This is a genomic window from Microcoleus sp. BR0-C5 (assembly GCF_036705045.1).
GTDB lineage: Bacteria > Cyanobacteriota > Cyanobacteriia > Cyanobacteriales > Microcoleaceae > Microcoleus.
On the sequence record NZ_JAUBTR010000006.1, the window covers coordinates 110,907 to 158,806 of the forward strand.

The following is a 47,900-nucleotide window of genomic DNA, read 5'->3' on the forward strand; positions in this document are numbered from 1 at the left end:
CCCGTCAAAATCTACAGTCGGCTTTAACCGACAGTCCGACAGGGAATGAATTCCCTGTCTCATAGCTAAAGTCCTCTGAAAGAGGACTAAAATCCCTCGCACTTCCCGTCAAACTCTACAGTCGGTTTTAACCGACTTTCGCTATGAGGCAGGGGTTTCAACCCCTGTCGGACTGCGGGAAAGCGAGTCAAAAGCTAACACGGCACAAGAAGCGTTTTGTATTGAAAATCATTAAGAAATGCCTAAAGATTGAATGAATAGTTTACTGTAAGGTGCGGATGGTTGTACCTTCGCCAGCGAACCAAACAGCTCTTTTCCCCCGAAGATAACTAATGTCTTCTGTTTAGAGTCAGGTTTTTGACTCGGCAGTTGTGAGTGAACGGAAAGAATCCTATCTGAATCAAATCGATAAAAACAGTCCAAGTCGCTGCAAAGCCCTTCTTCAACATCCTTGAGATTAGGGTAAAGTTCTTCAGAAGGACGGGGTTCATGACCGCTTAAAATCAGTTCATCTGATATCTCCATTTTTTCAATATCGATTAAATACATTCTCCCTTGAACGGTGTCAATTAGAAGGCGATCGTCTGATAGGTAGCACATATAGTACCTAAAACAGTCATCAGAATCAGGCCAAGGCCATTCGCATATTCCAAGTAAATTGCAATCAGGAAAACTGAATCGGCTGAGTTGTTGCCCGCAACTATGTATAACCACAAATTCGCCACCGGCAGGATGAAATTCTGGAGGCCCTGTTTCATTGGGACAGGGAACCTCCACGGCGTGAATTCTCGTACCATCATCATAAAGCCAGTAGATTTGCTGTCCGTACAGATCCGCAGCATCCCAAACAGCTAAAATTTGATTTTCTGGGTGTGGGTGAAACGAGAAGCAACGGCTGTCGATATGGTCTTTGAGCCGAAGTTTTCGCTGAATTTGCCACGAACTGGTATCGCGAATTTGAATCTCGACTTCCTTGCGTTCAATTAATTTCATGCACCAAAAATGCAAGCCGTCTGCATCAAACCAGCAGTCCAGAAATCCATTATCGTTATACAAAGATGAAACCTCAACAGGAGGGTTAGGTAGCTGTTCTTCAAAAACTAGCTGGTTTTCTGCTGTCACAATTGCTAAGTGATTGCCATTTGCCATAATTGCTGCCAGCAAATCGCCTTTGGGACTAATGGCTAAACAGCTAATTGCGTCGGGAAGCTGGTATTCGTATTTTGGCGACAAGTTGCGATCGACTAAAGTGACTTTTTTGCGATCGCCACTGACAATCGTAGCCCACTCGGAATTAATGGGTTGATTTATATACGAGAACGACCAGTCAATTTGTCTTTCATATTTTGGTAAAATTAGCATAAAGATATTTCAGCGTAAATAAGCTCTATTTTAACTGAAATCTTGCAGCATTTATCGTAGGGTGCGTCAGTCGGGAATTGCTTTGGGGAGTCAGAGACTGTTTACTGACGCACCTTACCGACTAATTATCGGCGCGTCAACTTAACATCAAATGCCGTACCAGTATTGTTGGTAAATCCGACATTCCGACAGGGAATGAATTCCCTGTCTAATAGCGAAAGTCCTCTAAAAGAGGACTGAAATAGATCGTATTTTCCCTCAAAATCTACAGTCGGTTTTAACCGACTTTCGCTTTGAGGCAGGGGTTTAAACCCCTGCCGGGTTGCGGGAAAGTGCGTATTTGCTGACGCTACATTTTACAAATTCGCATTTTTTCTCCCCGTCTTCTGCACGGGAATAGCAACCGCCTGCGGTTTCTTATTCCCTGCAAACATCCCGAAGAAGTCGTGCAGCAAAATGTAAAAACACGGAATAATAAACAGCGTCAGCAGCGTTGCCAGCGACAAACCGGAAAACACCACCACACCCAGCGGTTGCAAGAATTCCGAACCGTCTCCAATGCCCAAAGCTAGGGGAAATAAACCCAAAACTGTGGTAATAGTTGTCATCAAAATCGGACGCAAGCGCTGAGGTGCCGCCCTGAGAATTGCTGTTGTGCGATCGACCTTTTCATCTTCCAGAATTTGGTTCGCTAACTCCACCATAATAATCGCATTATTTACCACAATTCCCACCAGCAAAATCGCCCCCACAATCACCGTTGCGCCGATCGCAGTTTTAGTAGCATACAGCCCGAAAATCCCCCCAGCCAAAGCCAGCGGCACCGTTAACATAATCACCAGCGGATCGACAAGCGAATTGTACTGCACCGCCATCACCACAAATACTAAAAACGCCGCCAAAGATCCCAAAACAATCAGCGAACTTTGCAATTCCCGGTTAGTTTCCGCCGCCGAACTAGGTATCACTCGCACTCCCGGCGGCAATTTGATTTCCGACAAAACTGCATCCACTTGTTTCAAAGCATCGCCCAAACTCGCGCCCTTATTAATATTCCCAGCAATCATGAAAACTTGGCGCTGGTTAAGCCTTTGAATTTCCCCCGGCGCTTTTCCAAGTTCAATATTCGCCACATCGCTCAAGCGGATAATGCTGTTATCCCTAGCAGTTAAAGGGATAAATTTTAGTGCGGAAATCGATTGAACAGCAGCGCGATCGAATTGTACCCGCACATCAACCAAACGGTTTCCCCGCTGCAATTGCGTAGGAACAGAACCTTGAATTGCTGTCTGAATCGCCTCTCCAATTTGCCTCGCATTCAACCCGTAGATTTCCGCTTGTTCCCAGTTGGGGCGAATCTGCACTTCCGTTTGCTGCGGGTCTCCATCCGGGCGAAAACGAGCTAATTTTACCTTCTTATCCAAAGTTCCCAATATCTCGCGGCCGGCTTGCTGCAATATTTGTTCGTTTTCGCCCTGAAGCAGGATATCAATTTCAGCGCCGCGCACTGGCGAATTAGTTAAAACTAAACCCCGCACATTTTCTGGATTCAGCCGCAAACGAGTATTTTTGGGCAAATCAATTTTATTCAATTCTTGCGTAACTCGCTCCACAAAAGCCAATGTATTGGTGCCAGGTTTCAGCGTAATGTTGCAGCCGCCGCGCAGCACATTCTCAACCGTATTGTTGCCGAACAACAGCCCGCCCACCGTCGTTAAAGTGTATTGAGTTTCTGGTTGGCTGAGGATAATTTTATCAGCTTCGGCCATGATTATTTGGTTGGTTGCCAAATTTGTGCCTGCAGGAAACAAAGCAAACAATCTCGCTTGACCGGTATTAATTCTCGGTAATATTTCCTGGGGGATTTGACCAGCCATCAGCCAACTGCCGCCGCCCAATCCAATAATCGCTACTGCAATGATAATCAACCGCCACCGCACTATGCCCGATAAAAATTTACCGTAACCGGCGGTAGCATTGGTAAAAGCTCGATCGAATGCGCGCAGCGGCCAAAAGTTGCTCAAACCGCTGGATACCCGCAGCGCTAGCAGTCGAGAAGCCATCATCGGTACAACTGTCAATCCGACAATCAGAGAGGCGGCGACGGAAAAGGTGATGGTGAGAATTAATTCGTTGAAAAGTAAGGAAACTAAGCCGCCTATTAGCAAAAATGGCAGTACGGCAACTAAGTTAGTGATGGTGGAAGCAAATAAAGCTGATTCTAATTCTTGGCTACTTTTTACTGCTTGCTGCATCAACTGCTTGTTACTTAAGCGCTGACCGTTTGCACTGTTTTTATTGCTGGTTCCTTCGACAATATTCTCCAGCATGACGATCGAGTTATCGACCACAATTCCCACACCCAGCGCCAAACCCCCCAAACTGAAAACGTTCAGAGATAGGCCAAAAACTCCCATCAGAATAATCGCCATTAAAGTTGCGAGGGGAATTGCCAGGACAATAATCAAAGTTTGGCGCAGGGAAGCCAGGAACAGCAATACAGATGCCCCGGCTAAAACAGCCCCGGTTAAACCAGAAAATAGGACGTTGCTAATAGAATCGCGGATGAACTTAGACTCGTCGAAGGTATTGACGATAGTCGTGCCTTCGGGAATGACCCCGGATTCTTTTAATTCTTCTAGCCGCTTTTTGATGCCGTCTACAACTGAGATTGTATTCGCGTCCGGCTGCTTTTGAATGCTAATTTTTACGGCTGATTTCTGATTGAGAAATACTTTAACTCGTTCTTCTTCTGTACCGTCAATTACCTGAGCAAAATCGCGCAAGAACACTCGTTTGGGCGGATTAGAACCGGATGCTTGAAAAGAAATTGCCTGAATTTCTTTGGCGTTCTTAAATCGGCCGACGGTACGGGTTAAAGGTTCCGCTGCTTCTTGCCGCAGTCGCCCCCCGGAAGTGTCGAGGTTGCGGGATTCGAGGGCTGATAAAACGTCGGAAATACTGACGCCTAAAGATTGCAAGCGATTTAAGTCAATATTTACTTGAATTTCTTCTTGCACGCCGCCGGCAACGTCAACTGCTGCTATTCCAGGAATTACGTTTAGTTCTCTGGATAATTCTTCGTCGGCAAATACGCGCAAATCAACTCCTTGCAAGGAGTTGGAAGTGAGGGCAAATTCGTAAATCGGCTGCTGGGAAGGGTCAACTTTGAAGAGAGTGGGCGATTCAACTGTATCGGGAAGTCGGTTGCGGATGCGGTTGACAGCGGCGGTGGCGTCGTTGAGGGCCTGGTCTATGTTGCCTCCGGGTTTGAAGAATAAATCGACGCTGACTTGTCCTTCGCGAGTGCGGGAGAAAACTTGAATGACGCCTTCAGTTGCGGAAAGTCCTTGTTCGAGGGGGCGGGTAACTTCGTCTATTGCTACTTCTGGGGAGACTCCGGGGGCGTTTAAGCGCACGCCGATGCGGGGATAGGTGATGGAGGGCAGCAAGTCAACAGGCAGTTGGGTGATGTAAAAAAAGCCCACAATTATAATAGCAAGTGTCAGCATGAGGGTGCCGATATGGCGACGAATGGCGGTCGCGCTAATGCTGAATCCGGGTTTGTCGGGGGTCATTCGATTTTAGATTTTAGATTTTAGAATTGAAAAGTTTACCCAGTCAGTCAGATTAATTCTAGTAGGGTGCGTCAGCCTTAAATTTCTCTGGGGCGTGAGAGAATATCTACTGACGCACCTTACGAGGAGTATAATAAATCTTAATAAATTTTCCCAAAATTTTTTGTGAATATTTCTTTAGAGGTAGTATCTCGCCCAAAACGCAGATTGGCAGAAATTCCTAGGGGCTTTTGAATCTCTGTAAGTTATCGCAATCAGGAACAGGCAAGATGCCTGTTCCACAAGAAAGTTTATTTGTTGTGGAACAGGCATCTTGCCTGTTCCTAAAGTCTTGTTCTCTTGTCTCTCTTGCTTTTTCCTTCTTCTCTCTTCCTTCTTTTACTGTACTTGAGAGCCGTGGGCGCGGGGGTCGGAGCTACTTGTTTTCACAGGCCCTGTGGGAGGAGTAAAATTAGAAACTTGACCGGCAGCTTGGACATGGGGCAGAGGTTTTCCTGCAATTAAGGCTTCTAAGTTAGCTTCCATAATACTGCGCGGCATTTCGCCCATAGTTTCCGCAACGGGGCTGCCTTTATCGTTCAAATAGACAAAGTGCGGGATGCCGTCTACTCGATATTTGGTGATTTCTGGCAGCCATTTGTCATTGTCTACATTCAGCATCACAAAATTCATCGGTTCGGCGTATTTCTGTTTGATTTCGCTCAGATCTTTAGCCATTGCCTGACAGCTACCGCACCAATTAGCATAAAATTCCATGAGTGTCGGTTTGCCATTTACTAAAGCTGTTTCTAATGGCGTTGAAGCTTTTGCCATGTCGGTGAGACTGCTTGACGGCGTTTGGGTTTGCAGCCCAAAGAAGATGGATATTGAAAGGACGATCGCTGCTAACACGATCAATAAGTTTCTGAGGCGGGTGGCGACTTTTGTTTCGGGATTTTTGGCTACGGGGGCGACAGTTGACTTGGGGGAATTCTGGGTCATAAAATAAATTGCGCTTTGATTTCTATGTTTTTATTTTAAATAATAGATTCAGATTATAGCACATTTTGAGATAATCAGACCCATCTCATACAAAATTGTGCTAAAGGCAGTAATTAGACCAAGTGCGCTAAAACATAAGATAACAAAGATTGTTTGTAAATTACCGAGGACTTGCAGGGTGAAAAAACGGGTAACACTGACGTTTCCCCAACGATCGATCCAAATGCCTGTCACCTATCGACTGGCAAAGGATTTTAATGTTGCAGCCAACATTATCCGTGCTCAGGTGGCTCCCAATCAAGTGGGCAAACTGGTGCTAGAGTTATCAGGGGACATCGACCAATTAGAAGCGGCGATCGACTGGATGCGATCGCAAAATATCGGCGTTTCCCTAGCCAGTCGGGAAATACTCATAGACGAAGATATCTGCGTTGACTGCGGTTTGTGTACGGGGGTTTGCCCGACAGAAGCCTTGACCCTTGACCCAGAAAGCTTTAAACTAAGTTTTGCTCGATCGCGATGTATCGTTTGCGAGCAGTGCATCCCTACCTGTCCGGTGCAAGCTATTTCTACTAACCTCTAGCCCCTGTACAAACTCATCGGGTTCATCATCTTTTTTTTGCCTGGTTCTCCTAATTGTGCCATTGGATGAAAAAAAACTCTTGGGTTTCCCTAACTCTACTTTTTGTTACTTATTTCACTTTTGGCTGGAAATTATCTGAGTTTGATGTTCCCCCGCACCTGACTTGGTTTCTAGCCATAGCTTCAATTTTAGTGTTTGCTGTCGCCTTGTCGTTCCCTCTGAGAGACATAAAAGCCTTAATTTTGCGGTGGTTTTCGAGTGATATCGGTGCTTTTCTTTCTATTATTGTAGGAGCTTTTGTGGCAGTGGTAGTTTTTGCTTGGCTGCACCTTTTTGCTACTTGTTTACTCTTGATTTCAGCCGGAGCTTTGGCAAGACTCGATATTCAAATGTCTGGTTGGAAAAATTGGCGGGCTTTTGCGGTATTAGCTACCATTTCTTTAACAGGTGTGGGGCTGGGTGGAGCGATCGAGTTTTGGTCAAGGACAGGCAGGCTCGTATTCTCTTAATGAGGAACGGGAAATTCATCCAACCAAATTCTATAACTCGCAACGGATATTTAGCCGAAAACTATCAGATCGCCCATCAATAAATACAGCTTATTTTTTTTCAATCCCCCACCCGGATTAATTCCCCGTTCCGCGATGTAATCATAGCAGTTTTCCAGCTTGGTGAGGTACAGCATCTCAATTGCCGATTCCCCGTTGCGCGTTACTAATTCCCCATTACTAATTACCAATTACCAATTACCGGGGAACCTGGAGTAGAACTGAAAACCCCTAGGGCAGTATTTAACTGTAGCGACTTTTGCTCAAAATGTTATTGCCAAGATCCCGGAAGTCCCGCAGCCAAAAACTTATCCCAATAAAAAAGCAGCTTTTGGGAGCTGCTAGTCAGAATGCATGAGGTATTGTTTTCAGAATAGGACCGGTTGAATTCGATCGGTGCTGGGTTACATTTTTTGATACGGGAGAGTTGATTAGGGAATGGACGATCGTAAAATCGTCACATAGCAGGGTAGCATTGATGCTAAATTTCCCGACAATCAAGTTAGCGTTTAACTGTCCTTGCGCCCTACAGCCCTTCAGCGGTGGGGCCCTTTTATTTTTAGGGAGAACTCAATAGCAGACTTTAACGAATCAGATGAGTCTGGCATTAGTTCTTGTATAAAATCTCCGCATCACCACATCCTCATACTGATAAAAGTTACGCATCATATCAAGTCAAACCCGGTGGATTGCAAAATATGGGGTGGTTAAACGGACACACTCAGACAAATATCAGTATTTTCACCCAAGTCATACCATTTTAGATTTTAGATTTTAGATTTTAGATTTTGGGAATGAGTGATGAAGCTTGTGGTTTGGAGCTTGCGTATAGTTGCATTATTTTTTTGAACTGGTATCAAAAGTCCTCAGAAACCTGTTATTTTCTTAGAAACTCGGTTTCGGAATGTATCAATTGAGATCTGGCCCGGTTTCTGGTTTGATAACTTTTTGGATTTCCTCGATCGCCCTAGTCGCCACTGCTTCAGGCCTTTCGCCCACACCAGCATAGACTCGGACATCTGCTTGAGTGTAGAAACGCTCTCGCTCTTTCAAAAGGCTTTGCAGCTTAGATTTGATCTCCCCCTCCTGCAGTAGGGGTCGAGCGGTGTCCGAACGCAGTCGATCGTACAATTGATCTACAGGCACATCCAGCCAAACTACTACACCGTAGTGCAAGTAACCCCAATTCATCGATCGCGTCACAATGCCGCCGCCCGTAGCCACGACCGAATTTTGATACGCAGACAACTCCCCAAGCACTTTACTTTCTAGTTCCCTAAAAGCCTCTTCCCCTTCTCGATCGAAAATCTCAGCAATTGACTGATTAGCAACTCGAACAATTAGTTCATCAGTATCAAAAAAACGGTATTTTAATTTTTTTGCCAAAATCCGCCCCACCGTTGTTTTTCCTGCACCCATCATCCCGACAAGATAAATATTTACTCCCCTCAACCCATCCACTGCCAAATCCTCCGATATTTTTCTATTTTTTCAGGTTAATCGATCCGCCACTGGGGCCATCATCGTCATCAAACTCATCACCCTCATCCAATCCCCAATCATCCTCTGCTTCTGCCATAGGATTTATTGGTGCTTCATCAGCCGGTTTAGGAATATCCCCTCCCGGAGGAACCAGCACTCGATACTCCGCATCGTATACAGCCTCAGTTTGCCCCACCCCAGACTGGCTCGGATCTCGATAGCCGTAGGAATATACGGAGCCAGCCCAAGACTTGCTTTTCGGTTCCTGCTTAGCTTCGTAAGCCCTCGGATTTGCCGCGGGAACGTCATTTACCTGCGGCCCGTCGGGAAAATCGCGATCGTCCCCCCAATCGTCATCACCCCCTTGAGAGCCTGATTTTGAGGCATCTGAGACCCAATCATCCTCATCGTCTGCCGCTGCATAAGTCCCCGGTTGAGCGTAATTCTTCGCCCCATCCGGGTTCGGAGTTTCTTGCAGGAAAGTCCCGGCACTGTAACCAGCCGGGGTGCCGTACTCAGTTCGGTAGGAACCAGGAGCTTGAGTTTGGCTATTATCCCTATTCAGATCCGGGTCAATTCCCTGTTTTCTAGGAGGGGGAGGCGGCGTGTAAGGTGTTCTCCTGTCCTCTGGGAAAGTATCGGGACCGCTGCGACTGTCGCCGCCGGCGCGGTCTCGCCTTGGAGATAGATAATTTGAAAAAGCGAGCAAACCAGAAATCAATAAAGACGTGATAGCTCCCACCGCCATACTCAGCAAAATCCAGATAGATAAGGGCACAGCAGGCGATCGAACTCCCAAAAACACCAGCGATAAGGCCGGCTCCACATTTTGCAGGGCAAAAATAGTTAGCCCTACCACAATCACTAGCAAAAATACAGGACGCATATTAAAAATATTGGTAATTGGGAATTGGTAATTGGGAATTGCTAATTAAAACTAACAAATCATCAATAACAAATAACAAACTGTCAACTGTCAACTGTCAACTGTCAACTGTCAACTGTCAACTAACTCCCTTCCTCTTCCTTCCAGCGTTTGAGAGGAACGCAATCAATCCCCAACTGGTCTAAAGCGCGAGCCACCACAAAGTCTACCAAATCTTCAATAGTTTGCGGATTGTGATACCAAGCAGGAATCGCTGGTACAATTCTAGCTCCAGCTTCTGCCAAGGTAGTCAAATTCCGCAGGTGAATCAAGCTAAAAGGCGTTTCGCGAGGCACAAGTACCAATTTTCGCCCTTCCTTGAGCTGAACGTCGGCCGCTCTTTCGAGCAAATCCGAACTCAAGCCAGCCGCCAATTTCCCCAGCGTACTCATGCTACAGGGAATAATCATCATCCCTTGGGTACGAAACGAGCCACTAGCAATATTAGCACCGACATCTTGCCAGGGATGGCATCGGAGTTTACCCATTGTGGCTACTCCTGCTTGTTCCCGCCAGAATTCCTCTTGAAGCGTCGGTTCTGCCGGCATTCGCGTGTTCTGTTCGCTTTGCCAAACCATGTAAGTAGACTTGGAAGCTACCAGTTCGATCGCGCGATCGGCTTCCAACAGATATTTTAAAGTTCGCACAGCGTAAATCAGTCCCGATGCACCGGTAACTCCTAGGATTAGCGGGTAATTATTCGTCATTAGTTATTTATTAGTTGACGGTTGACTGTTGTTAGTAATTAGTTGTTATATCAAATCTGTTAGCATCGGAATTATTCAGATATATTTGAGCTTCATCAGCGTTAATCTGCGTCCATCCCTTGTCATCTGCGGTTAATAAATTAACTTTTTTTTACCGCATATATAGGCACATTAACACAGATTAACGCAGATAAATTATATAAATTCCGGTTACACCGTTCGTGATTGTTGAGTTTTGACGGGATTTGACGCCCAACGATGCTACGGGATTGGATATTAGTCATTAATTATTTTTTGATAATGGCTGAGTATAGTTGGCAGCCAACTTATTAATACTTAGTTGCTAGACAATGACAACTAAGTATTGATAAAAGTTAACTGTCAACAGCCAACTGATTATTCATCATCATCAAAAGCTTGACTGCCGCCACCAACTGCAACTAAATCAATTTGCTGGCGGTAGTAGTCAACACTCTTGACTTGAACTTCTACCCGATCGCCCAAACGGTACTGATTGCGGTTTTTGCGGCCCACCAAAGTTTGCTGGCGCGATCGATATTCGTACCAGTCATCCTTTAGCGAAGAAACGTGTACCAGTCCCTCAACACGCAAGATGTCGCTCTCCGGTGGCCGCACCTCTATTTCCACAAAGAAACCGTAAGACTGCACGCCTGTAATCAAACCCTGGAAAGTTTGGCCGGTGCGTTCTTTCATCAATCCCGTTTTCTTCAATCCCTGCAAATCGCTTTCGGCATCCTCAGCAACTCTTTCGCGTTCGGTTAGGTGTACTACTACCGATGCAAACTCGGTCTCAAATTCGTGGTGCAAATCTGGCGGGAGAACATTCCAAGTAATTTGACCGTGACAGGAGGAATGGTGCAAGTCAACTTTTTCCTTAGCCCGTGTTGTGCGGCTGCTGCGGCCTTGCTCGAACACCGCTTGCAACACCCGCAGTACCAGCAAATCGGCATAGCGGGAAAGCGGCGAAGTGCAGCGGGTGTAACCCTCTGACAGCCCTAAACCGAAGTGCGGCTTGGGAGTGGTGCTGTAAACAGCGGGCTTCATGGTGTCTTCTAGCAGGTAGGTGAGAACTCTTTCGGACTTCAGGCCGGCAAACTGCTGGGTAAAGCGCTGAAAGTCCAAGGGCAAAACTTCTTCTTCGGTTTCGAGATACAGTTCGCCTCCGAGGTTGTTGGAGAGTTTGATGAACTCTTGAATGTCTGCCGGGTCTGGCATCGGCTGGACGCGGTAAATGGCTGGGACTCCCAAGGCTTGCAGGTGAGTGGCGACAGCTTGGTTGGCAAGTACCACCAACTCGGAGACAGCAGACTGGGCGGGGGGAGCCGTTGCAAAAGCTCCTAATTCGCCTTCGTCATCGAAGTGAGAGTTAGCATCGGGCAAATTTAGTTCAAAAGCTCCCCGCTTGAGCCTTGTCTGTCTGGCTGCTTGTGAGGCGGCTCCGATTTGATCTAGGAAAGGACGGAGGGCGGAGGATAAAGGGTGCTCTTCGGCATCGCCTGGTTCGAGAATTGCTTGAGCTTGCTCGTAGGTGAGGTGGTAGTCAATTTGAATGACGCTGGTTTGAATTTCGTATTCTAGGAGTTCTCCTGATTGGTCGAGGGTGAGCAGTATGCTGAAGGCCAGCCGTTCGCTGTCTGGCAGCAGGGAGCAGCGCTCGTTGAGGGTTTCTGGCAGTACGGCGATGATTTTTTCTCCCAGATGAGCGGCGGTGCCTCGCTTGCGGGCTTCGCGGTCGATCGGGGTTTCTGGCTGCACGTACTCAGCGGCGTCGCTGATGTGGATTCCTATTTGCCAGCGGCCGGGCTTCAGGGTTTCGATCGACAAAGCGCGTTCCACTGGCGGATCGGAGAGGAAGGATGTCGGATCAAACTCGTTTTCGGCTCCTCCTTCGGAGAGATTTTCCTCCTGGGCTTGGGGGGCATTGTTTTCGCTGTTGGTTGTTCCCGGTTCGTTTTTGCTGAAGCTAACAGTCAGAATGTTACGCAAGTCTAGGCGTTTTTTGATGTCGGTTTTTTTGACTTTGCTGGGCAAGTTTTCGGCTGCTTTGATGACGGCGGCGGGGAACGATCGCGGCAAGTCGTGTTTGCAGCATACAATGTCGAGGTCGTCGGCCGCTTCGGCGTCGGAACCGAGTACCTGTACTACTTTGCCGACTGGCCGATGGGTGCCGAGGGGGTAGCGTTTGACTTCGACGTGTACTAGATGGTCGATCGCCTCTTGGAGATTTGTGCCGTTGGCGAGCAAGTCTAGTTCAAACAACAGGCGATCGTCCAGGGGGATTGCTCTATAGCTGACGCGGCCAGTGGGGGTGGCGGTTTGCTTGACTCGCGCGAGTACCGAGGGGTTGGCGCGTTCGAGGATGAGCATGACTTCGCCTTCGGGCGATCGGCGGCGGCTACCTTCTTTGATAATTTTGACTAATACTCGATCGCCATTCCAAGCTGTCGAGAGGTGACTTTCCCGCACGTAAACGTCTTCTGAGCCTTCGGCGTCTTGAATTGCAAAGCAAAATCCTTTGCTCGAACAGCGCAGTTTTGCTTCTACTACGTCGTCTTCAGCTACTCGGCGATAGCGGCCTTTGTCTTTGACTAATATGCCAATTTTCTCTAGAGCTTCTAATGCGATTTGAAGTTTGAGTTGACTGGTGGCGTCGTTGCAGTCGAGTTTTTTCTCCAATGCTTTAGGAGCCACTAATTTGTCTTCTGTAAAATTTGCCAGCAGTGCAGCGATAGAAAATTCCATGTAGCGATCGATCCTCTTGTTTCCAGCAATTAGTCTAATTTTGGCGAAATCAGCCGCACCCCCTCGGGCCCTCGTAGTGCCTGCTTCCCAACAAATACGCGGGTTGATAGGTGGAGACGCGAGCACAGCCACCTTGTTTCATCGCGAGGTTTTTTTGAGATTCTCTCCCGACACCTGCTTCGTGCTAATTGTCTGCTGTCTGTCTTGAACTGACTGCTGACGGTGCAGACAACTGTCCCGCACGCTATTCCCCAATACAATTTTTTAGCGTTGGTTTGTTTGCTTTTAGGTCAGCAGCGCCGAGCACTTCGCAAATTAGAAAGCCCCTGTCGGTTCTTAAAAGATGGCTCGATACTGAAAGCAACGGCTTGAGTCGAGGATGAGCCGATGGAGGGATGGAGAGGGAGAAAATGTGCATTTCTGCCTTCTGCCTTGTTTCCTTCTGCGTTGTTCCTTCTTCCTTTTGAAGTGCCTCTTGCCTCTTGCTTTAGCAAAGAACTTACCGGATCAAGGCAAAATTGCTAGTAGCTCGCCGCTGCGATTCCCCTGTTTTTTGCACGCGATCGGCCCTTGCGGACGGAGGTGCAACGAGCGGGTCGGGAGCAATCTGTGCTGTAGAAAGTGCAGGTACGCAAACCGGAGACTTTTACTACTTTTGCTTAGTTGCTGTGTCATCTCCTATAGGTAGAAATGACGCCCGGTGCTTGTTAGCTTAAACTGCCGGATGTGGGATGGGGTTTAGTGGCGTGAAAGGTTGCGCGGATGACTCACCTTTAATTTATTGTATGTTGAATAGGTGCTTTCAGAAAATTGTTTTCTCAGGGCTGTACTACACTTAAGTCATAAGCCCCTTCTGGTTTCGGGGTCAAAAAATTATGTTTGCTGAATTTCGCGCCATTTATCCCGCTGGACAGTTAATTTGTGAGTTGCTGACTGTTCATCACGGTAAGTTTGTTGTTCGCTGTCTGGTTCAGGTTGACGGCAAAACCCTGGCTACGGCTATGTCGGCTGCTGAGTCTGTTGAGGATGCTGAAGACCGCGCCCGGTTGCGAGCGATCGCTGTTCTTGGATCTGCTGCGCCCGATCGTGCGATCGCGAGTGTTGATCCGGCTCCGGTTGCTCCGGTTGCTCCGGTTGCTGCTGTTCCCCCTCCCCATCCTCCTGCTGTTCCCCCGGTTGCTGCTGTTCCCCCTCCCCCTCCTCCTGCTGTTCCAGTTCCGCTTGGGCCTCCTCTTGCTCCTCTTCCAGTTCTAGAAATGCCTGTTGCTGACAAATTGCCTGAAACACATCAAAGCAATTTTGTCAAGAGTGAAGCGAAATTAAATGAAGATCCGATCGCACCTGTACCTGCACCGCTGCCGCCAACGGTCGATCGCGCGGAGGCTACTGGATTTGTACCAAAGCAGTTAGACTCGGACGCTTGGCTTTCTTCTAGCTACGGCGAACCACTTCAGGAACTGGAGGTGCCGACTTCTAGCCAAAGTGAACTGCTACAGGGTGCGGCCGAAGTCAGGGAATTGCAACCGATCGCAGTGGGAATCCCCAGCGATGCGATCGAGGATAATTCTGATACGATCGCCCAAATAGACGCCATCCTCAAACGCCTGCAATGGAAGAAAAAACAGGAAAGCGACTGTCTCGAACACAATTACGGCAAGTCGTCGCAGAGAGAGCTTTCTAGCGAACAGTTGGTAGACTTCCTAGAATATCTGGAAATCTACAGCAGAACTACTGAGGAAATCAAACGGTTGGGCTGGACTCCCAACCAAGGAAAAGATTATCTCAAACAAGGTTATGGCAAAGAAGCGCGCCATTTCTTAAATCAAGTAGAATTGCTCGACTTCCTGCAATATCTCGAATCTTTGCCCTAGGAATTCGGCAACTAAACAAGGCGCTGGAGGCTATTAGATTAAAGAAAACGGGTTTTTTACAGAGATTAAGGTTGAGAACCAAAGATTAGGGTAAAAAACCCGGTTTCTCGCCCCCCGTTGCTCCCGGATTAAAGAAACCGGGTTTTTTACAGAGATTAAGGTTGAGAACCAAAGATTAGGGTAAAAAACCCGGTTTCTCGCCACCCGTTTATCCATTAAAGAGCTACTTTTGAACGTTAAAAATTAAAAATCAAAAATGAAGAATACTTCCTCATTTTTGATTTTTAACTTTTTATTTAGACGACAGCGGCGATCGGGCGGCTGGCGGAAGGACGGCGATCGATCACTTGATCTACTAATCCGTAGTCCTTTGCTTCTTCAGCCGACATGAAGAAATCCCGTTCGGTATCTTCTTCAATGCGGGAAAGCGGCTGACCGGTATGGTTGGCAAGATGTTCGTTCAGGCGGCGTTTGTGGTACAAAATCTCTTTGGCCTGAATTTCAATATCGGTTGCTTGTCCTTGAGCTCCGCCTAGAGGTTGGTGGATCATAATCCGGGAGTGAGGCAAACTCATCCGCTTGCCTTTAGCGCCGGCACTCAATAGAAAAGCGCCCATGCTGGCTGCCAAACCGAGACAAATAGTGCAAATGTCGGGGCGGATGTGGTTCATCGTGTCAAAAATGCCCATACCTGCTGTTACCGAACCCCCTGGGGAGTTGATATAGAGGTAAATATCTTTCTCCGGGTCTTCGGCGTCTAAAAATAGCAATTGGGCAACGATCAGGTTAGCCAAGTCAGAGTCAACCTGTTGGCCCAAGAAGACGATGCGATCGCGCAGGAGTCGCGAGTAAATGTCAAAGGCGCGTTCGCCGCGACCGGATTGTTCTATAACTGTTGGGATCATTGACGCCAGCCTGCCTATTACGTATCTTTTTTTAATTTTAGCGATTTGGGCTCATTTATAGTTAGCGATCGGTGGCGCGCGATCGAGAAATCGGCAAAATCCTTGACCTGGGCGGGGTTGGGGCCGTAATTTGTGGAAGTTGTGGCGGGTGTGCGATCGGATTTCCGATCCTGCAGGCGATCGATGTTGAGGAAGCGGACATCAATAAACGTTAAATGTTGTTATGTGGCGATCGTATCATTGCGAGAACTCAAATCGCTCGATCGCGACTGACACTAGGAAAATGGTCTAGAAACTCATTTAGCCAATCATCGGCTTCGAGACAATCAAGTAGAGTCTCGATCGGGACGCGAGTACCAATAAAGACAGGAGTTCCCCCTAAAATTTCGGGGTCGCTATGAAATATAGTAGCTGCCTATTGCAAAGAAAAGGTTGTGACATCAAGACAATCTTTTTCAATCCAGGTATCACTTTGCTCGAACGATCTGTTAGTTTCCATCGCTAAATCCCCACTGGATTTTTATAGATTATATCTTTGCTAGGATTACTGGTAGCGGGATTTCTTTGATTTAATCACCTCAATTACATTGTCGTGTCTTTGCCCTTCAATAATATCCTTGAGATGAATCTGTCCGTTGACGTACTGAACGTGGATGCGCCAGCCTGAGACTTTATCAATATCAGCACGATAAACTGCCTGCTTCACACCCTTAACTTTATGCAGTCTCGTTTTGGGAAATTGTCTCGTCCTGTGACATTCCTGGTCTTCAAGTTCTGCTAAAGCTTCCAGAAAACTAATCTTTAGCTCGTCATCTGGCAAAATTTTCATAGCTTCGTAAATAATGCCATATTCATCACAGAGAATAAGGTTTTGCGCCATAACTTAAGCTGATTATATCTAGGCAGTTTCTCGATCGCGCTGAAGTAGGTCTTGATACAAAGACTCTGCTACACCCTTATACGCTCGATCGAGTTCGTCGTGTTGAATTGCTCGAAAAAGAGTAAAAATAGCTTGCCCAAAAATTGGGTCTTCGTCAACCGCCAAAACCACTCTTAGTTTTTGAGAAATTCGTAGCGTATAAAGCGAAGACTCGTAACCATTCAGGTCTGACGATAGCGGGAGACGACGCAGCTTGCGATACACATTTGATTTTTGAGTAGGAAAAAGGCTGGCACAATAATTAATTTTTTGAATTACTGCGGCTTTCTCATCTTCATTTAGCAGCGCAATATCTTTCTCAAATTCCCTTGTTGACTCAATTAGAATATCCACGTCAAAAACCGTAAAAAAATATATAAACATTATACTACAGACAGCTTTTAATTGTCAAGCCCCTTGCTCACCACTTACCAGCAAACGCGCTTGTTTAACAACCCACCATTCAAATTTTAATCGCCCAACGACGGCGGTACATTCCATACAAAATTAACCACCAAAATAAGACCGCAGTCACGGCAAACGCTAAGGAACCATTGAGTGGCCCCGCCCAAGGCACAAACCAGTTTTCATAAATCCAACTGTAAGTTGTTGGAGCATTTGCACCAGTACCGATATGAGTTTTCAACAGAATTCTGGCAACTATACCGGAGGCGACAAACAGGAAAATTGCATTCAATCCCATGATTTCAAACGGCCTCCCCCATTTCCAATTTCGCACTTCAATTGTTTCGTAGCAAAATGCTAGCAATAGCAACGCCAAACCAGCAGTAAAAACTACATAAGAACTTGTCCAAAGTTGTTTGTTGATCGGAAATAGAAATCCCCACAAGTGGCCGATTACCACGCAACTGAGACCGCAGATTGCTAAGTTGATACTGGTGCGGGTTTTTATTTGCTGTACTCGCAGCCATTCTCCGGTAAAGTAGCCTGTGAGGACTGTGACAACTGCGGGTAAGGTACTCAACAATCCTTCTGGATCGAAGGGGCCGCCTTTGTACAGGTGTTGGCTACCGAGAATTAGCCGATCGACATATCCCCCTAAATTTCCTTCTGGCGTAAGTTCGCCGGCAGTGTACCCCCCTACAGCAAATACGGTTAGTGCGCCCCAATAGCCCAAAAGTACGGCAACAGCGAGCAGTTTTTGATTGCGGGGGGAAAGGTTGAGAATGGCGATCGCACTGATGAAATAAGCTAAGCCGATGCGTTGCAATACTCCCATGATGCGGATTTTACCGAAGTTTTCCACTGGGGCGCTGTTGAGAAGTACGTCAAGGGTGATCGAAGATGTATTTAGCAGCAATCCTAATAGAAATAGAATCGCGGCGCGGCGCGCAATTCGCCAGTAAATATTTGAAGAAGGGAGAAGGAAGGAGGAAAAAGGAAGAGGGTTTTTGGCGGATTCGGATTTTTCCTGTGTTTGTGTAATTATTGAGGTTTCTATTCCAATTTTTGGATAATTTTGAAGATATTTAGACAGCGAGAAAGACATCGCGCAGCCAACTATGAACAGGAAAAAGGGAAATACTAAGTCTGTCGGCGTACAGCCGTGCCATTCTGCGTGTTCTAGTGGCGGATACACCTGTTCCCAACTGCCGGGGTTGTTGACTAGAATCATCGAGGCGATCGCAATTCCGCGAAAAACATCAAGGGATTTGAAGCGCATAAATTAAGTTATTTGTTCACTGTTCACTGTTCACTGTTCACTGTTCACTGTTCACTGTTCACTGTTCACTGTTCACTATCTTAGGTGATGCCCATTTCCTAATTCTTTTCGGCCCAATTCCCAACTCCCAATGCCCCATGCCCCATGCCCCATGCCCCATGCCCCATGCCCCATTCCCCATTCCCCATTACCTATATCTCTATTCCTTCCAGTGTCATAATGACTGCATTCTTCATCAACATATCGCACCTTTCTGCATAAAAAGCTGCTGCCTTATCATACTTGTTGACTTGCAAAACACGTAGAAACATTTGCCTTGCTTGCGCGAATTGCTGCTGGTAGTGAAAAAAAATTCCCTGTTCAAAATAAGTTTGAGTTTGTGCTTTTAGTTCGATCATTGTCGGCGAGTCGCCATCGTAAATTTCAAATACAGCAACGGGTGTTTGTTTTCCTTTTACTTGAACGCGATCGAGAAACCGGCACTTGTAATGTTGAGGATCGTCTATCCGGCAAAGGGTTTGGACGCTAGCTACAATACTAACTCCATAAAGCTTTGTCAATCCTTCCACGCGGGAAGCTAAATTAACGGCATCAGAAATTACCGTACTTTCCATTCGTTCCGCTTCGCCAATCGTACCTAACATTAAAGTCCCCGTATGCAAACCAATCCCTATCGAAATAGGTTGATAGCCACTGTTTTGCCTGTGTCTGTTATAAATTTTCACTTGCTGCTGCATCTCAATTGCTGCTTGCACAGCATCTTCAGCCCTGTTAGGAAACAAAGCCATAATCCCGTCACCAATGTATTTATCTATAAAACCGTTGTACTGGCGGATAACAGGGCCAACTCGGCTTAAGTAAGAGTTAAGAAATTCAAAGTTTTCTCGGGGAGACATACTTTCTGACAGACTTGTAAATGAGCGAATGTCGGCAAACATAATCGTCATTTCTGCTTGTACAGAGTCTCCTAGTCTGGCATCAACGATGCTTTCTCTTTTGAGAAACTTCAAAAATTCACGGGGTACAAAACGGGCTGATGCGGCGGCTATTTTTTCGAGTTCGCTTTTGCTGGATTCGATTTGATTGAGTGATCTAAATGCTCTCAGTGCGGTGACTACTGTGGTAAATAATTTTTTGTTAGTAAGTTCTGTTTTGGTTTTGTAATCATTGATATCGTAGCTGACAATTACTACATCTTCTGGTACTTGTCCGGGCTGTCCAGTGCGTAAAATAATTCGCACTACTTGATTATTTAAAATATCGCGGATGTATTTAACTACTTCCAAGCCTGCTTCTTCTGTTTCCATAACTACATCGAGTAAAATCAATGCTATGTCGTAGTTATTTTGGATTATTTCTTTAGCTTCTTTTCCTGAGTAAGCGCTAATAAATGTTATAGTTTTACCTTCAAATTTAAAATCGCTTAACGCTAGTTTAGTAATATTATGAATTTCTATTTCATCATCGACAATTAGTATTTTCCAACTTTCTTCTAGCGGTTTTTCTTCCGCCTCGTCTTCCTCGGCAAATATTAATTCATCGTCCCCCACCGCGATTAATTCGTCATCGCCTGCAGCCAACAGGTTTTTACTAGCTTCTGACATATATCGTTCTCCTATATAAAACTTATATCCATGTTGGCGGTCTAATAACTAATTGCTCATTTTAGCGGGAAATTCAATCATAAACCTTGTGCCTTTATTGACTTGACTTGTGCAGCTAATTGTGCCTTTTAGTTTTTGAGTAACAAGGTTATAAATAATGTGCAGTCCCAATCCCGTGCCTCCCTGACCTCTTTTGGTGGTAAAAAATGGTTCAAAAATTTTACTGAGATTTTCTGGGTCAATTCCTTTGCCGTTATCGGCATATTCAAATATTAGCCGATCGCCCTCTAGTTTGAAATCAAAAGCCAGAATTCCTTCATCCTCTCCATCGTAGGCGTGAATTAGGGAATTCAACACCAGATTTGTCACAATTTGACACACTACGCCGGGGTAACTGTCCACTACAATATTTTCATCACACTTAATCTCTATTTTGTGCTTAGTTCTTTTTAGTTTGGCTGTTAAGGATGTCAAAATTTCCTCTAGATAGTTTTTAACATTAAACGTGCGTTTTAACTCGCTCGACTGATCCACAGCTACTTCTTTAAAACTGTGAATCAAGTCGGCTGCCCGCGTGAGGTTAGATAAGATCATATTACTGCTTTGCATGGCGGTATCCAGAAACTTTTCTAACTCGGAACGTTTTATTTGGCCGTTACTGTAAACCTCAAAAAACTTTGTGGCTTTTTCAGCAAGCAGGGAGGCGGCGGTGATGCCGATGCCGATGGGAGTATTGATTTCGTGGGCAACACCTGCAACCAACCCGCCGAGGGCAGCCATTTTTTCCGATTCTACCAGTTTATTTTGAGCCGATTTTAAGTCTTCTAAAGTTTGGGAGAGTTCGGAGGTACGCTGCTGTACTAAATTTTCGAGATTCTGATTAAATTGGTGCAAATTGTCGTAAAGTTGGGCGTTTTCGATGGAGATAGAAATTTGAGAAGACAGCAGTTTTAATATTTCTAACCTGTCTGGTGTAAAAGCGCCTGTAGTCAGGTTGTTTTCTAAATATAGAATGCCAGTGAGTTGGCCTTGATTAATTAACGGAGTGCAAAGAATTGATTTAGGTTGAACGGCCATTATATAGGGTGTGCGAGTAAATTGTCCTTCGCGGGTGGCATCGTTTAAAACTATACTTTCCTGGGTGCGGGCGACGTAATTCACAACTGCAACTGCCAGCCAAGTTACTTCTTGATCGTCGGCTACAATATCTATCGGAATTGATTGCATGACAGCAACGCGATCGACATCTACAGATCCTGATGCTTCAATCACCCATTGACCCTCTTTTTCTAGTATTAAAAACCCTCGTTGGCCCCCGGCATTTTCAATAACAATTTTCATCATTTTTGCCAGCAGTTTGTCTAGAACTATTTCGCCAGCTAAGGTTTGCGATGCTTTCACTGCGGTAGTCAAGTCTAGCACGCCTGCAGCGTCGTTCGTAGTGGAAGCGCTGCTGGTAGATTTGTGAGTTTCAATATTAGTTGAAATCGAGCCTGAAGTTAGCAAGTGCGAGTATTTGGATTCTAAATGCGCTGCTTTGGCTGTTGCTCCCCAGCGCTGATAGCAATAACGCGCTTCTGTCAAGTAAGTTTTAGAATTTTTTTCTCGTCCTATGGATAGATAAAATGCTCCTGCCAATTCTGCTGCTAGTGCTTGTACTTGTATGTATCCGTTTTCTTGGGCTCCTTCAATTGCGCGATCGTAATATTCCATAGCTCTCACAACATTGCCCAAAACACGCGCTTTTTCTGCTGTAAGTAAGTCGCATTTGTGCTGAAGATTCATGGGTGCAGAAAGCGCTTTTTGTTGCAGTTTTTTTCGGTTGCTTACAGCGTAAAAAATATGCTCTTCTTGTTCCTCATTTGTGGCAAATGGATAGGCTGCTAGGCGGGCTAGAGAATCGTAAAACTGGTATTCAGAAACATTAATAAAGCCTGCAACTCCGTCTAAATATACTTCTGCTTGCGCTGCATTTTCTAGCGCTGTAGCGGTATCTCCAAATAAATACGCTAGTATTAATTTTTGCAAATAAAAGTGCTGTAGTCCCACCCGATCGTTAGCTTTCAACAGCAGCGACAACAATTTTTCTTCGCTGTATGATTCACCTAACACAAGGTGTGGACTTTCCAGTTTTCCCATCAATTGCAAAATAGTTTGCCGATATATTTGATTCCACGTCAATACAGTTTCTTGCTTGAGTTGAAACAGCAAATGGTTGTAAGTTACCATTCTCCGTTCCAGTTGTGGCAATTCTTGACCGATGAAATACAAAGACTGACAAATATTTACGGCTGAATATCCGACAGATTCTAAATCCCCATTTTCTAGCGCGCTTTGATATGCCTCCTCTAATAGCGGCAAAGAGTCTTTAACGTGATGCTTGCCATTCATCAAAATGAAGGCTACTAAATTAAGCGTTTTGCTCTTGAATTCTAACGCATTTAATCTATCGCTCAAATTTAAAGCTAATTGACCAAAGCGATCGCCCGATTCAATATCTCTAACTATTCCTTTTAAAATTGCTCCGTAATTAGCATAACCAAAGGCAGAAAAAGTAGAGTTGCCGTAATTAATAGATAAATTAACTTGCTCGCACACAATCAGTGGCAGCAGCACAGGTTCAACTATAAATGTAGCTGAAAACATACTGGAAAGCACGCGCATAGTTGCTAATTTGTGCGGATTTGTCATAATCGGTAAGTTAATTAAATCTTCTATTTTTATTTCTGTTAAATAAGCGGCAGTTTTAGCCAGTGCTTGCTGAATGTGGAGGGGAATCGGCGATTCTGGAAAGTTGATTCCTAACATTCTTAGTGCTTCCCGACCAATTTTTACCGATTCTTGAAGTTTGGTTTGCATCGCACAAGCTATGATTCTGATTTCAAACACTTTGATTTTGTCTAGTTCATTTTTTGCGTGTTGCAGGACAATTATCGCCCATTTTTCCATTGGTTCAAATTCGGTATTGAGGTAAGCAGCTTCTGCTGCTGACTCGTAGAGTGCAAGAGTCAAGTCGTAGTCACTTTGCCAACTTTCGGGGGGAAGCAGTTCAATACCTGCGGTTAAATATTTGAGGGCAAGTTCGTAAGCTGCACTTGCTTTTGCTTTGCAACCTGCAATTAAATTTAATTGGGATAATTGAAATTGTTCTAATTGGCTGCGGATGATTCCTTTGGCCGAATTTAGTTGGTTTACGGTATCAAAAATATGCTCTTCTAATTGCTCTGGCGGTGCATTTTTTAGTAAAAAATTGCCGATTTTTAGATGAATTTCTTGTTTTTGATAATCCGATATTAAAGCATAAACTGCTTGCTGCACTCGCTCATGCAAAAATTTGTAAATGGCGCTCGAAACATCAGCCACTGGCAGGGAAAATTTATCGGTAAAGTCTCTAGATATTGTGTCTGTTACTTCTGTGCTTGCTGCTAGTGTGATCGGAATATTGTATGTGTTATTCACGAGTAAAATCAGACCTGACTGAAGTGCCTCACCGAGGTCGGTTGCTGCGGACGCCAGAGGTTGTTCGGCGATTGTCGAGAGAGTTTTCAAATCAAATTTGTTCCCGATACAAGCGGCTAATTTAAGCAGTTCCTGGGTATTCTCTGAAAGTTTCTGAATGTTGTCTATCATTAATTCTAGAACATTGTCAGTTATTCCCATTTCTTGTATTTGTTCGATATCCCACTGCCACTCGCCTGTGATATGGCATTTTTTCACAATTTGCTCTGAGATTGGTTGCGCTAATCCCGACAGGTTAGGTTCAGCTAGCTTGACCAAATTATTCGAGGGTGAAAGTTTAAATTGAATCAAACTTTTTGAGTAAAGAAATTTTATTAATTGAGTTAAAAAGAAGGGATTTCCAGCGGTTTTTCGCCAAAGCAATTCTGCTAAACTTAGGGATTTTTCGGGGGCGCAGTTCAAAGTATCGGCAATGAATTGGTTGACGCTGCTTATGTCTAAAGGCGAAAGGGCGATCGCGCTCACAGTGCCGCCTGCTTTTTTAATTGCTTCGGCGGTCAGCATTAGGGGATGATTTGCATCTACTTCCTGCTCTCTATAAGCTCCAATTATTAATAAATATTGAGTTCTCAGGTCAGTTGCTAGCAGTTCTATTAACTTGAGAGATGCTGAATCGATCCACTGCAAATCGTCCAGGAAAATTACTAGGGGGTGTTCTTTTTGAGCAAAGACGCGGATGAAGTTTTGAAATACTAAATTAAAGCGATTTTGAGATTCATTTGCTCCTAAATCTGGGACGGGGGGCTGCGGCCCGACAATCAGTTCTACTTCGGGAATAGCTTCAATAATTACTTGGCAGTTGCCGCCGAGTGCTTTTAAAATTTTTTGTTTCCAAACATGGATTTCGGCGGCATTTTCTGTGAATATTTGCCGCAACAAATCTTGAAAAGCTTGGAGCAAAAAAGCGTAGGGAATATCGCGCTTAAATTGCTCAAATTTGCTGTCAATAAAATACCCGTTTTCCCGCCGACTCGGCTTGTAAACTTCATATACTAACGACGATTTGCCCACACCTGCAGAACCAGAAATCAGCACGATTTCTGTAGTACCCCGCCTCATACGCTGGAAGATACTGAGAAGCATATTAACTTCGGCTTCTCGCCCGTAAAATTTTTGGGAAATTTGCAGGTGACTTGACTGATCTTGCTCGCCGAGGGTTATGTGGGAAATTTCGCCTGTAGTTTGCAGTTGATCGAGACAATTTTCCAAGTCGTACAAAATTCCCAAAGCACTTTGATACCTGTCTTCGGCTGTTTTTGCTAAGAGTTTTATGACGATATCGGAAACGACTTGAGGAATCTCCTTGGTTCCTACTTGATTGATTCTGCCTTCGATGCTTCTGCTTTCTACTTTTTGCTTTCTGTTTTCCCAAGCAGAAACTGGCGTTTTGGCAATATGGCAGTGTACTAGTTCCATAGGATCGATCGCCTTAAAAGGCAATTCGCCACAAAGCATCTCATAAAAGGTGACGCCTAAAGAATAAAAATCGGTGCGGTAGTCGATCGCCCGATTCATGCGTCCCGTTTGTTCAGGAGACATATAGGCGAGAGTGCCTTCGAGTAAATGGGGATGGCTGGGGGCGGGGTTTTCGCCCGGTAGCAGGGAAGCGATCGCAAAATCAGCAATCTTGACATCTCCTGTCTCGATATTGACAATAATATTGCTGGGTTTAATATCCTTATGGATAATGTGGTGTTCGTGGAGTTGCCCAAGAGTTTCTGCTAGTTTGATGCCCATATGCAGAAATTGTTGTAACTCTAGCTGCTTGTTGCTGAGAAAGTCTTTTAGGGAAATCCCACCAAAATCTTCTAAAACTAAAACCGGAAAGTGATTGTATGTTTCTATTTTGTAAAGCTTGACTATTCCGGGCAAATTCAAATTTTTAAGAATTTCGGATTCGTGCAGCAGTTGGGATATTTGGGCTGGGGTAGGGTATGCCGGGGTGAGAGTTTTGAGGATAACGGGTTTTTGTTCCTCAAGCTGCAGACCTCGATAAATAACTGTGTGAGAGTTTGTATAAAGTTCTCCATCAATGCGGTATCCCGGAAGAAAAATCATGATAGTTGGGGGTAATTTCCAAGATGCGGTTATACAATTTTAGATTTTAGATTTTAGATTTTAGATTGGGAAGCATTGATTATATAAAGGTTGGGAGCGTCGGCTTATAGTTGCATTATTTTTGATCACAAGTATTATTAAGTAAGTGAAAATACACATCGATCGAGGGCGGTTTTTACGGCAGTAAACTGGCTACTATTATATAGCTTAGCTAAATCCATCCCTAAAGAGTCCTCCTCGATACTTTTTTTGTCGCTTATTTAGTTATCTATAGCCATTTTCGCATCATTTGTAAATTTCTTACTCCCTCCCCTTGATAAGGGGAGGGTTGGGGTGGGGTCAAAAATTTACGACTCCTGCAAGGATTGCTATATATTATTTTAGTCTTCAAAAAATCAGAAGTCACACTTTGCTATCCCGCCAGTGCCAAAATAAACGGGTGCGTGCAAATCAACAGCTAAAATCTAAAAAAATCATGCAGAATATAACTGCCTCAAATCCAGCTAATGCGACCGATCGCGCTTTTGGCACCGCAGACATTCAATTGCTGGTAGTGGATATAGACGGCACGATCGCAGGTTTGTCAAATACCATCCGAGAACCAGTCAAGCAGGCAATTTTGGCTGCCGAGTCGCGGGGAGTGAAAGTAGCCGTCGCTACGGGCAGGATGTACCGATCAGCTTTGCGTTTTCACCGCGACATCGGCTCAACATTGCCACTGATTTGCTACCAGGGCGCATGGATTCAAGATCACGCTACTCAAAAACGGCTCAGGCACTTGCCACTGTCGAAACAAACTGCTCTGCAACTGTTAGATTCTTTTGAAGAACCGCATTTGCGATCGCTGCTTTCGATCCATTTCTACATTGACGACCAACTTTACGTGCCGGAAATTACCGCAGCTACCCGAATTTATGCCGAACGATCGGGCATTGAACCAAGAGTGATTAAAGATTTGCGGCGAGATATTCCGGGGGAACCGACGAAAGTTTTGGCATTGTGCGAGAATCCGGGGGTACTCGACGGCTTGCTCAGCAGTATGCGGCAGCGCTACACGCCTGCGGAGCTTTATTTGACTCAATCGGTTGCTACTTTTTTTGAAGCTACGCATCCTTTGGCGAATAAGGGAGATGCGGTGCAGTATTTAGCGGAGGAAGTTTTGGGTTTGCAGGCGGGGAACGTGATGGCGATCGGCGACAATTTTAATGATGTAGAAATGATTGCCTACGCGGGTGTGGGCGTGGCGATGGGAAATGCTCCTGATGGCGTGAAGGCTGCTGCTGATTGGGTGGCGCCGGATGTGGAGGAAGATGGGGTGGTGGCTGCGATCGAACAATTTGTTTTGGGCGATCGTTGATATTTGTAGCACCAATACCGCAGGGGCGGGTTTAGGGACATTTGGAAAAAATGTATATCAACCCGCCCCGACTCAGGGACAATTTATTATTATATAACTCTCTAGTTTTGAGTTTTCTGCAATCAAATTTTGATGATTAAAAAAAATCCACACTTTCGGATTTTTCGAGATCAAGTGCAGTCAATTACTTTTTTTGCAACATCGGAATATTTATTTAACGAACCGCGAAGACGCTAAGAACGCGAAGAAAGCGGGGCGGGCTTACAGATCTTCTGGATGTGAATTTATAGATAATTTCAAACTCTTAAAAATGGGTTTCAACAGAAAAAGCACCGACGACTGGCCGTGTTTCGTCTCGGTGCTTCTTCTGGTTCGCTCCTCACACGTCCATCAATATAGCTGACTCAGTAAATTGTGTCAATACTTTTTACAAAAATAGTTTTTTGAGTCGGCTGCTGCCGGGGTGCCGGTGCGGAGGAGCGAGGCAAAACTTTTGCACTGCAAGGGTTTGACTCGATCGCCCCCGGGTTGCCTCGATCTTAAAAATTTTACTTCACTTCCAGCAGCCAGTCCAAAATCAGAGCGTTGACTTCACTCGGCCGCTCGTCGTGGGGACAGTGGCCTGTGTTGGGAATTGACACAAATTTCACTGGTTTATCGTTAGCGGCCAATTGTTGATAAATCTGGCTGCCGGCGATTGGAGTCCAGGGGTCGTCTGCGCCCCAAAGTACCAATAACGGACGATCGACTTTGGGCAGCAATTCTGACGGTTGAGGGCCTGGAGGGGCTGTGAGAATTGAGGCAAACACTTGTTGAGCTCCGGGCTCGCAGGATGGGGCGTGGAGGAGTTCTACGAGTTCGTCAGTGATGGCTTCGCGGTTCCCGTAGACTTGGCGCAGGGTGTTGCGGATGCGGTGTTTTTGGCGGATGTTGTTGAAGACGAAGGGGCCGATCAGGGGCGATCGAACTAATTTAGTAAAAGTCCCCATCACTACTCGCAGCGGGAAATTTAGTTCGTCCGGTCGGTGGTTGAGCCCGCCAGCACAGTTGATTAAGACACCGCCGGCTGATATTTCTGGATGGTTGGCGACTACCATCAAACTCAGCAAAGCGCCGATCGAATTCCCCACAAATACCGCCGGTTCCTGTACCAGATCCGCCCAGAAATCAGTCAGCAATTCTTCCCACAATTCCAGAGTGTAATCTAGGGCTGGTTTGGCGGAAGCACCGAATCCCAGCAAGTCCAGCGCAAATACGCGATAGCCGCCGTCTGCTAGTGGGGGGATATTTTGTCGCCAATGTCCGATCGAAGCCCCAAATCCGTGAATCAAGATCAGAGGGCGGCCCGTTCCTTGGACGGTATATTGGATTTTGTGACCTTTCCAAGTCCAAATTAGCTTTTCAAAACTTGTTGCAGATACTAATTGTTGTGCAGTCACGGCTCTTAATGTAAATTTTCGTTAACTTCTTTCATCATAGCAGCACAATCCCTCTACAGGCGGCGGCGGAGCAACGCCACACACGAACATTCAACTCTTGAGAAGGATGGAAGATATCACATTAAATCAGGAATGAAAAATTAATAACTTGATTAATGAGTGAGTTGAGGTACGGCTCGATAATTCCATTTGGATAAATATTCATCAAAAACAATTTTAGATTTTTTTGGAAATCCTCAGTCACCTTTCTACCAATTTTATAGATTTTATCTACCACATTTACAACTACAGACAGACCCGGGTTAGTGTGAGTTTTTTCCTGATATTTTTGAGAAAATCTACACTTGTAAAAATCACTACTTGACAAGCTCTGGTAATATGATGAAAGAGTCGATGTTAAATGAAATTATATTTAGTTACAAAGGAAAAATAATGAGCGATTCTGAGTTCAATTCCGATTTCATCTACTAACTTTTGTGAATTTTGTTTCAAGATATAATGATTAGCATTATTGCGGCCGCCACCATCACACTTAGCTAAAATCGAATTGGCATTCGGATAGGCGGCTTTTCCATAATTGTCCCACCAGTGTTTGATGAATTTACAAGCAAATTCACTGGTATCCTTACTGTTACCTAATGTTACATACCCTCGATTTTTTTGGCAATCGTAAATTCCATGTGTCATCACTTTCCCGTAACCTAAACTCCAAAAATCCTGGTCTAAAGTAATGACATGTTCGGTTGTATAAAGAGTACCGGGACGATACAAATTACCTAAAACTTCTTTCTTTTTGGTATCGAAACTACTAATGGGATTGCCTACTTGTCTATACTGTGTGTCGAGGATAGCAATATTTGCAAATTGAGAATTACGATTTTTATTAGTTCCTATTGTGGGCTTTTTTTGTGCTGTTAGCTTGACATATCCATGCTTTTTTAAGAGTTTACTTACTAGGGGAAGACTGATAATAAATCCGACCGACTTCAGTACGTGAAAAGCGATCGCTCAGGGGGGCGGTGGGAGCATCTCATATTTGTAAAAACACTTCTTCGGGTTCCTTCCTTCTTCCTCTTTCCTCCTGTCTCTTTCCTCGCAGCAAGAGAGCCTCGCAGCAAGAGAGCCTCAAAACTCCAATTTCTAGCTGAGCTGCTTTCATTGAGATGCTTTCGGGGCGGTTGAGTTGATCCTAAATCTGTTTCAATTCCAAGTTCTGCAAGAAAATTTCGCTACGACCATAAAAAAATGTGTGTTTGTCCGGGAAATTGTGGAATAAAGTATCCAATTTTTGCCTTCATTTCGTACCTGCTTTCAAATTTTTAACTCAACAATATCGCTCTACTATGTCGATGCACTAACCCTTTTCTCACCGAGCATCTTTTCGTAAATATCGAAGATTTTTATGGCTTTGTTTTCCCACGCAAATTTTTGGGCTTTTTCGATCGCCTTAGCTGACATACTTTCCCGCAGCCGAGCATCTTCGACCAACATCTGAATTTTACTTGTCAACTCCTGAGTGAGATACTCTCTAGAAATCGGCTCTATCTTAAAACCAGTATCTTCATTCACGTATTCACCAATACCGCCGTTATTGGCAACTATGCAGGGGAGTCCGCAATCCATAGCTTCCATTACCACTGCGCCGCCAAAGTCTCTGATCGAAGGAAAAGAAAAAATATCGGCTTTCCTGTAATAATCCAGAGTTTCTGATTGATTTACCCATCCTAAAAAGCTGACTATTTCGCCTAAATTAAGCTCCTTCACTCGATTTCCCCAGTTATTTCTTTCCGAGCCTTCCCCTACTATTTTTAAGCTTATTTTACTTTTAATGGCCTGGGCTAATTTCCCAATAGACTCTATGACAATATCGGCGCATTTGTAAGGCACTAATCTGCCCAAAAAAAGCAAATTGATATGATTGACATCTTTCTTGGGGATATTTGTCTGATTTAAAAATTCCTAGGAAATGCCATTTTCGTAGAACAAATCAATTCTTTGGTCAGGGATTGCAAACAAATCCTTTAGCATATTTAAAGTATAGGTGGAACCGGCTAGGATTTTGTCGGCTTTTTTGTAAGTTTCTACATAGCCGGGAATTAATGCTCCACCAACGGCTCTCAAAAAGTTAAATTGAGCAAATTATTGTCTGGCCGTTTCTTTAAAGGCGGGTGGAAAGGGAATACCCCCATTCACAGGCCCTAGAATAAAAGGAGTCTGCTGACAAACACTGACTACCTTAAACGGATATCGCGGCATCATCGGGGTAATTGCATCAACTATAGCCTTTCGAGCGAAAGATGAGGTACTATCCAGCATAGGCCTCCGTGGCCTCCGTGGCCTCCCTGGGCATACCTCACCATGCTTGAGAACCGCTATATGTCATAATCTCCGTTGAGGATCTTTCCTTTAAATTTTGGATATACTTACTGATTAAATTCTTCATAAATTGGGTAGCTCAAAGCATTATGAAGAGGCCAATTTACTCGCCCATTTGCGGTAATATTGGCGACTATTTTATAATATTGTTTGCTTAAGTTTCCTTCTTCCATGTATAAAATTTTTCCGTATTCCGAGTGTTTTTCGATAGCAGGTTTATTTCTAATATGGGTAACAAGGGTTGCATCAACTAAGTTGTTGATTTGTTGAAAAAAATAGTAGCCCACCAAAGGTACAGATGCCCAGTCAATCGATTTTAGATTTTAGATTTTAGATTTTAGAGGCGACCCCACGGATAAATGCTCTTTCTTGAGGATTTTCGATTTGAGATTTGGGATTGATTCTACGGATAAATCACGTGGCGGGTACCACCTTTGAAATTCGTGGTCAGGATTGCACTTATCTACAATTAGTAAAAAGTTTAATCTTTTATTACTCATTTCTTTGCTACTCAGGGGTTGACTTTCTGGGACGTTAGCTGTAATTCTAGCTGGCTGAATTAATAGAGTTGGTTGTTTTGTATTCGATTAGTTTGCTCTGCTGCCCCAGCAATCGGCGCTGGTGAAACTGGATTTGACCTTGTAGCTGGGGAAATTTGGCTAATACGCATGACAAAGCGTAGATGGCAGCGTCTTTAGTTGCGATATCCCCATGCTTTACATAATAGTTATAGGTGCGATAGGCTGCTAAGGGGTAGCCACTCAATAGTAACAAGCTCCAGCCTTTTGTCGGCCATGTCATTGCCAAGGCTAGGGCTGGTAAGACTAATCCCCACAGCCAGGTGCTTCGGGTTTCTTTGACCCAATGGCGCTCTGGTTCGCTTCCGTGCATCCAGGAACCCTCGGCATAGGCGTGACCCGCTCTTTGAGCCCGCTTCCACCACTGAGCGAAACTGGTCATTTGCGCGTCGTGCAGGGTCATTTCTGCATCTAAGCGGAGGATTTTCCCACCTTTTTGGCGCAACCGCACGCACATTTCTGGTTCTTCGCCGGCGATGAGTGCCGGATTGAAACCGCCGACTTGCTGAAATGCTGCTGCGCGCATCATGAAATCGCCACCGCAGGCTTTGGTTTCGCCGATGGGGGTATCCCACTCGATGTCGCACAGTTGGTTGTAGATGGTGGCTTCGGGGTATCGTTCGCGCCTGCGCCCGCACACTGCTGCTACGTTGGGTTTGGCTGTGAGTTCGCTGTAGGCCCGATCGATCCATCCGTCAACCAATTCGCAGTCGCCATCCACAAATTGGACAAATTCGATGTCGGGTGCTAGTTTCAGCAAGCGAGCAAAGCCTTCGTTTCTGGCGCGTGCTGCGGTAAACGGTATAGATAAGTCTAGTTCTACTGTATCGGCTCCGAGCGATCGGGCTAAATCTAGGCTACCGTCTGTGGAGCCGGAATCGACATAGACGACGCGGGCAACTTTTTCCGTGGCCGAGACTAGGCATTGGCGGAGGCGCTGCCCTTCATTTCGTCCGATCGCCACTAATCCAATTTGTTGCAAGTTTTACCTCTTGAATTCCACTACTGAGCAGTTCCTTTTATATTTTAATAAAAGTCGAGCTAATTTCATAATTTTTCTGCGACTTCTAGAAATTATTTTTCAGACTCCCTGGGTTTTTTTTCGATTATTTTTGCCGGTATTCCTACTGCGGTTGCACCTGGTGGCACGTCACAAGTCACCACAGCATTGGCACCAATTAAAGCATGATCGCCGATCGTTACGGAGCGAATAATTTTCGCTCCTGCACCGATATCGACGTGACCGCCGATTTTGACATCAGCAACAATTGTCACCTGTTGAAGAATCAGACAGTTAGGGCCAATGGAAGCACTGGGATGAATGACAATGCCATTAGGATGAGGCAGCACCAGTCCTCCTTGTATTTGGCAGTTTAAAGGGATGTCTGTTGCAGTTACAACGCTCCAGAATCGATACTCGATGATGTTCAAACGGCATAAAAAATAGCCTAAAATCCCACCCTGCTGCTGCCACTTTTGATAGTTACGGATAGATTTGAGCAGTTGGCGACTAGGCTCCCACCACTTGCTGGGTTTTTCGCGGCTCCAGTCTGCTTCAGTAGCAGAAACTGTTGGCTTAGTGATTGACTCAACCATTGTTTGTGCAGTGTTTTGATGATGTAGACAATTGTGCCTATTTGTGCGGTTTACATTAACAGGGCTCTATAGCAATTCTCGCATCATTTGTGAATTTCTTACTCCCTCCCCGCGAGTTCGGGGAGGGCTGGGGTGGGGTAAAAAATTTACTACTCCTGCAAGGATTGCTATATAACTTGACTAGGTAGATTGATTTATTGAATCTCCGCAGAGTTATAGGAGGAAGAAAAAGGCATAAGGAAGACAATGATTTAAGTATTGTTTTCAGCAGGGCGGGATTTGATAATTTTGGCTGGGATACCAACGGCAGTTTGACCTGCTGGAATATCTGATAAAACTACAGCATTGGCACCGATATTTACGTCGTCTCCCAAGTTTACTTTTCCGAGGATTTTTGCACCAGCGCCGACGTTAACCCGATCGCCCAATTGAGGGGATTCTAGAGGCTTGTCCAAATAGCGGTTTCCCAGCGTTACACCTTGGCGGATAATGCAGTCGTCGCCGATCGTACAATATCCGTGAATAATAATAGCGTTTTGATGTTCTATCACCACGCGACGACCGAGCTTCACAGTGTAAGGCAAGTCTATCCCGTAACTATTGCGGACTTTTCGGTAGAGCGATCGATAAAGAATGCTCAAAGGAGCCCGCAGTAATTTCGGTTCTACCTGCATTCTCCAGACGCCAAAACGCTGAACTGCTACGGCGCGAAATCCCGGTTTTGTCCAATCTCGACCATGAGCAATCCAGTCTTCTTTAATTTGCTGCCATAGTCCCAGCCTGGGTTCTTCTACTTGATTTTCACTCGTGATTAAGTTTTGCTCAGTTACCATAAGGTCTAATTCACACTATTTCTTGTTTACTCTCTTGCTAGATGCCGACGATATTAATGGGTATATCAGGTTTTTGAGGAAGGAGCAATCCGGTTGTATCGATCGAGAATACTAATTTCTCGGCTGCATCATAAAATATTTTGCTTGCCTAGGTTAACCTGGTTTAGTTGGCTTTGACCGATTTACCAACTCCCTTTAAAAGTTTTTGGATTTTTCAATCTTACCCCCCTTAAAAAATACACTATTTAATACAAAATCCCTCAGTAATTGTGGTGGATCGCGATCTGGTTTGCCTTGAAGTACGCGGCGCACCCTCCAGGCTGCAAAACCCGAAGCCCAGGATACATCAGTTAATGCTGTGTAAACCAAGCCGTAGTTTTTGATAAAGTACCTACGCCGGGAATCAAACCAATAGGTAGGCCGCCGCTTGGCGGGCTTTTGGGTGTCAGTGACGCCTGAGCTTTGGCCGACTAAGTGGACAACGCGACTTTCGGGTACGTACCAGCAACTCCAGCCAGCTTTGTTCGCTTGCAGACAAAAGTCCATTTCTTCGCAGTACATGAAATAAGCTTCATCCAGCAAGCCAATCTTTTCAAATACTTCGCGACGGACGATCATGCTGGCTCCAGCTACCCAATCAGTTTGACAGGTTTCTTGGGAAATGGGAGGCGCTGCGGCCCAGTTGGCTAATAACTTGGATATAAAGCCTGTCCGCCAACCAAAATCGAGTTCCGTCAAGAGGTTGTGAAACCGAAAAGCTGACTCCTGGGGGGTGCCGTCGGGGTCTTCCAAGCGGCTGCCGGCGATGCCGGCTTCGGGATGAGTGTCCATGAAATCGACGAGGGCTTTGAGGGCACCGGGGCGAACTATGGTGTCTGGGTTGAGCAGCAGGAAGTAAGGGGGGGGATTGGTGGATTGGAGGGCGGGACGGATCAGGGCGTTGTTGCCGAAGGCAAATCCGCCGTTGCAGTCTAGGGGCACGAAGGATGCCCATTCGTTCCAGCCTTCTGTGGCGATCGCACTACTAATTTCTTCGACGGAGCGATCGCCTGAAGCATTGTCGGCAACTGCAACCCGCATACCGGGCAGCGATTGCACTTCGCTAACTAGAGAGCGCAAGCAGTCAATTGTCAAACTAGGGGTTCGGTAGTTAACAATGACAACCAGCAGTGGATACGGGTGATTGGACTCGCTGGCATTCGACATAAGTACCGTTGTTTGTGTAACCACTTTTTAGCTCAATTTGTACCCATCTGGCAAGCTGGAGCGATCGCCAATAGTATTTTTATTTGTTTGGGTGAGGGAAACTGTTTTTTGTGGCATATTTCGGAAGTATCGCCGCTCTGGATCAAAGTCGATAATGCCTGTAGGCTTGACTGGCGGCTCGGTGCAGCAGTGAATGTCGGTAAACTAACCCTTTAGCGTCATCGGAATAGCCCCCGCCAATCACGCAGGCAACGGGATAGCCACCAGCCAAACACGCCATCAAAACTTGCATTTCCCGGCGAAATAAGCCCGTATCAGTTAAAGCTAATTTTCCCAGTTTGTCACCGTGATGAGGGTCTACTCCAGCATCGTACAAAACTAAATCTGGCTTGACATTTGACAGCAAATCTGGTAAAAATTTATCCAATGTTTGTAAATATTCGTCGTCCTCCATACCGACAGGCAAAGGTACATCTAAATCGCCCTTTTGTTTAGTGCCTGGAAAATTGACTTCGCAGTGCATCGAGAAAGTAAAAACGCTGCTATCATCTTGGAATATTACGGCGGTTCCGTCTCCTTGGTGAACATCTAAATCGACAATTAAAACTTTGTGAACTAAACCACTTTTTTGCAAGACGCGAGAGGCGATCGCCAAATCATTAAAAATACAAAAACCCGACCCAAAAGCAGGGAATGCGTGATGAGTGCCGCCTGCAGTATTGCAAGCCAAACCGTAGTCTAAAGCGAGCTTGGCAGTTAGTACAGTTCCTGCAACCGCAGTGCAAGTGCGATTAGCCAGGGCCCGACTCCAAGGCAGACCAATTCGCCGAGTCGCTTTGTTATCGAGTGTCCCGTTGCAGTAAGCTTGCACGTAGCAGGGGTCGTGAACTAATTCAATCCATTCTTGAGGCGGAAGTTCGGGAGCGTGAAATTGCGATTTATCTGCTACCCCATCCGCGAGCAGCATCTGGTAAAGCATCCCAAACTTTGCCATCGGGAAGCGGTGATTCGGTGGCAGAGGTGCAACGTAATCTTCGTGGTAAATAATTGGTAAGTCCATTAAAATTATTGTATAACGAATGAATCTCCAATTGAAAGCCTGCAATCTCAAATTTAAATTCGCTGGATAATCTGTATATGCAACAACTAAAAACAGTCTGGCAGTCCGGCAGCACTCACCCCGAAAATGCTGAAAATCTCGATAATATCAGGCAGTGGTGGGGAAACCTCAACGGCAAAGAAATTAGCTGGGTAGAGCGACTAATTCCGCAAATCGGCGGCCTGAGCGAAATTCACTGGCAACCCCAGCGTTTTGACGAAACATTTGTGATAGTCAATCCCGAAATTCGGGAGGAAACTCTCTATTGGTACAAACCCGATTATCCTGTTCAACGTAACAACACTGTTGACAAATTAGAACTTGACAATTTGCAACAGCAATTGTATATCTATCCTCAGTTGGAATCGGAACTGGTAATTCGCGTTGGCATTCCCGAAGTTAAATATCAAACACTTGAATTAAACAATCCCGAAATCGCCTTGGGCGAAGATAATATGCTGCTGTTGTGGGAGGCTGACCAAGAACTAGAAATTAAAATTTACCTTAGCAATGAAAATATTGCTAAACTTAAGGAATTGCTGGCAGAGAAAAGACCAATACAAGAGTTTATAGGGTAGGCTATGGGCGCGGGATGATCGATCTATACTCTTAAGCTGTTGCGGCATTTAAATTGATTGTATGTCAAAAACAATTAAAGAATGAGTGGGTGGGCGTCCCGCCCGCCTCGAATATTCAATTTCCATGCGCGATAGCTTAGTCACCTCTAAATATCTTAAGACTGATGGGCGGGTGCGTCGAAACCGAGGTTTTTCACAGCCATACTTCGTTGCAGCGACAAGAGTAAAAAATCCCGTTTCTTCGCCTCGCGGTACGTCCCAGTGTGTATCTCTGCTAAAACCCTTTGAATGTGGTAGCAGAATCTCCACAAACTTGCGTTATCCTCCTGAGACTTTTACTCCTAAAGTCCAGCAAAAAACTGATCTGGGCGCATCAGCCGGCTTTTACGAAAATAATTGGTCGCAGCCCTTGAACAAAGTTAAAAAATCCGATTGCTTTGGTCTGGAGTGCCTAAGTGATGATTGTTTTTCGACCGACTTAATTTGGACAGCAAATAAGGGGATTTGTTTGGGGAATTAAATATAATTAAGATACGGTTGATTTTAGTTGCCAACTTAAAACTAGCAACTAATACTTTGAAAAAAAAAATACGTTATTTGATGGATCAATATCTCAAGCAACTCTTTTGGTTGCTGAGTTTAAAAAAAATTAATAAACAATTATGATCGAAAACTACGCGCTAAATTTATTAAATCATCAATCTTCTGCTAGCAATAAAAAAAATATAATGGTAAGAGAACAATGATATTAGATAAAGAAAATATTCACATTTTAATTATTGATGATCAGCCCCACAACCTGCGGTTTATATCAAACATATTGACGAAAGAAGGGTATAAAGTTCAGCGGGCGATTTCGGGAGAAATGGCGGTTAATGCTAATTTAACCGTTCTCCCAGACTTAATTTTGCTAGATATTGCCATGCCCAAAATGAACGGATACGAAGTCTGTGCCAGACTGAAATCCAACGAGAGAATGAGGGAAATTCCGGTTATTTTCTTGAGCGTTTTTGATGAAACTATTCACAAAGTCAAAGCTTTTGAAGTCGGCGGTGTTGACTACATTACTAAGCCTTTTCAAGTGGAAGAAGTTTTAGTGCGGATCGAGAGTCAATTGACTATACAACAGCTATCAAAACAATTAAAAGAGCAGAATGCCCAACTGCAACAAGAGGTAGAATTTCGCAAGCGAACAGAACAATCACTCCGGGAAAGCAAAGCGCGGTTGCAGAAATTGGCGGTCAATATACCGGGAGTTCTTTATCAATTTATCAAGAAGCCCGATGGAAGTTTTAAGTTTGAATATATTAGTTATGCTTGTCGGGACATTTACGAATTAGAGAGCGAGGAAATATTAAAAAATCCCGACTTTTGCTTCGACCAAAATCATCCAGATGACGACGAATATCTGGTAAAACAAATTGCTACGAGCGCCCAAACTTTAGAACCTTTTGCCTGTGAATGGCGGATTGTTACACCGTCGGGCAAACTCAAATGGTTGCAATCTAATTCTCGGCCAGAAATGCGCGATAATGGCGATATTGTTTGGTATGGCGTACTTTTTGATATCAGCGATCGCAAGCACGCAGAAATAGAAATGGCGGGAGCTAAAGCTGCTTTAGAACGGCAAGTTCAGCGAGAATTGCTGATTGCAAAAATAACTCAAGAAATTCGCTCAAGCTTGCAGCCCGAACAAATATTTCAAATAGCTGCAACTCAAATCGGTCTTGCATTCTGCGTCAATCGCTGTTTGATTCATACTTACGTTACTACCCCTCAAGTCGATATTCCTCTGGCGGCAGAGTATCTCGAACCCGAGTGCGAATCTATTCGGAACGTACCTGTTCCAATTTGGGGCAATCCTCACGTCGTACAAATGATGATACAAGATATGGCGATCGCCTCCAACAATGTTTATTCAGACCCTCTGTTGCAAGCTGTTCAACCGATTTGCCAGAAGGTTGGGTTAAAATCGATGCTGGCAATTCGCACTTCCTACCAAGGCAGGGCAAACGGCGCTATCTGTTTGCACCAGTGCGATCGTTACCGGGAATGGACTTCCGAGGAAATCGACTTATTAGAAGCTGTGGCGGCTCAAGTAGGGCTCGCTATCGCTCAAGCTAAACTGATCGAACGAGAAAAAAACCGAATTCAGCAGCTCGATCGGCAAAATAAAGTGCTGCAAGCAGAAATTCGCACCCGCGTCCGCGCCGAGCAAGCTCTGCAAGAATCTGAAACTGAATTACGGGCGATTTTTGCCGCCATGACTGACACAGTTTTAGTGAGAAATGCAGAAGGGCGCTGCATCAAAATCGCCCCGACAGCATCAACAAATTTGGTGAAACCTCCAAGCGAAATGATTAACAAAACCGCCCACGAAGTTTTGCCAAAACATATAGCAGATTTAGTATTAAAGGCCATCCACCAAGCTCTAAAAACGCAGCAAACCATCAATGTTGAATATAGCTTTAAAGTCGGAGAGCGCGAAGTTTGCCTCGACGCTAAAGTTTCTCCGCTGACTCCAGATTCAGTGATTATTGTAGCCAGAGATATTAGCGTTCGTAAACAAACAGAATCCGCACTCAGAGAGAGCCAGCACTTCATTCAAGCGATCGCCGATTCCAATCCCAACCTATTGTATGTTTACGATTTAATTGAACAGCGGAATGTCTACAGCAACCGACAAATTTCGACGATGCTCGGATACACCGCCCGAGAAATACAAGATATGGGTACAGCAATGATGTCAACGCTGCTCAACCCCGAGGATTTGTCAAACCTTTTAGAAAGCGTCCAAAAAGTGGAGCAAGCCCAAGACGGTGATGTCATTGAATGTCAATACCGAATGAAACACAAAAACGGTGAATGGCGGTGGATGCACAGTTGGGATACAGTATTTCTCAGAACACCCGATGGTAAACCCAAACAAATTCTCGGCACTGCTAATGACATCACAGACAGAAAATTAGCCGAAGAAAAACTGCTAGCATCCCAACAAAGAATCTCATTTTTATTGCAGCAAACGCCGATCGCAGTTATCGAGTTAAACCTCAATTTAGAAATTATCACTTGGAATCCCGCAGCCGTTGCTATTTTTGGCTACAGTGAGGAAGAAGCGATTGGTCGAGTCGCCTCCGATTTGATCGTACCTGAAAGCTACCACCCGCAATTATCTAAGATTTTAAATCACGACTTGAACCCCAAATCCAGCGGCACTACCGAAAATCTGACTAAAGACGGCAGAATTATCATCTGCGAGTGGTACAATACTCAACTAATTGACGATAACGGTACAGCGATCGGCAGTGCTTTAATGGCTGTAGATATTACCGAACGCAAGCAGGCCGAAACCGAACTGCAAGAAAGTGCTTTACGACAAAGAGCGATCGCCCGCATCATTGAAAGAATGCGGCAAACTTTAGATATCCGAGAAATTTTTCACGCCACAACCCGAGAATTGCGCCAAACCATGAAGTGCGATCGAGTCGCTATTTACCGTTTCAATCCAGACTGGAGTGGCGAATTTGTAGCCGAATCCCTTGACCGCAAGTGGGTTTCATTCATCCAAGCACAGGATACCGATTCTCACCTAACTGAAGGCGCTTTAAACAGCGACCGTTGCGTCGTCAAAGAATTAGATAGCCCCTCACAAGAAGTACGCGATACCTATTTGCAACAAACCCAAGGCGGAGCCTACAGCCGAGGTACAACTTACCTTTGTGTCCCAGATATTTACCAGCAAGGTTTCGATAATTGTTACATCCAATTGCTAGAAAAATTTCAAGCTAAATCCTACATTATTGTACCAATTTTTTCTGGCAAAAAGCTCTGGGGATTACTAGCATCCTATCAAAATTCTGCTCCCCGCCAGTGGAGTGAAGCAGAAATCAACGTTGCAGTTGATGTCGGTACTCAGCTAGGAGTAGCATTACAGCAAGCGGAATTGCTCGCCCGCACTCAAAGGCAGTCCATAGAACTGATGAAATCCAAAGAAAACGCCGAAGTTGCCAACCGCGCCAAAAGCCAATTTCTAGCTTCCATGAGCCACGAACTCCGCACACCTCTCAACGCCATTCTCGGTTTTTCCCAAGTCATGGCCCGCAACAGTTCTATCACGGAAGAACAAAAAGAATACATAGAAATTATTAACCGCAGTGGCGAACATTTGCTAGAACTCATCAATGATGTTTTGTCAATGTCCAAAATAGAAGCAGGTCAAATTACCATCAATCCCAGCCGCTTCGATCTCTACAACCTTCTCAACAGTCTCAAAGAAATGCTGCAACTCAAAGCCAACTCAAAAGGTTTGCACCTAATATTTGAAAAGGCCGATGATTTGCCGCAGTACATTCAAACAGACGAAGCTAAATTGCGGCAAGTTTTAATTAACCTAATCGGCAATGCGATTAAATTTACTCAACAGGGAACCGTTACTTTGCGCGTCAGCAGCAAAGCTGAAAAAGACGCCACAGAAGAAAACAAATCCCAATTGTATTTTGAAATTGCCGACACGGGGCCCGGCATTTCTCCCTTGGAACTTTCCACATTATTTAAGCCCTTTGTACAAACCGAAACAGGTCGAAAATCCATGCAGGGAACGGGTCTGGGGTTGCCGATTAGCCAACAGTTTGTTCGGATTATGGGAGGTGATATTGCTGTAGAAAGTCAACTAGGCAAAGGCACAACTTTCAGCTTTAATATCTGGGTTAACTTAGTAACAGAAAGTGATGAACAAGAAAAATCGACGGTTAAACAAGTTATTGCTTTAGAAGCAGGGCAAGACACTTATCGGATATTAATAGTTGAAGATGTAGCGGAAAATCGCCAACTGCTGCTTAAGCTGCTGATCCCCCTGGGATTTGAAGTCCGGGAAGCAACTAACGGTCAAGAAGCAATTGCTTTGAATTCAACTTGGAAGCCGCACTTGATATTAATGGATATGCTGATGCCCGTGATGGATGGGTATGAAGCGACCAGACAGATTAAGAAAACTCTAGAAGGTAAAAAAACAATAATTATTGCCTTGACGGCTAGTGCTTTTGACGAGCAGCGGCAAATAATTTTGTCTGCTGGTTGTAACGATTTGATATGTAAACCGTTTCGGGAAGAGGTACTCTTTGAAAAGATAGCGCATCATCTCAACCTGCGTTATATTTATGAGAAAGAAAACTTATCTACTTCTTTTTCAACACCGACGCTGCTTAAAAGTTTGACCACCGAGGATTTGAGTGTAATGCCCACAGACTGGGTGGTCGAGTTGCACCGAGCAGCACTTTGTGTTGACGACAACCGCATCCTCGAACTGATCAAGGAAATTCCCGAAACTGAGGCAAATCTCGCTAACGCTTTAACAGATTTAGTCGATAATTTTCGGATAGATATCATTATCGATTTAACTCAATTATATTATGATGAACGACCATCCATTACCAGCGACTCCTAAAGACATTCTGATAGTTGACGATATGCCGGATAATTTGCGACTTTTATCGACTATGCTGACATCTCATGGGTATCATGTCAGGAAGGCTATTAACGGACACTTGGCTTTACAAGGGGCACAAATATCTCCTCCCGATCTAATTTTACTAGATATTAATATGCCGCAAATGAACGGGTATGAAGTTTGTGAGCAGTTAAAGTTAAGCGAAAAAACTCAAGATATTCCGGTAATTTTTATTAGTGCGCTAGATGACGTGCTGGAAAAAGTTAAAGCTTTTCAAGTAGGAGGGGTAGATTATATTACTAAACCGTTTCAAGTAGAAGAAGTCTTAGCCCGCGTCCAAAACCAACTTTCCCTTCGTTCGCTGCAATCCCAACTGCAACTGCAAGCTAGGGAACTGCACGATCGCAATTCTAGATTGCAGGAAGAAATTGCAGAACGGCAGCGGGCCCAAGAATCAATCCGGTTTTTGCTGGAAACTACGCGGGCGATCGGCGAAGCCGTAGACTTTCACTCAGCTTTAGAAGTAATTCTGCACCATGTTGGCGAAACAATCGGATGGGATATAGGAGAAGCTTGGATTCCCGATGCAGAAGGAACGGTGCTGCAATCTGCCCGGGGCTGGTATGCGAGCAGCGCGAGTTTTGAACCGTTCCGCAGCCAAAGTGAACAACTGACATTTGCCATGAATATAGGGCTACCCGGACGAGTTTGGGCATCCAAGCAACCGGAATGGCTAGAAGAGCTTACCAAGGGCTACCCGCATTTTCTCCGAAGTCAAATAGCACTAGAACTCGGATTCAAAGCGGGTTTTGGCGTGCCGATTTTGGTAGGCGATGAAGTATTGGCAGTGCTAGTTTTCTTTAAAATTTCGTCAGGTGGGAAAGACGCACGATTTATAGACGTTTTTAATGCGGTCGGCACTCAATTAGGTTCTTTGATTCAGCGCAAACAAGCAGAAGAATTGCTGCGTATTGCTCAAGAAAAATATCACAGCATTGTAGAAAATGCGATGGAAGGCATTTTTCAAAGCACGCCTTCAGGAGGCTATCTCAGCGCTAATCCAGCTTTGGCAAAATTGTACGGTTACGACTCGCCAGAAGAACTGATGTCCGAGATTAAAAATATTGCTCAGCAACTGTACGTTGACCCGGAACGCCGCCTCGAATTTGTAGCTGCTATGGATGCTGAAAATGCCGTTTCTGGGTTTGAATCTATGGTATGTCGCAAAGACGGACGCCGGATTTGGGTGTCAGAAAATGTTCGGGCTGTTCGAGATTCAAAAGGTAATCTGATCTACTATGAGGGTACTGTTTCTGATATTACAGAACGCAAATTAGCGCAAGAAGCGCTAAAAGTTCAACAAGAACAAAGCGAGAAGTTGCTGTTAAATATTTTACCCAAACCAATCGCAGAACGCTTGAAGGCAGAGCAAAGCACGATCGCCGACAGTTTTGCCCAAGTAAGTGTTTTATTTGCTGATATTGTTGGCTTTACTGAGTTGTCTGCTAGAATGTCTCCCACCGAGTTGGTAAAGCGCTTGAACGTAATTTTTTCGCACTTCGACCAGTTAGCTGAAAAGTACGGTGTGGAGAAAATTAAGACTATTGGCGATGCTTACATGGTAGTCGGGGGGTTGCCTACGCCGAGACAGGATCACGCCGAGGCGATCGCCCAAATGGCCCTGGGAATGCAGGCAAAAATAGCAAAGTTGTGCGCCGAGACAGGGGAAAAACTGGCAATTCGCGTTGGCATCAATTCCGGGCCGGTGGTTGCTGGAGTAATTGGTGTGAGCAAGTTTACCTATGATTTGTGGGGAGATACGGTGAATGTGGCGGCGAGGATGGAAGCTACGGGTTTTGCAGGCAGCATTCAAGTTACTGATGTTACTTATGAGCTTTTGAAAGATAAGTATTTATTTGAGAGGCGAGGCGTGATTCCGGTAAAAGGTAAGGGGGATATGATGACTTATTGGTTGCTACAAAAAAAGTAAAATTTGGGAATTGGGAAGGAAGAAGGAAGAAGGAAGAAGGGGGTAGAAAGAAGGAAGAAGGAAGAAGGAAGTTCGGCAACGGGTTCTTCTGGGTTTTTGGTGAAAGCCGTATAATGAGATACCACTAAGGAATGAAAAATAAATAAGGTGACTAATAGAGCAATAGTTTACCTTGGATAAATGCTTCTGGGGTTTAATTGTGGAAGTTATTGATTTTTCATTCCTAATTGATTTCTACCGTATGGATCTTCATCTTGATAGACTGCTTAATCTACCCGATGTTACTGTTGAAAGCTGCATCCAAGAAGCGCCTGATGTTTTCTTAAAACTGCGCTTTCTTAAGAAAGACAGTAATTGTCCACACTGCGAGCATCGGGCGTGATCAATTGAATCAAAATCGACCGGTATTGATACGGGATCTATCAATTTTCGGTCAACCAGTTTATTTGCAGGTTCCGCGCCGCCAATTTTACTGTAGGACTTGTCAGAAATATTTTATGTTCTTCCTTACTTGGTATGCCAAACTAACAATTAAAATGCCAAGTAAGCAAACATCTATTTTTGTAGTTTTCAAAATTTCTCAAGCCATAGGCAGAACGTTTTATTAACTTAAGCTTGTTGTTAATACCTTCAACAATACCACTTGTTGTCCTAAGTAGGTCGGCGGAAAAATCCCTAAGTATGTAACCAAATATTAAGTCGGGTGACTGGACTTGAATTTAATACGTTGTGTAGGGTAATCTCCTCTTTTTACTCTAACTTCTACCCATTAATTACGGCATAAGCCAGCTCTAATTCATCCTCAAACAAATGTCGCAGCTAGCTCGTCTTTTTTGATATGTTGCCACTCCAATTCTATCGGATTCATTTCTGAACAATATTTGGGTAAAAATAAGATATATAGACCCTGGCTTTCCCACTTCGACCATAATTGTTGAACTTCATGACATCGATGTATTGGGCCATTATCCTGTACTATTACTCTCATTCGTTTACTCTGACTGGCTTCCTGTGCTTCGGATTCCATTATTCTGATATAAGCTTTTCGATCGACACCCCCTATGACTAAACCGTAAACAAAGCTTAATTAATGTTGAAAAAGTCCTACAATACTTACTCTCCGACCACGCCTCTTGGTTTGTTCTAACCGTTTTTGCTCACCTCGTTTGTAATAAGTGTAACCAGGTTCGCTTGGGAGCTAAAAATCCTGATTCATCTAAATATTTTAAGTCGATTTCTCCCGCAGCAGCAGCCCATTCCAGCATCTCTAGGTCTGAAGAGTTTGATTTGGCGTACTGCACTTTCTTGTTTTCCTTTGTGGCTCTTCCTAAGCGAAGTTCCAAATAAACCCTTTTTTTTTAGTATTCGTCTTAATCGAGCCGGACGGGGTGCATCTCACTTGGGCGAATGTGTCAAAAAAGAGTTAAAATGAAAAAGCTAGTAAAATCGTCAAATAAATATAAGGCAAATAAAATGATACCATCAGACCAACAACAGCTAAAAGCCCACTTAAAAGCGGTAGCAGAAATTCTTTACAGAAATACAGATCCAACCGAGTTAAAAAGTTTTGAAAGTATAGAAAAATCACTGCGAAGCGAAAATGTTATCAGAAGTTGGCCCCGAACTAGGTAGCTTTTTTTTTCAGCAGTATCAGGAATTCAAACAGGAAAAGCCCGAAAAATAAAATCAATAATCGGCTCGCTCGACATTACAGATAATCAGGCAAAATATTTTGACTTAAAAGCTTATAGTCAATTTAGTCCACTCATGGAAAATTGCTGTCTTTTAATCAGTGCCAATGAATCTTATCAAATGGCAGAAAAAGATTTGGAAAAATTTACGGGAATCAAAATTTCTCACAGTACATTACAAAGATTAGTCAAGAGACCAGAATTTGAATTGCCTACATCTAAACAAGGAGTCAAATAAATTACATTAGATGGCGGTAAAGTTAGACTACGCAACGAAACCAAGGGCGAGAGCTGTTACTGGAAAGACTATAAAGCCGTGTGTTTAGATAATGTTTATTCGGGAGCATTTTTTCAAAATAATCAAGACTTAATTGATTGGACTAATAGCCAAAAATTACTACACCATCTGTATTGTTTAGGAGATAGTCATGCCGGAATTTGGAACATATTTAAAGAAATTGGAGATAATGAACAAAGACAAGAAATCTTAGATTGGTATCATCGAACAAGAAAATCTCTATAAGGTAGGGGGTTCAATAAAACGATTAAAATCAGCAGAAACTATGTTATGGCAAGGCAAAATTGATGAAGTTATAAAAATATTTAAAGACTTTAAAGGTCAAGCATTTAAAACGTTTTGTAATTATTTATAGACCCATCGCTGCCGAATAGTAAATTACCAATACTACAAAGAATAATCCATAAGTTCGATTGGTTCTGGAACAATTGAATCAATAATTAAACGCATTGGATTAAGGGTAAAAATATCGGGAGCACAATGGAATATTGAGAACGGGTAGTGCTTTTTTGTAAATGACAGAGAAAAATAGTAAAATAGAGCGACGATCGTGAGAGAGGAATGATGGAATGAAATTGGATTTAAGTTGCCCAACGTGTGGCTCTGATGACATTATGAAAAATGGGACAACGCGCAGAGGCAAGCAAAACCATAAATGTCTAGACTGTGGAAGACAGTTTGTGGAGAATCCACAGTGGAAACCAAAAGACAAAGACACCATCGCATTGGTAAAATTATTATTACTGGAAAAAATCCCATTAGCCGGAATAGTAAGAGCAGTAGGTGTGTCAGCAAGCTGGCTCCTTGCATTATGTCAACAAATATTATCAACAGGTAGAGCAGCAAGCAGAAGTAGTGCCAAAAGAAAAAGGGAAGCTGACGGTTCAAATCGACGAGTTGTGGTCATTTGTGGACAATAAAGGGAACAAGCAATGGGTCTGGCTCGCAATAGATGCTCGAACCAGAGAAATCATCGGATGTGAGATTGGAGACCGTTCGCGGACATCAGCCAAACAACTCTGGGATTCATTACCAGGGGTATATAAGCAGTGCGCCAAGGTGTATACGGACATGTGGGAGGCGTATGAAAAGGTGGTGCCAAGCAAAAGACATTTTGCGGTAGGAAAGGAGACGGGATTAACGAGTTATATTGAAAGACTCAACAACACGTTAAGACAGAGAATATCAAGGTTAGTAAGAAAGACATTATCATTCTCAAAGAAGCTAGAGAATCATATCGGGGCAATTTGGAACTTCATCCACGAATACAACCAACAAATCAGAAAAAAAATGGGGATTGGATAATAAGAGAGATTTTTTTCCTCTGTCATTTACAAAAAAGCACTACCTGAGAACGTTTCGTCTATCCTTGCTCTTCGCTGTGCTTATCTCAACGGTCAACTTTCAATTTGATGTATTTGCCAAACTGAGATGCACCCAGGTCATGACAGTGAGCATGGAGATGAAACTATAGCAGCCACACCTCAAAATGGAGTCGCTGTAATGGATAGAGGTTTTTCTAGCTCTGAACGCGTTCAAGCATTAATGAAACAAGAAAATCAATATTTTGTACTACGAATTAAGAATAATTCTACTATCAATATGAAGGAGAATGGAACTTATGAAGTGTGGAGTGAAAAACGAAAAATTCAAGTAAGATTAGTGACTTTTTCAGATTTAGAAACACGAACTGAATTTAGGTTTGTCACTAATTTACCTGAATCCGGAGAATTAGCATACACTAATGAAGAAATTGGATAAATTTATCGCAGACGATGGCAGATTGAATTGCTGTGGAAATTCTTAAAAATGCCTTTAAAATTGGCTCGTATAATTACTAAAAATACGTAATTGCTCAACCCCCTTGACAAGAGAACGAGATAGACATTAGATAAAGGAATGAAAAAACTCCCTGACCTAAAAC

At 44.4% G+C, this 47,900-nt stretch carries 36 protein-coding genes and 2 pseudogenes; 11 read left to right on the forward strand and 27 right to left on the reverse strand.

Annotation, left to right across the window (positions count from 1 at the left end; all coding sequences use genetic code 11):
* Positions 1-231 precede the first annotated feature (231 nt).
* From QUB08_RS04820 to QUB08_RS04830, 3 genes are all read right to left on the reverse strand, one after another.
* Complete coding sequence (locus QUB08_RS04820) at positions 232-1,362, reverse strand: hypothetical protein (protein ID WP_333223702.1); 1,131 nt, start codon at positions 1,360-1,362, stop codon at positions 232-234.
* A gap of 356 nt (positions 1,363-1,718) precedes the next feature.
* Positions 1,719-4,940, reverse strand: coding sequence for an efflux RND transporter permease subunit (locus tag QUB08_RS04825; protein WP_333223703.1), 3,222 nt, complete (start codon positions 4,938-4,940; stop codon positions 1,719-1,721).
* A 378-nt stretch (positions 4,941-5,318) separates the two neighbouring features.
* A complete protein-coding gene (locus QUB08_RS04830) occupies positions 5,319-5,921 on the reverse strand; it encodes a thioredoxin family protein (protein WP_333223704.1) in 603 nt (200 codons plus the stop codon).
* A 178-nt stretch (positions 5,922-6,099) separates the two neighbouring features.
* On the opposite strand from QUB08_RS04830, the gene QUB08_RS04835 reads away from it, so the two are divergent.
* A complete protein-coding gene (locus QUB08_RS04835) occupies positions 6,100-6,504 on the forward strand; it encodes an NIL domain-containing protein (RefSeq protein ID WP_190741019.1) in 405 nt (134 codons plus the stop codon).
* Between the two features lie 65 nt (positions 6,505-6,569).
* Positions 6,570-7,013, forward strand: a complete 444-nt coding sequence (locus QUB08_RS04840; RefSeq protein ID WP_333156616.1) for a hypothetical protein — start codon at positions 6,570-6,572, stop codon at positions 7,011-7,013.
* 50 nt (positions 7,014-7,063) lie between these two features.
* Here QUB08_RS04840 and QUB08_RS04845 read toward each other — a convergent pair whose 3' ends face one another.
* From QUB08_RS04845 to QUB08_RS04865, 5 genes are all read right to left on the reverse strand, one after another.
* A complete protein-coding gene (locus QUB08_RS04845) occupies positions 7,064-7,243 on the reverse strand; it encodes a hypothetical protein (protein ID WP_333223705.1) in 180 nt (59 codons plus the stop codon).
* A 718-nt stretch (positions 7,244-7,961) separates the two neighbouring features.
* Positions 7,962-8,513 (reverse strand): shikimate kinase, encoded by a 552-nt coding sequence (locus tag QUB08_RS04850; RefSeq protein ID WP_333223706.1) that lies wholly within the window; start codon positions 8,511-8,513, stop codon positions 7,962-7,964.
* Between the two features lie 22 nt (positions 8,514-8,535).
* Positions 8,536-9,420, reverse strand: a complete 885-nt coding sequence (locus QUB08_RS04855; protein ID WP_333223707.1) for a LapA family protein — start codon at positions 9,418-9,420, stop codon at positions 8,536-8,538.
* 122 nt (positions 9,421-9,542) lie between these two features.
* Positions 9,543-10,166, reverse strand: coding sequence for a flavin prenyltransferase UbiX (locus QUB08_RS04860; RefSeq protein ID WP_242718598.1), 624 nt, complete (start codon positions 10,164-10,166; stop codon positions 9,543-9,545).
* A 396-nt stretch (positions 10,167-10,562) separates the two neighbouring features.
* Positions 10,563-12,929 carry a ribonuclease R family protein gene (locus QUB08_RS04865; RefSeq protein ID WP_333223708.1) on the reverse strand — a complete coding sequence of 789 codons (2,367 nt, stop codon included), beginning with the start codon at positions 12,927-12,929 and terminating at the stop codon, positions 10,563-10,565.
* A gap of 875 nt (positions 12,930-13,804) precedes the next feature.
* Between QUB08_RS04865 and QUB08_RS04870 the strand changes: the two genes are divergently transcribed.
* Positions 13,805-14,800: a hypothetical protein gene (locus QUB08_RS04870; protein WP_333223709.1), complete on the forward strand. Its 996-nt coding sequence runs from the start codon at positions 13,805-13,807 to the stop codon at positions 14,798-14,800.
* A gap of 296 nt (positions 14,801-15,096) precedes the next feature.
* On the opposite strand, the gene clpP is transcribed toward QUB08_RS04870, so the two are convergent.
* The 7 genes from clpP to QUB08_RS04905 all read right to left on the reverse strand — a co-directional run bounded on the left by clpP (position 15,097) and on the right by QUB08_RS04905 (position 25,489).
* On the reverse strand, positions 15,097-15,705 hold the full coding sequence (gene clpP, locus QUB08_RS04875; protein ID WP_006635758.1) for an ATP-dependent Clp endopeptidase proteolytic subunit ClpP: 609 nt from the start codon (positions 15,703-15,705) through the stop codon (positions 15,097-15,099).
* A gap of 250 nt (positions 15,706-15,955) precedes the next feature.
* A complete protein-coding gene (locus QUB08_RS04880) occupies positions 15,956-16,111 on the reverse strand; it encodes a DUF433 domain-containing protein (protein WP_333223730.1) in 156 nt (51 codons plus the stop codon).
* A gap of 138 nt (positions 16,112-16,249) precedes the next feature.
* Positions 16,250-16,585, reverse strand: coding sequence for a hypothetical protein (locus tag QUB08_RS04885; protein ID WP_333057897.1), 336 nt, complete (start codon positions 16,583-16,585; stop codon positions 16,250-16,252).
* Between the two features lie 18 nt (positions 16,586-16,603).
* Positions 16,604-17,008: a hypothetical protein gene (locus QUB08_RS04890; RefSeq protein WP_333223710.1), complete on the reverse strand. Its 405-nt coding sequence runs from the start codon at positions 17,006-17,008 to the stop codon at positions 16,604-16,606.
* A gap of 79 nt (positions 17,009-17,087) precedes the next feature.
* Entirely contained in the window at positions 17,088-18,308 is a 1,221-nt protein-coding gene (locus QUB08_RS04895) for a heparan-alpha-glucosaminide N-acetyltransferase domain-containing protein (RefSeq protein WP_333223711.1), read from the reverse strand.
* A gap of 191 nt (positions 18,309-18,499) precedes the next feature.
* Positions 18,500-19,912 carry an adenylate/guanylate cyclase domain-containing protein gene (locus tag QUB08_RS04900; protein WP_333223712.1) on the reverse strand — a complete coding sequence of 471 codons (1,413 nt, stop codon included), beginning with the start codon at positions 19,910-19,912 and terminating at the stop codon, positions 18,500-18,502.
* Between the two features lie 48 nt (positions 19,913-19,960).
* On the reverse strand, positions 19,961-25,489 hold the full coding sequence (locus QUB08_RS04905) for an ATP-binding sensor histidine kinase (RefSeq protein ID WP_333223713.1): 5,529 nt from the start codon (positions 25,487-25,489) through the stop codon (positions 19,961-19,963).
* Positions 25,490-25,964: 475 nt separating this feature from the next.
* Between QUB08_RS04905 and QUB08_RS04910 the strand changes: the two genes are divergently transcribed.
* Complete coding sequence (locus QUB08_RS04910) at positions 25,965-26,846, forward strand: Cof-type HAD-IIB family hydrolase (RefSeq protein ID WP_333223714.1); 882 nt, start codon at positions 25,965-25,967, stop codon at positions 26,844-26,846.
* A gap of 548 nt (positions 26,847-27,394) precedes the next feature.
* On the opposite strand, the gene QUB08_RS04915 is transcribed toward QUB08_RS04910, so the two are convergent.
* The 10 genes from QUB08_RS04915 to QUB08_RS04960 all read right to left on the reverse strand — a co-directional run bounded on the left by QUB08_RS04915 (position 27,395) and on the right by QUB08_RS04960 (position 35,934).
* Positions 27,395-28,285, reverse strand: a complete 891-nt coding sequence (locus QUB08_RS04915) for an alpha/beta fold hydrolase (RefSeq protein ID WP_333223715.1) — start codon at positions 28,283-28,285, stop codon at positions 27,395-27,397.
* A gap of 396 nt (positions 28,286-28,681) precedes the next feature.
* Positions 28,682-29,290: an ISAzo13-like element transposase-related protein gene (locus QUB08_RS04920; RefSeq protein ID WP_333223731.1), complete on the reverse strand. Its 609-nt coding sequence runs from the start codon at positions 29,288-29,290 to the stop codon at positions 28,682-28,684.
* A gap of 25 nt (positions 29,291-29,315) precedes the next feature.
* A complete protein-coding gene (locus QUB08_RS04925) occupies positions 29,316-29,444 on the reverse strand; it encodes a hypothetical protein (RefSeq protein ID WP_333223716.1) in 129 nt (42 codons plus the stop codon).
* A gap of 182 nt (positions 29,445-29,626) precedes the next feature.
* The gene (locus QUB08_RS04930; protein ID WP_333223717.1) at positions 29,627-30,172 is read right to left on the reverse strand and encodes a glycosyltransferase family 4 protein; all 546 of its coding nucleotides are present in this window, start codon (positions 30,170-30,172) and stop codon (positions 29,627-29,629) included.
* Between the two features lie 72 nt (positions 30,173-30,244).
* Entirely contained in the window at positions 30,245-30,406 is a 162-nt protein-coding gene (locus QUB08_RS04935) for a hypothetical protein (protein ID WP_333223718.1), read from the reverse strand.
* Positions 30,407-31,207: 801 nt separating this feature from the next.
* Positions 31,208-32,221 (reverse strand): glycosyltransferase family 2 protein, encoded by a 1,014-nt coding sequence (locus QUB08_RS04940; RefSeq protein WP_333223719.1) that lies wholly within the window; start codon positions 32,219-32,221, stop codon positions 31,208-31,210.
* Between the two features lie 92 nt (positions 32,222-32,313).
* Positions 32,314-32,835, reverse strand: a complete 522-nt coding sequence (locus tag QUB08_RS04945; RefSeq protein ID WP_333223720.1) for a serine acetyltransferase — start codon at positions 32,833-32,835, stop codon at positions 32,314-32,316.
* 251 nt (positions 32,836-33,086) lie between these two features.
* Positions 33,087-33,668 (reverse strand): serine acetyltransferase, encoded by a 582-nt coding sequence (locus QUB08_RS04950; protein ID WP_333154470.1) that lies wholly within the window; start codon positions 33,666-33,668, stop codon positions 33,087-33,089.
* Between the two features lie 195 nt (positions 33,669-33,863).
* A complete protein-coding gene (locus QUB08_RS04955; protein ID WP_333154501.1) occupies positions 33,864-34,874 on the reverse strand; it encodes a glycosyltransferase family 2 protein in 1,011 nt (336 codons plus the stop codon).
* Between the two features lie 142 nt (positions 34,875-35,016).
* A complete protein-coding gene (locus tag QUB08_RS04960) occupies positions 35,017-35,934 on the reverse strand; it encodes a histone deacetylase (RefSeq protein ID WP_333223721.1) in 918 nt (305 codons plus the stop codon).
* 77 nt (positions 35,935-36,011) lie between these two features.
* On the opposite strand from QUB08_RS04960, the gene QUB08_RS04965 reads away from it, so the two are divergent.
* From QUB08_RS04965 to QUB08_RS32105, 4 genes are all read left to right on the forward strand, one after another.
* Positions 36,012-36,551 carry a hypothetical protein gene (locus QUB08_RS04965; protein ID WP_333223722.1) on the forward strand — a complete coding sequence of 180 codons (540 nt, stop codon included), beginning with the start codon at positions 36,012-36,014 and terminating at the stop codon, positions 36,549-36,551.
* Between the two features lie 742 nt (positions 36,552-37,293).
* A complete protein-coding gene (locus QUB08_RS04970; RefSeq protein WP_333223723.1) occupies positions 37,294-41,994 on the forward strand; it encodes a response regulator in 4,701 nt (1,566 codons plus the stop codon).
* Positions 41,960-43,987 (forward strand): adenylate/guanylate cyclase domain-containing protein, encoded by a 2,028-nt coding sequence (locus QUB08_RS04975; protein WP_333223724.1) that lies wholly within the window; start codon positions 41,960-41,962, stop codon positions 43,985-43,987. The genes QUB08_RS04970 and QUB08_RS04975 overlap by 35 nt, the downstream gene beginning before the upstream one ends.
* 386 nt (positions 43,988-44,373) lie before the next feature.
* Positions 44,374-44,595, forward strand: a complete 222-nt coding sequence (locus QUB08_RS32105) for a transposase family protein (protein ID WP_445300887.1) — start codon at positions 44,374-44,376, stop codon at positions 44,593-44,595.
* Here QUB08_RS32105 and QUB08_RS04985 read toward each other — a convergent pair.
* Both QUB08_RS04985 and QUB08_RS04990 read right to left on the reverse strand, forming a co-directional pair.
* Positions 44,521-44,679: pseudogene (locus QUB08_RS04985) on the reverse strand (transposase); the annotation flags it as partial. The gene QUB08_RS32105 and the pseudogene QUB08_RS04985 sit on opposite strands and share 75 nt — an antisense overlap.
* Before the next feature lie 110 nt (positions 44,680-44,789).
* On the reverse strand, positions 44,790-45,014 hold the full coding sequence (locus QUB08_RS04990; protein ID WP_333223725.1) for a transposase: 225 nt from the start codon (positions 45,012-45,014) through the stop codon (positions 44,790-44,792).
* 446 nt (positions 45,015-45,460) lie between these two features.
* Between QUB08_RS04990 and QUB08_RS04995 the strand changes: the two are divergent.
* The 3 genes and pseudogenes from QUB08_RS04995 (at position 45,461) to QUB08_RS05005 (ending at position 47,737) form a co-directional block, all read left to right on the forward strand.
* A pseudogene (locus tag QUB08_RS04995) lies at positions 45,461-46,478 on the forward strand (ISKra4 family transposase).
* Positions 46,479-46,545: 67 nt separating this feature from the next.
* Positions 46,546-47,281, forward strand: a protein-coding gene (locus QUB08_RS05000) for an IS1 family transposase (protein WP_333223726.1) whose coding sequence is annotated in 2 segments (ribosomal slippage) — positions 46,546-46,779 and positions 46,781-47,281 — 735 coding nt in all. Because the reading frame shifts where the segments join, the coding sequence is not laid out codon by codon here.
* Positions 47,282-47,407: 126 nt separating this feature from the next.
* Positions 47,408-47,737, forward strand: coding sequence for a transposase (locus tag QUB08_RS05005; protein WP_333223727.1), 330 nt, complete (start codon positions 47,408-47,410; stop codon positions 47,735-47,737).
* Positions 47,738-47,900 lie beyond the last annotated feature (163 nt).

What these genes read in the sequence shown, in the direction of transcription:
- QUB08_RS04820 (WP_333223702.1), bottom strand. Translation starts at nt 1,362, where the DNA reads ATGCTAATTTTACCAAAATATGAAAGACAAATTGACTGGTCGTTCTCG.
- QUB08_RS04825 (WP_333223703.1), bottom strand. Translation starts at nt 4,940, where the DNA reads ATGACCCCCGACAAACCCGGATTCAGCATTAGCGCGACCGCCATTCGT.
- QUB08_RS04830 (WP_333223704.1), bottom strand. Translation starts at nt 5,921, where the DNA reads ATGACCCAGAATTCCCCCAAGTCAACTGTCGCCCCCGTAGCCAAAAAT.
- QUB08_RS04840 (WP_333156616.1), top strand. Translation starts at nt 6,570, where the DNA reads ATGAAAAAAAACTCTTGGGTTTCCCTAACTCTACTTTTTGTTACTTAT.
- QUB08_RS04855 (WP_333223707.1), bottom strand. Translation starts at nt 9,420, where the DNA reads ATGCGTCCTGTATTTTTGCTAGTGATTGTGGTAGGGCTAACTATTTTT.
- QUB08_RS04860 (WP_242718598.1), bottom strand. Translation starts at nt 10,166, where the DNA reads ATGACGAATAATTACCCGCTAATCCTAGGAGTTACCGGTGCATCGGGA.
- QUB08_RS04865 (WP_333223708.1), bottom strand. Translation starts at nt 12,929, where the DNA reads ATGGAATTTTCTATCGCTGCACTGCTGGCAAATTTTACAGAAGACAAA.
- QUB08_RS04870 (WP_333223709.1), top strand. Translation starts at nt 13,805, where the DNA reads ATGTTTGCTGAATTTCGCGCCATTTATCCCGCTGGACAGTTAATTTGT.
- clpP (WP_006635758.1), bottom strand. Translation starts at nt 15,705, where the DNA reads ATGATCCCAACAGTTATAGAACAATCCGGTCGCGGCGAACGCGCCTTT.
- QUB08_RS04885 (WP_333057897.1), bottom strand. Translation starts at nt 16,585, where the DNA reads ATGGCGCAAAACCTTATTCTCTGTGATGAATATGGCATTATTTACGAA.
- QUB08_RS04890 (WP_333223710.1), bottom strand. Translation starts at nt 17,008, where the DNA reads ATGTTTATATATTTTTTTACGGTTTTTGACGTGGATATTCTAATTGAG.
- QUB08_RS04895 (WP_333223711.1), bottom strand. Translation starts at nt 18,308, where the DNA reads ATGCGCTTCAAATCCCTTGATGTTTTTCGCGGAATTGCGATCGCCTCG.
- QUB08_RS04900 (WP_333223712.1), bottom strand. Translation starts at nt 19,912, where the DNA reads ATGTCAGAAGCTAGTAAAAACCTGTTGGCTGCAGGCGATGACGAATTA.
- QUB08_RS04905 (WP_333223713.1), bottom strand. Translation starts at nt 25,489, where the DNA reads ATGATTTTTCTTCCGGGATACCGCATTGATGGAGAACTTTATACAAAC.
- QUB08_RS04910 (WP_333223714.1), top strand. Translation starts at nt 25,965, where the DNA reads ATGCAGAATATAACTGCCTCAAATCCAGCTAATGCGACCGATCGCGCT.
- QUB08_RS04925 (WP_333223716.1), bottom strand. Translation starts at nt 29,444, where the DNA reads ATGAAAGCAGCTCAGCTAGAAATTGGAGTTTTGAGGCTCTCTTGCTGC.
- QUB08_RS04945 (WP_333223720.1), bottom strand. Translation starts at nt 32,835, where the DNA reads ATGGTTGAGTCAATCACTAAGCCAACAGTTTCTGCTACTGAAGCAGAC.
- QUB08_RS04950 (WP_333154470.1), bottom strand. Translation starts at nt 33,668, where the DNA reads ATGGTAACTGAGCAAAACTTAATCACGAGTGAAAATCAAGTAGAAGAA.
- QUB08_RS04955 (WP_333154501.1), bottom strand. Translation starts at nt 34,874, where the DNA reads ATGTCGAATGCCAGCGAGTCCAATCACCCGTATCCACTGCTGGTTGTC.
- QUB08_RS04960 (WP_333223721.1), bottom strand. Translation starts at nt 35,934, where the DNA reads ATGGACTTACCAATTATTTACCACGAAGATTACGTTGCACCTCTGCCA.
- QUB08_RS04965 (WP_333223722.1), top strand. Translation starts at nt 36,012, where the DNA reads ATGCAACAACTAAAAACAGTCTGGCAGTCCGGCAGCACTCACCCCGAA.
- QUB08_RS04970 (WP_333223723.1), top strand. Translation starts at nt 37,294, where the DNA reads ATGATATTAGATAAAGAAAATATTCACATTTTAATTATTGATGATCAG.
- QUB08_RS04975 (WP_333223724.1), top strand. Translation starts at nt 41,960, where the DNA reads ATGATGAACGACCATCCATTACCAGCGACTCCTAAAGACATTCTGATA.
- QUB08_RS04990 (WP_333223725.1), bottom strand. Translation starts at nt 45,014, where the DNA reads ATGGAATCCGAAGCACAGGAAGCCAGTCAGAGTAAACGAATGAGAGTA.
- QUB08_RS05005 (WP_333223727.1), top strand. Translation starts at nt 47,408, where the DNA reads ATGCACCCAGGTCATGACAGTGAGCATGGAGATGAAACTATAGCAGCC.